Origin of the sequence: Fulvivirga ulvae, assembly GCF_021389975.1 — a bacterium.
Taxonomy (GTDB): Bacteria; Bacteroidota; Bacteroidia; order Cytophagales; family Cyclobacteriaceae; genus Fulvivirga; species Fulvivirga ulvae.
This window is the reverse complement of sequence record NZ_CP089981.1, coordinates 57672-115342: the sequence shown is the minus strand read 5'-3', so window position 1 is coordinate 115342 and position 57671 is coordinate 57672. Positions and strand designations below refer to the sequence as shown.

The window sequence follows — 57671 nt, the reverse complement described above, 5'->3', positions numbered from 1 at the left end:
TTCTGTCCGTGCCACTGATCGGTTAAGCTTTACCAAACTTTCGGAAGTTTAGTAAAGCCGCTGTTTGGCTCTTCTCTACTACACTTTCAAAATTGCACAGCAACACAACTCCATCTTTTGGGTACCGGTGCTTTAAAAAAACACAAAACAACATATCGATAATTATCGATATGTTGCTACATTAGACCTATGAATATCGTAGAGGTAAGCAAGGTGCTGTCCAATAAGGCCAGGGTTGAGATACTGGATTGGCTGAAAAGCCCGGAGGAAAATTTTCCACCACAGGTCAATGTGCCCAATTTTGATGACGGGGTATGCGTGTGCCATATTCAGGATAAGCTGGGTTTGTCGCAGTCCACTACCTCCCATTATTTAACCATGATGGAAAAGGCAGGCTTGCTAACGGGTAAAAGAATAGGAAAGTGGACTTATTATAAAAGGAACGAAGCGAAAATTGAGGAGTTTATACAATCTCTTGCTGTCAAACTTTAAACCAACATAACATGGATCAGGAGTTAATTGAATTAGGGGCAAAGGCCCTGAAAAAAGCTGCCTTAAATGAGCAGGCCAAAGAATACTTGTTAAATAATGCCACATTGTTCCATGCCCTCAAAAAGGCGGCAGACCGGTACATAGGTGGAGAAACCATGGAGGAGACGATAGCAAAAGTGGTGCTTGAAAATGAAAAGGGGTATAAGTGCTCTATGGAGTTTATGGGTGAAAATACCATCACCGAAAAGGAAGCCAATGCAGCTACGGAGGAGTTTATAGAAATGGCCCGTCAGATTGAAAGCCAAAACCTTTATTCAACCATCTCGCTGGACCTTTCACATATCGGCCTCGCCGTATCCAAGGATCTGGCTCTGGCTAATATCACGCGTATTCTGGAGGCAGCAGCGCCTAACCACACAGAAGTTATTATAAGTGCAGAGGGAGTAAATCGTACTGATGCCGTGTTGGAAACGTATATGGCGGCAGCAAAAAATTGTAAACAGGTGTCTATAACCATGCAGGCTTACCTTCATCGGTCCAAAGATGATTTTCAGGAACTTATTAAGTTGCCCAACAGGATCAGGCTGGTGAAAGGGGCTTTTGATACACCGGCTCACCTTTCCCTGTCCCGTGGCAGAGAACTCGATGAAACCTATCTGAATTACCTGGATGCGCTATTGTCTCAAGGCCACTTTTGCTCTATAGCCACGCACGATCACAACATACAGCAGGAAGCTCTCCGGCTAATAAGTAAACACCAGCCATCAAAAGACATTTATGAGTTTGAGAGTTTGTATGGCATACAAATGGAGCAACTGGCCACCATAAAGGACAAAGGCCACCCGGCTAAGGTTTACTTCGTGTATGGCAAGGAGTGGTACCTCTACTTATGCAACCGCATAGCAGAGTACCCGCTCAACATTTTCAGGGCGATCAATGATATAGTAGGTTGACGATCCGGGGATGAAAGTCAATAAAAAGCCCTGCCATGTCATTCAGGTGTTTTCATGCTCCTACGAGTATGACAAGAAGTACAGAAGCTATGACTCCCGGAAGGGCTATGTGACCTGGAAGAGGGAGGTTAGCTCCGGTACTTCAGCGGATGGCGATGAGGTGGTTATCAGTCACGATTGCTTCGAGAAAGTTGAAGGGGTATTGGGAGACCTGGTCATTTTAATTGACAATAATTTTCACACTTTCGAAGACTATTTAAACCTTTTGAAGCTAAATGCCCTAAGATGTGACGATGAAGGCCAGCTCAAACAATACTATGAGAAGTACCTGGCCCGGCAGCGAAACCTGATTTTTGGTTCGATGAAGCCGTTTGGCCAGCATATCGAAATATTTAAGATCCGTTTTGATAAGGAAATAGAGCTTTTTCTGAATTGGGACTATTGGAATGTGGGGGAGCCCCGAAGGGAGAATTTCAAAATAGCAGAATTGAAAGAAGGTGCTCCTGTCAACATTTTGATCGATGGCAAAAGGGACTTCTCACTTTCAGGAAGGAGAAAGCGGATATACCTGGAAAACAACTACATCATCGAATATAAGGGATTGTTTAATACAGTATCGGTACTGAGTGAAAATAAGGTTTTTAGTAAAAAGGTGCCCGATGACTTAAAGGAAGTGAACCTATTGAAGCATTTGAGATGAATAAGGCCTAACTTGGCTGTACGATAATTTTAAATGCCGATACCATGGATATTAAGCTTTATCACCATATCAAAAGGTTCGTTGATATCGATACAAAGGAATATGAGCAGATCACAGGTTATTTTGATCCTGTTACTTTGGCCAAAAAAGATACCCTTATTTACGGCGGAGAGAAGTGTGATAAAATTTATTTTGTATTGGATGGCTGCCTTCATGCCTATTTTATTGACAATAACGGTGCGGAGAAGACCATCCAGTTTGCTATTAAGGACTGGTGGATCACCGATTTTCTGGCATATCATCATCAAAGCAAAACAGATTTTTTTATACAGGCCGTTGAAGCCTCTGAGGTACTTTGCATCTCATATGCACAGCAACAGAAACTGCTTTCCTGTCACCCTGTAATGGACAGCTACTTCAGGCAGGTTTATGAAATAGGCTATGGAGCGGCTATTAAGCGGTTACAATATATTTTTACTTACTCCAAAGAAGAGATATTCTATAGATTTAGAGATGAATTTCCCGAGTTTGTCAACCGTATGCCCCAGTATCTGGTAGCTACCTATCTTGGCTTAACACCGGAATACCTGAGCAAATTGAGAAGTAAAAAGGTTTCTTAAACTGGTTCAAGTTTTTTCTTTGAGGTGACGAATACCTTTGCCGGCAAGTAAAAAACAAACAAATAAGGTATGAAAAACATGAAGATATTAGCCCCCGTACTCATAGTAATTTTGTCAGCCTGTAATACGCAGAAAGCACAGAATAACCAGGATCAGGTAAGTGAAAAGGTTACAACAGAAAGCACTCATTTGAAAGCCATAAAAGAAGATTTGCCCACCATTGGTTTGCTAATGTATGATGGCGTACTTACTACCGAAGTCACTGCCGCGCTGGACGTATTTGCAAAACCCTCAGAAGGTGGCGAGCAGCTCTTCAACGTGATCACCATTGCAGAGACCGATGCCCCGCTAATTTCCGAAGAGGGCTTGAAAATGATCCCCGATTATACTTTTAAGAATTGCCCCGCTTTGAATGTTCTGATAGTACCCAGCGCCTATGATATGCACGCCCAGGTGAATAACAGCAAAATTGTCAGTTTCATTAAGGAGAAAAACAACGAAACACAATATACCGTAAGCAACTGCGCCGGAGCACATTTGATAGGAGCCTCAGGCATTGCAGATGGTAAGAAAATAGTCACCTGGGTTGGTGGAGGAAAAGAGCTTCAGAAGAATTATCCAAACCTTCTTGTACAGGACGACTCGTTGATAAGCTATGTGGAAGACGGGAAATTTCTTTCTTCCAACGGCAATCTTGCCACCTACATATCATCATTGGAGCTGCTTGAAAAACTGACCAGCGAAAAACACAGGGAATTTGTAGAGTCATATTTATATATCGACAGGCTTAGGGATTGGGAGTAGTAATACTGGAGTGAGCACTAAGATATTATGTTGAAATAGAAATTGGAATTCGAGAGGGTTCCAATTTTTATTTATAAGGTTCTAATAATTCAACATTCTTTTTTTTGCTGTTATTTAATTGTTTTATAATTGTGTCATTTTCTTTGGTAATAGTTTGTTATTTCACTACTTAAGCGCAATGTTCAATTCTTACATCTTGAAACTAGTATTAATTATTATTACTTTTTGCTGCCTACAGAGTTATGGGCAAGAGGTTGGTTTTTATGATTCTGAGTATCAGGGGAAGGATTCTGATTATCATACATTTAAATTCATTAAAGATTATTATTTAGCCAAGAAAATGGGTTTTTCCAGAGTGCAAAGCTCTGCAAATGCTGACCTGTGGCAACAGGACTCAATTCTTACTGATCCCTGGAATGTTGAGGAGCAGAAGTGGAATTCGGCTAACCGAAAATACACCGTTAAAAGGGATTCCAAGGGTAGAGGTATAGAGCAAACCTATTATTCCAGAGAAGATGAAAATGGAGAGTGGCAGGCTTCATCCAGAACCCTTGTTACATTTGACGATGTAAATAAATTACAGGTCAACCTTGGTCAATTATGGGAAAACGACCTCTCAAAGTGGGTTAACATACGTAAACAAGAATATATTCTTAATGAATTAGGGGATATTATATATACCATTTATTATGAGTGGGGTAGTGAAAAAGAGGAATGGGAAGCTGTATTAAAGACAACCTATGAATATGATGGGGATGGGAATGAGATTGAGATACAGGAAGCATCCTGGATTAAGGAGATTAACGATTGGAAACCTGAAGGTAAACGATCAATAATTTATACAGAGAATACGACAGAAGAGTATTGGTATTCATGGTATACAGATGACTGGCATGAATATTTCAAAGTAATTACGCAGTTAGATTTAAATGGGAAAAAAGTATTAACTACAGATTACTATTTGTCTGGTGTTGAATGGATAAATTCTGGCCAGTCGGTCTATAGTTATACTGGAGAATTCCTTACCGCCGAAGCGTACTATACATGGAATAGTTCAAGTAATGAATGGGAGGAGGATGTAAAATATGAATATGTGCACAATGGTTATGGAAATAGAACACTAATTACAAAATATGACTTTGATAAGGGTGTAGGTAATTGGATAAATAATTGGAAGATTGATTACATCTATAATGATCTTCAACAAATACCGGAATTTTTTAAAAGTGAGTGGAGACCTTCATTAAGTGATTGGGAATATGTGACAAGGAGTAGAGTGTTTTTTAGTGAGGTTATTGAAGAAGAAAGGATTATTGAACAACAGGAGCTCAACTATGGAGAGGAGGTCTTTGTTAAATACAGCGATATCTTTTCAACAACAAAAGATGAGAGGCTGACTTATGTTATTACTACCAATTTAAACGCATCTGTAGTAGTGGAGGTTGACGCTGATGAACTAAAATTGACTGCGCTTGAAAATATTGATTCTACGGACTCAGTAACTATAACGGCTTCTGTTGGGAAGTATAGTAGAATTCAGCGCTTCCCGGTAAAAGTCAATATGATTACGGGAGTTAATGATAACAAAATACAAGAGGTTGTGGCTTATCCCAATCCGGCATCGGATATTATTACTCTTAGAACGGGTTCTTTTTCAAAGGAGGTTACCTGGGCACTGCGATCTTACACAGGAGAGGTGATTGAAAAAGGCAGGTTTGATGGCAATGTGGATGCAAAACAGATTGAAGTATCAGGCCTTAATTCCGGGATCTACCTTCTTAATATTTCTGATGGGACGCATAGTGTGGACCGTAAGTTGATTATCCGTTAATCCATAATGTTGACGCTTACCAGGTCCATAGAGTCTTTGTAAGCTTCTTTAAAGAAGCATCCATTACTGCTGGTATACATCCCTATTTGCAATGTTTAAGCTATATTTAAGCCATGAACAAAAAAGGAATTAAAGACATATTGCAATTAGGCCATCCTCTATTGTATCAAAAAAGTGAGCCTGTTTTACAATCAGAATTAAATTCAGTCAAAGGTTGGGCAGAGGATTTGGCCAGCGCTATGGCAGAAATCCGGGACAAATACAATTTTGGGCGGGGCATTGCAGCTCCTCAATTGGGCATAATGAAGCGGCTGATATACATTGATTTAGGCCAGCCTAAGGTTATTATCAATCCGGAGCTATCATATCTTAGCGAAGAGATGTTTGAGCTATGGGACGATTGCATGAGTTTTCCAAACCTTTTGGTTAAAGTAAAACGCCACAAGCACCTAACCTTAAGGTACCTCGATGAAAACTGGGACATGCAGGAGTGGAAAGCCTCAGATAATGAAGCTGAACTCATCCAACATGAGTATGACCATCTCAATGGTGTTTTATGCACAATGAGGGTTATTGATGATAAATCTTTTAAGTGGAGACCTTAAGAGTGCAGGGAAAGCTACCTCAATGATGAGGCAGCTTTTATTCCTTTAAAACGATCCTAAAGCGCCAAAAGCACCAAATACTATAGCACCGAAAATAGCCAGTACATAAATACCAATCAAAACAACCATGAGTATGCCTATAAACTGGTAGTGAGATTTAAGGTTTTTAAAAGCCACTGTGAGTTGGTGGTTATTTCCACTTCTTACGGCATTCCTGATGTTCGATGAAAAGTTGAATAAGTAATACAACGGGAAAAAGTACAGCACCGCCATAACTACATATATTAAACCGAATGCAAAGCCTGGAATAGGCATGCCGGTATCCTGCCCCATAGAAGATAGCACGGTACCTGACAGTAAACCTGCTAAGACCATAAATCCGGTACCGATGAAGCCGAGTATGGCAATAAACTTACCCCATTTACCTGCCACATCTAAATAACCAGCCATTTCTGACGATATTGCCAGATCACTTTTGCCACTACCTGCCATATGATCCAATGGGCTTGAAAGATTTTCGTTTTCCATATTTTTAAATTTTAAAAGTAAATGCGCTACAATATATTCTTATTTTTCAACTCAGTCAGGAATAAAGATGTATTTATTGAATTTTGAATGGTATCATCAGCGGTTAAATAACCAGGAGTTTATGGAAGGGGCTAGATTTACCTTATCCGTATCAGGCACTTATTGTCACCCCAAAATCCCAACCATCAAGCCGTTTTATTTGTCACTTATCATATTTTAGGAGGATATGAGGTATAATAGTGATTAATTGATTCTGTACTTAAATCAGAAACACGCCCCACAATGAAAGCAACAATAGTCACCCGGTATGGCCCTCCTGAAGTGCTGGAGGTGAGAGAGGTGGAAAAACCAATCCCCAAAGACAATGAAGTACTCATAAAAGTATACGCCTCTACCGTGATCATGGGTGATTGCGAGATCAGGGGTATGTCATTGCCGTTGTGGACACGCATCCCTTTACGCCTCTTTATGGGCATTAGCAAGCCCAGAAAACTGGTGGCAGGAGCAGAATTTTCTGGTGTGGTAGAGGCCGTGGGTAGTAAGGTGACTTCCTTTAAAGTTGGCGATGCTATTTTCGGTACGGGAGGCATGCACATGGGAGCCAATGCGGAATACATGAGCCGTGACCCTAAGAACATGGCCGTTAAACCGGTAGAAATCAGTCACGAAGATGCCGCAACATTACCCGTGGCCGGAATCAATGCCCTCCAGTTCCTGCGAAAAGCAAATATTCGTCCCGGACAAAAGGTGCTGGTAATAGGTGGGGGAGGGAGTATAGGGACATATGGGGTGCAACTTGCCAAAAACTATGGTGCGGAGGTAACGGCCGTTGATAATGGAGCAAAGCTGGATATGTTGCTGTCACTCGGCGCCGATCACGTGATTGATTACACCCGAGAGAATTATTTTGAGAGTGGTGAGCAATACGATGTGGTATTTGACCTGATCTATGGCAGTCCATATTCAAAGTGCCTTGGTCTTGTGAAAAACGATGGATGTTACTTGCTTGCCAACCCTAGCCCTGGGAAAATGATCAGGGCAAAATGGGCAAGCAAGAAAGTTATTTATGATTTTGCTGAGGAAACTCCGCAAGATTTGCTTTATCTGGCTCAGCTGGTTAAAGAAGGGAAGATAAAACCCGTGATAGACAAAAAATACCCGCTTGAGCAGGTAGTTGAAGCGCATAGATATGTGGAAAGTGGCCAAAAACAAGGAAACTTAATCATCACCATAGCTAACTGAAAATGAAAGCCATCGTCTATCATCAATATGGCTCACCTGATATACTAAGGCTTGAAGAGGTAAAGAGGCCTTCTCCAAAGGATGAAGAAGTGTTGATAAAAGTGAAAGCTACCTCCATTAATTCGTGGGACTGGGACCTTGTTTTGGGCAAACCATATGCTTACAGGCTGCTTTTTGGTCTTTTTAAGCCAAGGTACAACATCATCGGCAGCGATGTGGCAGGCATAGTCGAAGCAGTAGGAAAGAACGTGACATATTTTAAACCGGGAGATGAAGTGTTTGGTGACATTTCCGGGACAGGCTTTGGTGCTTTTGCCGAGTACGTATGTACCCATGAAAGCAAGCTGGCGTTTAAACCTGCAACATTGCCTTTTGAAGAGGCGGCAGCCATCCCCCAGGCGGGTGTACTGGCGCTTCAGGGACTCCGCAGCAATGGCGGAGTAGAAGCGGGTCAGCAGCTTTTAATTAATGGGGCAGGAGGCGGTGTGGGTACCTTTGCCATACAAATGGCCAAACTAAAAGGAGCCAAAATAACGGTAGTAGACAAGGGCGAGAAACTGGACTTTTTGCGCTCGCTTGGGGCAGATCATGTTATTGATTTCCTTAAGGAGGACTATACCAAAAACGGTAAGCAATATGATATGGTGCTGGATGTAATTGCTAAACGTTCACTTTCAGATTATAAGCGATCCCTGAAGCGGGGCGGTACATTTGTAGTTGTTGGAGGTTCGGTCTCCATGCTTTTAAAGATCGGGTTAATAGCTCCCTGGGCGGTAAAGTCGCGCAAGATGGGGCTGCTTATGCATACGCCTAACAGGTCAGATCTTGAGATTTTGGCTGAGATGTTTGAAAAAGGAGAGCTCAAGCCCATTATTGATAAGGTGTATCCCTTAGATGAAGCTTCCGAAGCCATGAAGTACTTTGGAGAGGGGAAGTTTATTGGGAAGGTAGTACTCACTGTCTGAGCACTTCAGGAGTATAATCTCATCAGGATACTTTAAAAGCAGCCCTGATGAGATTATATATAAGTTATTCTTTAAGTTGAATAGCTTTAAGTGGGCTTTCCACCAAAGGAGGATCCATTTTAAATTGTGACTGATGGCTTGGGTCAACCTCTACATCGCTTATCAAAACAGCCTTGGGTGAGATATATGTTGCGCTCCCCGGGCTTCCCATAAAATTGTGTATTTCTCCTTCACCAACGGCACCCTCTATTTTTCGAAGTGTTTTTTTGTCGATATCCCTGATAAAAGCGCCCCTGTACAACTCTTCACGTCCATCTTTGTGGATTTTATAAACTTTGAGTTGCTCATTGTTAATTTTTGAAATCATTAATCCATATTTCAGGCCCTCCTTTTCTGCAATTTTCAGCATTTTCTTCTTCAGGGATTTAAGGTTCTTCTCCTTTTGGCTGATATTGATATGTACTACGCCGGGGCCTGAACCTGTACCATTAGGGGTTAGGTCCTTCTTATAATAGTTTCGACCTACCATTAAATTATTGACAATGCCATCCTCGACCAATACTATTTTTTCATGAGGCACAACCCCTTCATCATCGATAAGGTAAGAGCCGGGTAAGGGCTGATCATTATACATGGTCATCGAAGGTGTTAACGTGATGGACAGAGACTCCGAGAATATCTTTTTATTCAGCTTCGACTCCAATGAAAATTGTGGTACAAAATTGTATCCATCATCCTCACTTCCAGGAGGTTCCGGACGAAACTGATTGATTATGTGACCAAATAAATGGGGTACGGCGTCATCAATAAAAATGACAGGCCCCTCGTAGCTATCTTCGAATTGTTTCGCTGACTTTTGTGCACTCAAGTCCTTGTAAATGTCAGCTACTTCCTTACGAAAATCAGTCTCTTTAAATATTTTTGACGCATCTTCATTAATGTACCGATACTGATCAAAAACATAGCTACCGTCTTCATTTTGAAACGCAGCGGAAATAATTAGTGATGCGATATTTGTTTCCATATAAACATCAGAGCCTTCCGTATTCATAAAATAGGTAGCCCCTTTCGCTCCGTTGAATACAACATTGGAAACGCTCATATCTGGATAATCTAAAAATAGAGATGATATCTTTCTCATTTCATTTTCCAGTAGCTCTTTATCGATAGGTTCCACAGTAGAAGTAGAATGAATACGGACAGGTTCATGCTTGTAAAACTTCAGGAGCGGAGTCTTTTCGGATTTACCCTCTTCCTTTGTCCTGTTTTTTTTATGCTCTTCAAATACTTCACCTGCAGTTTTATAGACTTTATCGGTAACAGACCAAAGAGATCTTCTAATACCGTAATAGTCATTTTCAACCGGTATGTTCATATCTGCTAAAGTATAGTAAGGCTCTACGGTTGATTGTTGCAGGCTTTCATCATTAAAATCATAATCTCCTACCAGAACACGTGTGTTGAGAGATCTGTAATGCTCTTTGTTTGAATTAAGTATTCCTCCTAAAGAGGCTTGTATGGTTATTCTTTGAGTATCTTCAATAGTATAGCCAATATAAAATGGTTTTTCATATTCTGCGTGGGATAACTCATTGATGCTTCTTGTAAGCTCATCTTTCATAGCCTGCTTAATGGTATCTATCTGCTGGGCGGAAAGGTTGCAGAAACATATAGCAGAGATCAGAAGTGACAGACAGTACTTTTTCATTTTTCGTCAGATAATTGTTGAAGTTGAGGATTTTGAAGAATGGGCTTTTCTGATTTAATATTGTTGACGGGCTTCTTTTGAGTTTCGATTCTTCTCACCAGTATGCTTGGAGCCACGGCACTTACCGGTATACTGCCCGATTCGGCACCACATATGCCATTAAAAACGCCATTGGATTTGCCCGTGGCCATTACCTCGGCAAACATAGCCAGAGGTGTACCGATCAGGTCTACACCTTTAACCAGTTCGTCCGGCCTTCCATCGGCATAAATACGATATACCAGAGTAGGCATGATATTAAAAGCATTTGGGGTATGCCTGGAAGTTTGAGTAAACCCACCCGTAACATCCTCAAAGTAATAGCCATAAGCCTTGCCTTGTGCTTTACATTCCTTGATAAGCTGAGCACGTAATTCATCGTCTGTCAGTCCCGTTTGTGTTTCTACAATCAGGTTAGATTGTCGGGCTACAGGAGATGTGCCTATTTGAGACCGTCCGTGTCCATTGGAAATGTCAAAGTTTTCAATAGGCGTTCTGGACATCAGGAAGTTTTTCAGCACCCCATTTTCTACAACAGATACTTTACGGCCTTCCAAGCCCTGGTCGTCATACTTATAAAAGCCATTCAGGTCGGTTCCTTCATAGCCGGATAGCGTAGGGTCAGCATATATGTTGATGAGCTCAGGAAGAATCCGGTCGCCAATTTTTTCTTTAAAAGTTTGTCCGTCCTCTTCATTCTTCAAACGGTGTCCTTCAATTCTATGCCCGAAAATTTCATGAAAGAATACAGCGGAAGCTCTGGGGTGTAAAATCGCCGGACCTGTATATGGTTCTGCATATGGAGCGGTTTTCAACGCTTTGAGTGTAGTTATGAGGTCTTGCGTTTCTTTGACCATTTCATCCAGGGCAGGTATTTTCTCTTCAGACATAGCTGAAAAGGACTTGTAGAGATCGACCACCTCCTGGTCGTCATTCACCATTTGAGTAACCACATGTATCTGGATCAGTTTGGAGTTCTGAACAACCGAAGTCCCCTCACTGCTGATAAAGTATTTTCTTACTTTTGAATAATCAATATATACATTACCTGAGATAATATCCGGTTCACCAATGAAAGTCGAGGAAAGCCTTTTCGCAATATGTTCCCATTTTGTTTCCTCCACTTTTTCGGTGTCCTCAGGTTCATAAAAAGTAACAGGTTGTTCTCTTGAAAAATCGTTTATACTATCTTTTCTTTCCTGGCTTTGTACATGTTTATACCGGTTTTTTGCCATGTTGTAGGCTATACCCGTGAGACGCCAAAGCACTTGTTTAATGGCATTTGGCTCGTTATTCAGAGGGATGGGTTGGGCATGTGTCCCTCCATACCCAAAATAGCTGTTCGATTCATGAGTATTGTCAAGGGTATAATCACCAACTCTTAAAGTAGGCTGGCAATTTCGCGATCGGTAGACAGTTGAGCTCATTAAGCTGCCAAAACTTGCACTTATGGAAAGTGTACTTTCATCATCAGCACGGTAATCCATGTAATAAACAGGGTATTCGGCTTTGGAGAGGACTTCAAATTCCCTTTCCAACTCCTCTGATAAGGTAGTTAAAAGAGTGTCGCTCTGCGCTTGAGCGAGATTTAGCAGCAGCACTGCCATAAGGGTTAGCAGACCTTTCAAATTTAGTTTTTGCATACAAATTTCATAATCACCAAAAATGCGAAATTAACCAATAATAATATTATAATAAAATTAATTTGTATTTAATCGATTTTTAAACGCTATAGAAAAAATCTTAGTATGTGACTTTCAGGATGCATCGGAATTATGACTTTAAATCTTAACTCTATGGTCGATATCAAGAACATCACCCTGGCATTTAACTGTCCGGAAAGCAGGGAATCCTTAAATTCATGTGGCAGAGACTATTTTTGCGAGAAATGCCGACATAAGGTACTTGACTTTACCACTTCTTCAGAAGAGGAACTGTTAAAATCCCTCAAAGCATCGAACACTCCCGTATGTGGTATATTCAGGCGCTCACAGTTAAGCAAACCGCTTCTGAAATACTTAGCGGTAAGCGTTACGGCCATAGCAGCTTCTGTTGTACAGGTTAGTGCTCAGGAAATATCAGAAATTGAAGAAATACCGGTAGAAGAAACTGGTTATGAGCCTGTGGTTTTTGGAATGGTGGTGGAAACCATGCCCCTTCCTGAGGGAGGGCATGAGAAATTTTATGAAGCAATTGCCAGCGAAATCCGTTATCCCAAGCGATTACATATGGAGGATAAAGTTTATGTTCAGTTTATGATAGATACCCTTGGTAATATGACTAATGGGGAGTTGGTTAAAGGGCTTCATGAAGTTGCAGATGCCGAGGCACTCAGAGTGTTGAAAGCCATCAATTATAAATTTATTCCTGCGACACAAAGTGGGGTTAAGGTTCAGTCAAGGATGATCGTACCGATCTCGTTTGGAAGAATAAAAGAATAAAGTATGTAATCCAAGCCAAACATCCTGTTTCTCGCTCTTGTAAATATGAAAGTAGTTTTATAATTTTACAAAACTACTTTCATAAACAGTATGGCAGACATCATTGAAAAGTTAGGGTTCCTTTCGGGAGGTTCGCGATTCAGAAGGGTTTATGAGAAGCTGCAGATTAGTGGCGATACCATTTATAAAAATTCCGACCTGGGCTTTAAATCCAGTTGGTTTCCGGTTTATTACGTGCTTTCCAGGGCTGGGGAGCCTCAAACCATTATGGAGATTACCGACCAGATTGCTTTTTCGCATATAACGGTGAAAAACATTGTGAAGGAGCTTGAAAAGGAAGGTCTGGCTCAAATAAAAACCAATCCTGACGACAAGCGCTCCAAGCTGGTTTCACTGACCAAAGCAGGCCGGAAGCTTCTTGATAAGCTTAATCCGGTTTGGGAGCAGATATCCACGGCGCTCCGGGATGTGCTTACCACAGGTCATCCGGAGATAATTGCCATTCTGGAAAGGATAGATGCAGAATTAGAGAAAAAGCCCCTTCACGAACGTGTGATCATTAAAAAACAGAGCAGATATGGAAAGTGAAATTGTAAGTGTCGGGCCTACCGTGAGAGGGGCATACCCAAATGAATATGCCGAAATTGGTCAGTTAATGGTGGAGGTTTATTCCGGCCTTGAAGGTTTCCCAAAACCCTCGGAGCGTCCACGGTATTACAACCTGCTGGCCAATGTGGGCGATCTGACAGCCAAGCCTGAGACCGAACTTATCGTGGCTGTTTCTTCAAAAGGGATTATACTAGGTGCAGTAGTTTACTTTGGAGATATGCAATATTATGGTTCCGGGGGTACAGCTACCAAAGAGAAAGATGCGGCAGGCTTTAGGTTGTTGGCCGTTAGTCCTTTAGCCAGAAGGCAGGGGATAGGCAAACTACTGGTGCAGGCATGTATTGATAAGGCCAGGGAGACAAACCGGCAACAAGTGGTTATCCATACGACAAAGGCTATGCAAACTGCCTGGCAGATGTACGAAAAATCAGGCTTCAAAAGATCTGAAGATTTGGATTTTAACCAGGAAGGCCTGGAGGTTTTTGGTTTTCGGCTGGCATTGTAGGGGAGGCTGAATATTTGGCCTGTTATTCCGGACTTTCATAGAGTAACTGAGAAAACATCTGGAGTCCCGAACTTAAGAGCACTTGCTGAACCAGACCTGTATAATGTAGTGCACGCTAAAATTGCCGAGGAGTCCTCTTCGAGAGACATCCGCCAGAAAATAATAACAGATATATACCACAAAAGCACCGCAGAGTCGTCCCTACTAGGTCATTCCAAACGCAGCGTAGCGAAGATTTGGGGTCCCCTGATTAAATGTGCTGCAAGAGGTTTAGCCACTACCCCAGGTCAAGGAGATTCCTGATATTTTCATTGCACTCCCATAAATCACACGCATATACGAAAATTCAGGAATGACGAGTTTGGGGACGGTTTGTTCTATTCGTTTTCGAGTGTCATAAATAAAGAAACTGAAGTAACAGCAAAGAAAAAACTCCACCTCGGTGTCGGCGAGGGCATTCCGGCCATTCAAATCCACTGTTCAGTGCAGGGGGAGGTCATATGCTGCGAAGTGACAATATTCTTTTGTCGCAATCAGCCTGTTAAATGTCCGCAAAGGGACTTCGTGTGGAAAAGAAAAATTGGTCTATTTTGTTTAAAAATCAAATGGTGGAAATGAACCTGACAGTACATTCTGTATTGTGGGCGCCACTAAGGCTGAAAATAGAGATTATGACTAAAATTACAATAGCACCAGATTGTGGAAATTCTCCTAAAAAAACTTTCATTCGCGATTTCAACATTGCGTTTGCCAAGGGAAATGCTGCTTTCATTCTGGATCACGTGGATGAAAATATCAAATGGTGCGTCTACGGAGACTTTGAAGTAAACGGCGAGGCAGCCTTTAAGAAAGAAATAGACAAGATGTTGGAATATCCGCGACCTGAGGAGTTGATAATTGACTCAATCGTTACTCACGGGAAAGAAGGGACCGCCAATGGTTTTATGGTAATGGAAGATGTCACATATGCATTTTGCGATATATATAAATTTCGAAGTGCAGGCTCAAGGATATTGATTGAATTGAAATCTTTCGTAGTTAAGGTGTAAGCCTGTTATAATGATCAATTATCTTACTTCTTACCGGATAATGATTTATTCGCTTTTTTAATCATTTCCAGTGTGGCAGAATCCGAAGCAAATACAGAATTTAAACCCTGAGGTTCCTGAGGCGGGTCTGCCAGGAAATCATCTCCATGCTTCCATTTTCCGTTATGGTCCTCGTGAGCTTTGCCATATCCTGCAAAACCCCAGAAGTTTAACCCGCTAAGCTCGCCCTGTTCATTTTCGCTTTCCTGCACGCGTTTTATAATGGCACTATAGAAGGTATTTCTGTTTTCTATAGAAGCTTCGGGAGAAAGGCTTTCTTTCGCTCTTGGAAACCCAAACTCTGACATTACTATGGGCTTGTTTAGCTTTTGAGCAATGGCAATATGTTCGTTCAGATAAGCATTTGCTCTATCTATTGAGATCTTTGTTGTTTCTTCTTCATTATTGATGTCGTACCAGCCCCAGTTTTTCGGCCACATATGCATGGTCAGGTAATCTATATCCGGGTTGGTGTGCAACCGCTCATACATATCGATATCATCAAGATAACTCGCCTTGCCCTCAGCACCGGTAGAGATAAGGTGTACAGAATCGTGTGACTCTATTAGCGCAACGGTGGCTTTAAGCCATTTGGCAAAGGCCTCTTCATGATCAGGGCTGAATACCCTGGGTTCATTGGCCACCTGCCATGACATAATGGTGTTGTCCTGGGTATAAGGGATGTTAGTATAGGAGTTGGTACGTCCCATGATAAAGGTTACATGCTTGTAAAAGGCCTCCATACATGGCTCACAGGTATGGAATTGTTTGGTGTAATTCATGTATTGCGGCCAGGTATACTCCTCCAGAAAAGGGTTAGGCACTTCACCATACCCATTCCATTCCAGGTATTGAGACATCCCGCCGGACCAGATCCAGTTATTATTCATATACAGGATGGCATACATATTTCGCTTGCGCATTTGCATCAGCAAAAAGTCCAGGCCATCCAGCAAATCTGCATTATATACCCCTTGTTTATATTGCAAAGCCGGATGGACCCTGGAGTCTTTTCCATCTCCTTCTGCCCCAACCAAAATACGCAGGTTGTCGATACCTGATTCCTTCATCAGGTCAAGCTCTTTAATCAGCCGGTCGCGATCACCAATATTATCGGCGGCGATCAATGGGCCGTACCAGTAATTGGCCCCTACGAAATAATAGGGAATACTTCCCTTGTAAAAAATACCGTCTTTTACAGTAATGAGATCAATTTGTGTTTTTCTGGCCACACGTGAGTCATGGGCAACTTTACAGGCAAACAGCAGTTGAGTGCCAATGAGTATGAGGATAAGCTTAAGAGTCTTCATTATACTGTAGGGTTAGGGTAAAGAATACATATCGGGTAAATCATCAGCCAGCCAGGAGGCAGGCTTGTTGGCAAAATCTATGAAATCATCTGTGCTATTGAGTCCTGGTACAGGAGTGTAATAGTAGTCCGATCCGTTGTACCAAAACATCATGAAGCCGATTTTTACATTATTTTTAGTCAGGGCATTGTATAAATAGTTTGAGTAAAATCCTGAAATATCTTCAACCTGCCCGTCCTTAACCTGATACCCGGATTCTGAAAGGGCGGCTATTTTTACGCGCTCATTGGCCAGTGCGGAAATGATCTGAAGCTTATTGTTGGCAGCCTCCATGCCCGCTTCGTTCAGGTTGAAGAAATCACTATAATTATCCATAGCCAGTATATCTACATAGTTGTCGCCGGGGTACCGGGCCAGGTAGTCACTGGCTGAGGTTATGCTGTTGTCCGGAGAGAAAGCAAAGAGCATGTTGTTAACCCCTTTTGAGTCCCGCAGATACTCAACGGTAAACCGCCACAGAGCGATAAACTCTTCAGGAGTGCAGAAAGATTGTCCCCACCAGAACCAGTCGCGGTCAAACTCATGAAAAGGCCTGAAAATAAAAGGGATCAGCTTGCCGTCATCTCCGATCAGGGAATTGGCAACATTGGCTATTTTATCCAGCTTCTGCTTGTAGTATTCATGGTTTTCACCTCCGGGTAAAATACTCTTAAAGGCATTCTCCTTCTGAAAAGTGGTCATGTCTGACGTGTAGAAAGACTTCCCTTCATAAGGCTCTCTAAAGTGCCATGAGAAGGCATTGACCATGCCTTTGTTGTAAGCTTCTTTTGCATCGGCAATGATGATTTGTTCCTGCTGATAGAACCAGTTTCCGGAAGTTTCATCATTTTGATCATCAGTAATAAACAGGAAATCAGAACCCAGCAACCCGGGATCCTGGCCGGTGGTTTTCTTGATGTCAGAATCTCCACCATTGTCATTGTAAAAGGAATTAAAGGCATCTTGCTGCCCTACAATGAAGTGCGATAAAGAGATTGTCTTCAGGTTATAAAAGAGGGCCACAGTTTCGTCTGTTGCATTGGGATTTACCATGTACGATCTTGCGTCTTCCGGTTTAAGGATAATCAATGATCCTGACGGGTCTGAAATAGTAATAGTAGCTGAGTTTTCATCACCGATTTTTATCGAGGTATTGGCTACGCTTTCAATGGTTACCACTACAGTTTCTGTGCCCTCATCCAGGTCATCAGTAAGCACTTTGATGGGAATACTTACGCTAAGCTGATTGGCAGGTATGGTAACTGTGTTCTCAATTAATTGGTAATCAGTGCCATTGGTAGCCGTGCCGCCAATGGTAAGGTTGACCTGAGTAGGTATGCCCGGGGAAGTGCTAAGCCTGACATTAATCTCTCCATCAGTACCTGTTTCGGAGGCTTCAGCTATAGTTGCTGTAATGCTAACTGTGGAGAGGGTTACAGGCTCTTCCTGGTCTTCGGTACAGCTCATGATGAACAAGGCAAGTACTATGGCAAAACCAAAACCTTTTAAGAATTTCATTTTGTCGCTGTTAAAATGATACATGCCCGGGTAGTATGGTAAGGGGCCTTCCACATACTTACTTTATGCTCTTCTGTATATGGATTTCCGTGGCGGTCAACCCTAAAGTGCCATTCCCCGTTTTGCCTGTCGATCAGGTGTTTTTTTGTGAATTCCCATATTTCGAAACACTTTTCCAGGTACTCATTATTATCTGTAAGCTTGTAGGCATATTCCAGCCCAACCATGGCCTCCACCTGTGGCCACCAATGCCGGTCATCATCCAGGGCACCGGTATCCATATTCTTCTCATTCATTACGGCGCCTTCAGCATCGATGCCCTCACTCAAAAATGTGTCTGCCACTTTTATGAGGGACGCTTCGCAGGCGCTTTGCAGGTCGTCGTCGCAAATGCACCTGGCAGCTTCCAGTACCAGCCAGGCAGATTCTATATCATGGCCGTATGACACCGTATTACTGAGCAGATTCCAGTCTTTGTCAAAGAAGAGCTCGTAATGGTTTTTCTTATTGAGAAATTTATTCTGAAAAATATCTACCAAATGGCGCAATGACTCCTTCAGCTTTTCGCTTTTATGAATTTTAAGCAGGGTGGTGTAAGCCTCCAGCACATGAAGGTGAGTGTTCATGGTTTTGTCGGCATTCATATCCTTCGGGCTTAGCCGTACATCTTCCAGTGTACTCCAGTCTTCATCAAAGGCCTCCATATAACCTCCCTTTTCTTTATCCCGAGAGTACTTTTCCAGACATTCAAAAATTTCAATGGCCAGAAGTTTAGCTTCCTCATTGCCGGAATAGATGTAATATTCTGAGAAAGCATAAATGCAGAAGGCCTGAGCATAGACCTGCTTTCGTTTATTGATAGGCTTGCCCTTGCTATCCAATTCCCAAAACACCCCTTTATGCCTGGTATCGTAGAAATGATCTTTGATATAGTCAAATGCCCTGTGACATAACGATGCATACTTCTCTGTTTTTAAATGATTGGAGGCCGCAGAGAAAGCCCATAATATCCTGCTGTTCAGAATAATGCCTTTGGAGGCTTTTAGAATGACCTTGTTATGGTGGTCGATTGCTCCGTAAAAGCCTCCATGAGCTTCATCTATGGTGTTTGATGCCCAGTAGTTTAGTATGCGGTCTAACTCATTGCTAAGCTCTGACCTTAATCGTGTGTATGATACACCCATCAATATAGACCCTGATTTTTATCTATGAGCTCCAAAATAGTTTCCACTGATTTGGCAGATGAATACCGATCCTTAGGAGTGTTCATTACATATTCAAGCAACTTGTCTACCGACGAAACAGCTACATGCATACGCGTATCGGAAGAGGCGTAGTAAATAAATACAGTACCGTCCTCATCTTCTACCCAGCCATTGCAAAACAATACGTTAGACACATCTCCAACCCTTTCTCCATTGATAGGAGCCATGAAATGTCCTCCCGGTTGATAAGTTACCTTGGATAGGTCATTTAGGTCGGTCATAAACATATACAAAGTATAGCGCAGGCCTGCCGCGGTATTTCGCACGCCGTGAGCCAGGTGCAGCCATCCTTTGCTTGTTTTTATCGGTGCAGGGCCTAATCCGTTTTTAAGCTCATATACCGTATGGTACACTTTGTTGTTGATCACCCTTTCATCTTCCAGAATAGGATTGCAGATATCGGTAATATACCCTAAGCCTATTCCTCCTCCGCTACCGACTTCTATAAATCCATCCTGAGGGCGAGTGTAGATGGCATACTTACCATTGATAAATTCAGGGTGAAGCACTACGTTGCGCTGCTGCGACGATTTTGAGATCAGGTCGGGCAATCTTTCCCAGTTGATCAGGTCTTTTGTCCTTACTATGCCTGCATTTGCAGTCGCAGAACTGGTGTCACCGGCAGGCGCATTAAGGTCTTTTCTTTCCGTGCAGAATACACCATAGATCCAACCGTCCTCATGGGCTGTAAGCCGCATATCATATACATTTGTATCAGGGTTCTCCGGTATTTCCGGTATTACGCAGGGCTTGTCCCAAAAGGTGAAATTATCAACACCGTTAGGACTTTCCGCCATGGCAAAAAATGACTTTCGGTCATTGCCCTCGACCCGAAGGCATAGCACATATTTACCCTTCCACTTAATAGCTCCGGCATTGAATGTGCCATTGATACCTATGCGCTCAAGAGCGTGAGGGTTAGTTTCAGGGTTCAAATCGTACCTCCAGTGCAGCGGCGTATGGTTTGCAGTTACTATAGGGTGCTCATACCGGCTAAAGATACCATTGGATTCTTTTACAGGCCTGTTTTCACGGGCAATTAAACAAGCATGTTGTTCTTTGATTTCCCTGAATTTATTTATCGTCTCAGTCTTTTTCATAAGTTCTTTAGTCAAGGTCATTTTTTAAATTATTCCACCAGAATTTTTTCAATAAGATTATACTGACGGCCAGTATAGCAACGAGTGTGTAGATGGGGTAAAGCTGTCTGAACACAATGTACATGGGCAGCAGCACCAGAGTGGTTTGAGCAATAATGCCTACTGCTACATTAAACATGTCCAAACCAAAGTCAGTATTGCTTTTAAAGCCTCCTTTTTCCTTCGTAAGTGTACTATAAACAGGTTTCCAGAAACCCCAGGGCCTTACGTTGGTGTAAAATGATTTTAAAACAGCTTCCTCTGTTGGTGGAGCAGTGTAAGTGCCTGCAAAACAACCAATTATAGACGTTGTCAACAGAATAGGGAAGTAGTAAAGATCGAGTGTGGCCGTGAACACCAGTGGCAAGATGAGTGCAGGAACCATACCTGCCACCATGCCCCAGAAAAAGCCTTCTCCATTAAACCTCCACCAGTGCCATTTCAATACGTTGGCCACCACGTAGCTACCAAAAAGTGCTGAGACCAGCCACTGCAGCACGGAGTTGACATCCTGTACAAAAAAGCCAAGAATAATGCTGACGCCAACTACGATGACTCCTGAGCCATAATTCATCCATTTTATCTGGCTGGGTGTGGCTTTCTCTTTGTTGTGCTTCAGATAAATATCATTAATAAGATAAGCCTGGGCAGCATTAAGTGTGCCTGCAAAAGTTGACATAAAGGCTGCTAATAGCCCGGCCAGCAAAAGGCCAAGTAAACCTACCGGCGCAAATTGTTTGATGGCGGCAGGTAAGATCAATTCGAAATCTATTGTGCCAGAGGCTGTAAGTAAGTCTAACTTGTCGTAAAATATAAGAGCAAGGGCAGCAAAGCCGGCAATCATCAGATAGCGGATCGGCATTAAAACTACCGAAACAAATCCACTCATTTTAGAAGCTTCCTGCGGTGACCGGGTGGAAAGTATTTTTTGCATGTCGTAGTTGGGAGCCGGACCCGCCAGGCTGACCAAAACACCTTTAAACACCATCATCATGAAAAAGATGGTGAATAAACCATAGCCATCGGATGCAATCTTTTCATTTACCGCCGGAATAATGGTGCTCCAGTCCAGATCAAGCTCCCACCCAAAGAATGGATTCATCCATCCGTCCGGAACATTAACGACATGAGTGCCAACAGCTACAAATCCTAAATATCCGATGACTAATGCGGCAATGGTCATGATGGAGAACTGGACCACGTCGGCCCATACAATGCCGGACATACCCCCAAGGAGCGAATAGAATACTGCAAATAGTGTAAAAACAACACCATAAAAATGAGCCACATACGCTGCCGGGACATCAAACGGCAGGTAATCAGATACTACTTCCCACGGTATGAATATTTCAACAAATTTGCCAAGACCTATAAATCCATAGGCCAAAAAGCCCAGGCAGCTCAACAGGGCAAATAGTACAATAATGGTTTGTGAGAGTTTTCCGCCTCTTCCTGTTCCGAAACGTGTATGGATCCACTCTGCCCCGGTGGTTACATTTGATCTCCTTAACCATTTGGACAGGTACACCATTAAGAATATCTGGTTAAACACGGGCCATAGCCAGGGTATCCAGGCACTTTTTATCCCATACACAAATAGTAGCGTTACCAGCCAGATGGTGCCGGAAATATCAAACATGCCGGATGCATTGGAAAGCCCCAATAGGTACCAGGGAATAGACTTGCCGCCCATTAAATAGTCGCCGGTGTTTTTTTGAGCCCGTTTTCTGGCTGCAAGACCTATTATAATCGTAATGAGCAGGTAGGCTCCTATAATACCTATATCCAACGAATGAAGCATAAATCAGTAGTTGAGGTTGGAGATGTCTTTTAAAAACAAGGTTTTGGGCATGGCTTCGAAACGCTTAAAATCCGCTTCATTTACATGTCCCTTGTAAGGCAGGTAATGGTGAGACTCTTTACTGTTCCGCCAAAACAATATCCACGCAATGCCCGAATTTTCAATTACCGGATATAGCACACTTGTAAACCAATCCGGTGTTTGTACTTTTTCCAGCCCTGTTTCTGTAAAAGCATATAGTTTGTTTTTCTCGTCGGCGATACCTTTTACCAATGCCAGGTCTTTGGCAACAGCCGTTTTATAGTCTTCCGTATTGTTGAAGTCATAAATATCCACCCCAAGGATATCCACATAGCCATCTCCTGGATAATATTTCAGATAGTCATCGCCCGGTCCAAGTTTATTGGGAGAGTATGCGTACAGGATGTTATGTAGTTTGTGTTTGTCCCTGAGCAGAACAACAGTCCTTTGCCATAACTTTATATAATCAGAAGCCGTGCAGTTGCCCTCACCCCACCAAAACCACGAGCCGTTCATTTCGTGGTATGGTCTGAATATCACCGGTACGGGCTTGCCTTTGTAGCGCAAGGTTTTCATAAATCCCGCCAAACGCTCTACCCACAGCTCAAACTTCTCAGTGGTTTTTCCTCCTTCAAGTATCTCTGCCACCGCCGGTGTTTTGTCCCACGAGTCACCTCCGGAAACCGGGTTGTCAGCATGCCAGCTTATGGTGACGATGCCTCCTTTTTTATAAGTATCAATAATCAGCTCCCGCATCACGTCAAAGGGTACACTATCCAGGTTATCTTCAGCATTATGTTCGATATCCCCCAGATCAAACCCGCTTACTGCTGTAAAATCACCTAAGATATCGTTGGCATCACTTCTTATAAGTTCAGGGTTGTCCCAGTGCTTCCATCCTATACCATAGCTGGTAGCATCTTGTTGCCCAACAGCAAACCCTTCCTTTGCTATATAAAAGAGTGCTTTGTGTAATTTTTTTACATTTCTGACAGGCTTTTTATCCACCAGGTCAGGTTTTGGGTACTGGGGTGTGTAGAGAGGTTTGCATGAACCTGATACAATCACCATTAAAAATAACCATCCGATCCATGGCTTTAAATAATAGTTATCTGACTTAAGCTTTGGCATTTGAATAGTATTTAAAAAGACGATTGTCAAAGCTAAGCATCATGGCGGCAGGTGATTAATATGATTTTGTCAAAGTGTTAACAAATAACTACAAGTTTAAAAATATGGTAACGTTTGCCGTCTTTTAAAGAGGTTAAGCCGCGCTGGTACGCACCTGATCACCCTTTTGCATAAAATATGTCCGGGCAGTCAAAATAGATTCCATAATCTCTGTTTTCTGGCTATTTAAGGGGTGTGTGTTTTTCTAAATATGCGGTGCTTTGATTAAATATATTATCGGCAATTGACAAAATAGCATTAAGTAAAGGTTAATCTTTCCACTACCTTTGATAACACCTAAATAATCATTTAGCGGGCAAATAACTAAATAACCTTACCTTATAAACCGAAGAATATGTTGAATCTTTATTTGAGAAAACTAAGCAAGGGGCGCATCATGCTGTTGGCGTTGCTTTGCTTTTATGGTCAGACAGCCCTGGCGCAAAACCAGGTCTCAGGTACCGTGCTTGACAGTAATAAGGAACCTCTCCCGGGTGTTACCATCCTTGAAAAAGGTACGACTAATGGCACTGCTTCTGATGCAAACGGCGATTTCCAATTAACCGTTTCCGACAATGCCACCTTGATTTTCAGCTTTATTGGCTTTAGCCCCAAAGAAGTGCCGGTAAATGGGCAAACAGCGATTAGTATTGAACTGGAAGAAGATATTAGCATGCTGGGTGAAGTTGTTGTGATCGGATATGGAGAAATTGATAAGTCCAGGGTGACTACATCAATAGCATCACTAGATCAGGAGAAAATACAGAACCTTCCTCTTGCAGGGGTAGACCAGGCCATTCAGGGGCGATTAGCCGGTGTATCCGTTAGCTCTAATGGGGGGCAACCAGGAGGAGGTGTATCTGTACGTATCAGAGGGTTAACTTCAGTGAATGGTAATGAACCTCTTTATGTTATTGATGGGGTCCCGGTAGCAGCCGAAAGCACTTCGCTTAATCAGAACTTTCTGGGCGGGGGTGACGGGCAAACCACCCAAAGTGTACTAGCCACACTTAATCCTTCCGACATTGAATCCATCGATGTGTTGAAAGATGCATCTGCGCAGGCCATTTATGGCTCCCGGGCAGCAAACGGTGTAGTTTTAATCACTACCAAAAAAGGAAGGATAGGAGAGGGAAAGCTTACCTTCAACACTTATTATGGTGTTCAGGCCATTCCTAAAAAACTTGATGTCCTGAATTTACAGGAATATGCAAGGTATCAAAATACAGTTACGGCCGAGATCAACGAAGTTACGGGGGGAAGCATGCCCATTAACCCTGAATTTGCAGACCCTTCAATTTTAGGGCATGGTACTGACTGGCAGGATGAAATATACCAGAGAGGTAATGTGCAGAGCAATGTGCTCGCCCTGTCCGGAGGCCAAAATAAAACCAATTACTACTTTTCATTAGGACAGTTTAACCAGACCGGAATACTGGCTGGAACTGATTTCGAAAGGTATTCTATGAGGGCAAGTGCCGATAGTGATTTAAAAGACTGGCTTACTGCTGGTTTTAGCGTAAATGCAAGCCGCAGCAATCAACGCATAGGGCTTACGGATGCGTTTGATGCCGTAACGAGTGTTGTTTTGTACAATAGCCCCGCTGCACCGGTCAGAGACGTAAACGGTGATTATGTAGGACAGATCCGGGTCGGAAATTCCCTGGTGGGGAATCAATCAAACCCGGTTGCAGTGGCTAATTTGAGGGATGTCAGGTCGATTAACACACGGATAATAGGTTCAGTCTATGGAGAGGTTAAATTTCTGGAGGGGCTTTCTTTAAGAAATGAACTGAATTATGATTATACCCTGGCAGATGGTAAGGCTTACCAGCCATTTGTAGAGAATGAAGCGCTGAACGTTAGCATAATTAGCCCGAGCAAACTTAGAGAGCAAAGAAATCAAAGCCTTTATTATGTGCTTAAAAATTATTTAACCTATGCCAGGTCTTTTGACGATGCCCACCATATATATGTAACGCTGGGGCATGAGGCTCAGCACAGCGAATTTGATTATTTACAGGCCAGCAGGGAAAACCTGACATTGAACTTACCATCGTTGGCTGCCGGAGATGGTGGCAATGACTCAGGGGAAACCATAAATGCCGGTGCCGGCGAATGGGCAATGGAATCATACTTTGGAAGGTTAAACTATTCCTACAAAGATAAATATGCTTTAAGTGCTACACTAAGAGCTGATGGTTCTTCAAGTTTTGGCTCAAATAACAGGTGGGGGTATTTCCCTGCCGTGTCTGCCGCATGGACTATCACTAATGAGCCCTTTGCCAGCGACCTGCCCTTTGTAAACAGCCTGAAACTGAGAGCGGGGTATGGAGCAGTAGGAAATCAAAATACGGCAGCTAACTTATATACGGCTAATGTTACACTTGTTAATATTTCGGCCTTTGGTAACGGAAGCGTTCCATCTAATGTACCTAATCCTGACCTGGGCTGGGAGTCGGTGGTAACGTATAATGCCGGTATTGATGCATCGCTATTGGACCGTAAGATCGACCTGACAGTAGATGTATACAGGAAAATCTCTACTGACATGCTGCTAAATACCCAATTGGGGGCTTATTCCGGGCTGGGAACCGAGTGGGACGATATAAAAACCCCTGTAACTAACGACGGTCAAATAACCAACAACGGGATAGATATCAGTGTGACCAGCAAGAATATCAGTAATCCAAATTTAACATGGTCAACTACTGCGGTATTTAGCCACTACAAAAATGAGCTGGATTTCCTAAACACTTCTGATGCTGCCATAAAAGGTGAATTTGATGAATACGGCACCAAATCACTGGTAGCTTACACTCAGGCCGGTTATCCGGTAGGGGTGTTTTATGGCTATGTAACCGATGGATTATACACTTCAGAGGAAGAGCTAAACAGCCTCGAAACCGGATTGGATGTAAAACCGGATGGTTTATGGTTTGGTGATATTAAATATAAGGACCTCAACGGAAACGGAATAATCGATGATAAGGATGTAGAAGTTATTGGTGACCCTAACCCTGATTTTACCCTTGGGTTGACCAATACTGTAAGCTATAAAGGAATTGATTTGACTGTATTCGTTTACGGAAGTTTTGGCGGCGATATATTCAATTATACCCGAAGGCAAACCGAAGCGATGAACAGCTTGTATAGCAACCAGGCGACCAGTGTTTTAGATCGGTATACGGCAGATAATACTGATACCGATATGCCACGATATAACCAATGGCATGACAATAACCGCAGGATATCAGACAGGTACATAGAAGATGGTACCTATGTGAGGCTTCAGAATGTACAATTGGGATATAATTTTCCAAAAGCACTTATAAGCAAGGCTAAAATTTCCGCTTTGAAGCTATATGTATCAGGTCAAAACCTGGTGACCTTCACCGACTATAGCGGATACGACCCTGAATTGGGTAAAATCAGCGACCAGGCAACCAGCAGCAGAGGAATACTGCTCAATGTAGATAACGGTCGATATCCTGTACCGCGCTCATATACAGTTGGTTTAAATATTGAATTTTAAAACATGAGAAAGATGAAGACTCAACTCACATTAATAATAAGCTTTATCCTTAGTTTAACGATATCATCATGCGAAAAGGAGTACCTGGATTATCCTTCCACTACCCAACCTACTGTTGATAACTACTATAACTCTTCTGAGGAGGTTTATGGTGCTACCGGGTTGCTGTATGGCCGTGTATGGAACAGGTGGTTTGACAAAGCATTCACCTCTGTAGGTGACGTGCTCGGAGGTACTGTAACTGGTGTTGCGGGAAACAGCCAGTACAATTCTTTCTACAATTTCAACATACAGAGTACCGATGGTCTGGTGGGCGATACATGGACTTCCTGCTACAAAGCTGCCGGAAATGCCTCTGTATTGATCGAAACTTTTGAACTGAAGAAAGAACAAATAGGTGAACAACCTTTTTTAACTATAGGTATAGCTGAAGCCCGGTTAATAAGAGCATTTGCCTATTTCTATATCGCGCGCACATTTGGAGATGCTCCGATCATTGCAAGCCCATTGGAATTGACCAAATCAGGCAGTAGTCTCGTGCCCAGGTATTTTCAGGCTGATGTACTTCGATTTGCTATAGAAGATCTGAAGTTTGCTGAGGAAAACCTGCCGGAAGAAGCTTATCAGCCAGGGAGAGTTACTTCATACTCTGCCAAGGGGTTGATGGCCAAGGTCTATTTGTACATGAAAGACTATGAGAAGGCGAAAGCCAAAGCGAAGGAAGTAATTGACTATGCAAATGCTACCGGACTTATCGGGCTATATCCTGATTATAATGAATTGTTTACTTCTTCGGCAGTAGGCAGAGGAAATGTCGAATCCTTGTTTGCCCTACAATGGACTGCAGATGCCAGCTGGGATGGCGCCAACCGTTTTATGACCTATGCGGCCCCTAAACCGTTAGTAGCACCAGCCCCAACCAATTCCACTGCCGGGTGGTCAGCCGTAGTGCCGTCAATTGATATGCTTGATCCCACAACAGGCTATGCTGCCGGAGATATGAGACGCCAATGGTCCGTGATGGAGCATGGGTTTCATAGAGATGACTGGGTGAATGACAGCTATCCGAATGGCTTTACCTATGATACAACCGGAATGACTACCGATAACACTTACATATTCACAGGTACAAGATCAAATATTCAAAAATACATGGTAGGTACTAACAGGACAGGAGAACCTGTAACTACAAATGCCCACAGCAGCATGCCTACCTACATTTTACGCTATGCCGATGTGCTTTTGATCTATGCCGAAGCAGTTATGGGGGGAGCGGGAGCTACAGCTGATGCACTTGCACTGGAAGCTTTTAATGCTGTTCACACCCGGGCAGGACTGGATCCTGTAACCAACCTTACCATGGATGAATTATTGCATGAGCGTAAAGTTGAATTTGCCTTTGAAGGAGACTACTGGTTTGATATTCAACGCCAGGGATTAGCCAAGGCCAGTGAAATGGTGTCTAATCAGGAAAGGGGAACATACGATGGAAACAAGGTCTTAAGTAGTTTTAAAGCTACAATACCTTCGGGTTTTGACCTTTACCTGCCCGTACCACAAAGTGAAACAGTGATTAACCCTTTGTTACTGGATGACCCTGTTTCTTATTACGAAGACTAATTATTCCGGAATAATAAAATACTGACATGAAAAAATATATAAATACATCCTTAACCGTAGTACTGCTTTTATCTGTACTGTTATACGCCTGTGATTTGGAAGAACCAGCTCCGGCCGGTGCATCGGATAACCCTCAGGTTAGTGAGATTACTCCCATTGAGGGCGTAGCTAGTGAAACCCTCACCTTAAAAGGAAGCGGACTGGGAAATATCACTTCAGTGGTGTTTTCCAGTAATAGTGCATCTGTTTATATTAATCCGACACTCAACACGGACCAGGCCTTTATTTTCAGAGTCCCGCAGGACGCATTGACCGGTGAGCAGAACATAATCTTTACCAATGGAAAAGGCGTGGAATTTTCAGTGCCCTTTAAGGTGTTGGGGTTCCCCGTAATAACTGATGTTTCTAATTACAACTTCAGTGAAGGGGAGGAGCTCACTTTGACCGGTAAAAATTTCAGTGATGTTTCGCGGGTTTTAATTGCCGGTACCTCAACAGAAATCACCATTTTATCTCAAACAGCCACTTCTTTGGTTATTCAGATGCCAGCCAGTGATTTAAATGAATTTACACTTTCTGTCGAAAATTCAACAGGAGTAACAGATACGGAGCAGGTGTTTGTAAACAGGGATAAAGCGTTCCTGATTTTTACTGATGACTATGCTACAGATTACCAGGATGCTACCTGGGGGGCGCCTGGCGTAATTAGCACGGAAGTATTTAAGTCTGGTGCGGCTTCGGTAGGCAAAAAGTATGAGACGGGTAACTGGAGTGTTTTTGGGTTTGGGTGGACCAATACAGCAAATGATAACTTCAAATACTTGTCTTTTTGGGTAAAAGGAGGATCGATTGATCTCGACCTGTATATCATTTCCCAGCAAAGTCCGGATGGATGGGATACTTTTCATGACTATAATAAGATTACCGTTCCTGCGAATGAATGGACCTATTTCAGAATCCCTGTTGATCAGTTGAAATTATGGGCCAATGGCACTGAGTGGAACCAGTTGACGTGGAGGATTCAGGGGCCTGATACCGATCAAACCATTTACCTTGACGATGTCATGTTTATTCGCTAACACCTTACAATAATAAATAGTAGTACTCTTCATAAATGTTGTGAAAAGAGTTGTGTCGAAAGCTAGGGATTCCGGAAGCCTGATCTGGTTAATCAGAATACTGAATCCCCACCTGAAGGGCAATTTTGCTGTCATTCAGGCGGATAATCAGCTGCTGATATGACTCTTTTCTTTTTGCTATTTACTTAATTAACACATAAAATGACCATTAGACTAAGCCATGCGACCAAAGATGAATATTAAGAACATTGGGTTGAAAAGCAGGTCTTAATACCGGGTTATTCCATGTTACCAAAAACAAATACACATACACATGAAACAATTAATAGTTGCCGCATTTATTCTCTTATCCCTTAACCTGCAGGCTCAAAAGTTCGAAGGGCTTGCGCCAACACCTCCCATGGGATGGAACAGTTGGAATACATTCGCCACTGATATCAACGAACAGTTGGTAAAGGACATTGCTGATAAGTTTGTAGAGCTGGGACTCAAAGATGCAGGATACGAGTACATTGTGCTGGATGACGGATGGATGGCCAAAGAACGGGATGCTAATGGTAACCTGGTTGCTGACCCTGAAAAATTTCCCGGTGGAATGAAAGCATTGGCAGCGTATGTCCACTCCAAAGGGTTGAAATTTGGCTTATATAACTGTGCAGGCTCTGAAACCTGCGCCGGTTATCCCGGTAGTCGGGGGTATGAATACCAGGATGCCCGCCTTTATGCTTCATGGGATATTGATTTCCTGAAGTATGATTGGTGCAATACTGAAAAACTAAATGGTGAAGGTGCTTACATAACTATGAGGGATGCTCTGGCCAAAGCCGGAAGACCTGTTGTGTTCAGCATTTGCGAGTGGGGTGACAACGAGCCTTGGAATTGGGCGCAGGAAGTTGGCCACATGTGGCGTATTTCGGGAGACATCTCCAATTGCTGGGACTGTGAGGACAATCACGGTACGTGGTCATCATGGGGAGTGTGGAAGATCATTAACATGCATGAAAACATCAGATCGGCTACAGGTCCCGATCACTGGAATGATTTTGATATGATGGAAGTGGGAAATGGTATGACAGCCGCCGAAGACAGGAGCCATTTTGCCATGTGGAGCCTGCTGGCATCGCCACTCATCATGGGCAATGATCTGCGCTCAGCAACTGAAGAGACTATAAAAACGCTTACGAACAAAGAAGTGATCGGGGTAAATCAGGACTCTCTCGGCATTCAGGGGTTTCGCGTTGCCAATGATGGTAATATTGAAATTTGGGCTAAACCACTGGCCAACGGCTCCTGGGCGATGACTTTTGTTAACATGAATGAAAAACCCGCCGAACTAAGCTTCGACTGGAGTGAACATACAATTACCGATGCTGAAACCGGTAAGAGGTTAAATACTAAGGAAAAAACTTATCAGGTAAAGGATTTATTCAATCACAAAAAATTGAAAAACACAAAAAACAAACTTAAAGCCACCATCGGTGTACACGATGTGTTGATGGTCAGGCTGGATTGATTTACATTTCTTTCAACCCTCCAAGGGTTCCAAAACCCTTGGAGGGTTATTTGTTAAAATTATATTTATTTATAACTATTCAACTTCTTCTTGAAGAATTTCCCGTGCCGGGAAGGAGTGTATTTGTCATCAGTGTAAAGCCTCGGTGCCCATTGCTGGTCAAATACCCAGACTACATAGGATATATCCCTTTGGTCACAATAATTGGTGATGGCCTCTCCGTAGGTTTCATCGCTTATTACCGGCCTGTGCGCGCCAGGGTCTTCAGGGCCGCAGAAGCCTATTTCCGTTAAGATCACCGGGTATTTTTCTTTTACAAATCCCCAGTCAGCCGTCCACTTATCTTCCCAGGGTGCTTCTCTTTTTTGAGGGTAGGGATGGCTTACATAAGCAACGCCTTCTGCCTCGATCGGGTTTTCCTTAACCGGAGTCAGGTCATAAGCCCAGTTGAAGCCTGCTACAAGTGGTATGCCTTCGCCTCCGTTGGCCCTTACTATAGTTATCATTTCCTCATTCAGCACCTTCCATTGCTCCCATGTGGCCGTTCCAAGGGTGTTATTATAAGTTGTAGGCTCATTATATAGCTCATAAAAGGCTACTACAGGGTTCTTGCCATATTTAGTGCCTATGGTTCGCCAAAAATCATAGGTCTGCTTGAGGTCAGTGTCGTAAATATCATCCTGGTACATCTCTGTTCTTAAGTTGCCTATACTATGCCAGTCGATAATGACGTACATACCCAGGTCTCCGGCCCACTGGATGCCCTGGTCAAGCAGCTTGAGGTAATTTTCTTTGCCGCGTTTACTCCATGCAGGGGGGTGAATAGGAAAGCGTACTATGTTGGCGCCCCATGCTTTTATTTCTTTGAAATAAGCCTTGTTCCAGTACCCCTGACTTTCCAGCTTATCGGGATCGCTTGTACTGTAACCTCTGAAAACAATGAGCTTGCCATCTGCTTTCACAAAATTGTTATTAACTACCCGTATTCTGTCCAGCTCCTGGGCAAATACGGAAGATGCACCCAAAATAAAGATGAAGGTGATTAGCACTTTAATACCTGATAACTTCATAAAAATATATTTAATGTAAACTAAAATCTGCTGAGAGTGTGGCATTTGAATCGCCCCCCACAAACACTTTAAAATCTCCCGGCTCAACCACATACCGGCCGTCGTTATTATAAAATCCGAGTGAGGAGTGATCCAGGGTAAACCGGATCGTTTTCGTTTCACCGGCTTTCAATTCTACTAATTCGAAACCCTTAAGCTCCCTGACTGGCCGGGTTACACTGCCCACGAGATCCCGAACATAAAGCTGGGCCACTTCCTTTCCATCCCTGTCACCGGTATTAGTTAATTCTACAGCAACTTCTATTTTACCGCCAATCTCCGTAGTATGTCTGTCTAACTTTAAATTGTTGTATGAAAACTGAGTATAGCTCAATCCATAGCCAAAGGGGTACAAGGGTGAATTGTCTACGTCGCTGTAATGAGTCCAAAATACGTTTTGAGGATCATCGCTATTGGGAAAAGGCCTGCCCGTATTTTTTCTGTTATAGTAAATGGGCACCTGACCGACGTTCCTGGGGAAAGTCATAGGTAGCTTTCCACTGGGGTTATAATCACCATAAAGTACCTGAGCGATGGCCCGTCCTGATTCGGTGCCCAGTTGCCAGGCTTCCACTATAGCGGGAATGTGCTCGTGTGCCCAGGTGATCGCTAACGGCCTGCCATTGTTTAATACCAAAACGATGTTGGGGTTCACTTTGTAAACTGCCTCCAGCAGCTCCTGTTGCACCCCTGGTAATTGAAGATTCGTCCTACTCCTGCCTTCACCTGTCTGAAAGCCATGCTCCCCTAAAACCATAACCACCACATCTGCCTCCCGGGCGGCTTCTATCGCTTCATCGAAGCCAGACTTGTCTGTCTCATTAATGATCGTTTCCTGGGTGAAGGCAGTTTCTCCTATGGTGAGTTCAGCCCCTTTTTTATAAACCAGGGAGTTGCCGGTATATTCCTGCATACCTTCCAGCACAGAAACTGCCGTATGGTCATCTGATGCAATTCTCCAGCTTCCTAAAGGACTGTTTTTATCTGCTACCAACGGGCCGATCAGAGCTATTTTTTGTCCCTCCTTCCTTAATGGAAGCAAATGGTTTTCATTCTTCAGAAGTACAATGGACTTTTTGGCTATATCCAGAACGGCCTCCCTGTTTGCTTTGCTTCCTATAACCTCTTTTTCGCGGACTTCATCACAATATTTGTAAGGGTCATCAAAAAGACCTAATTCAAATTTTAAACGAAGGATCCTTCTGATCACATCGTCAATTAATGCTTCTTCTATAATCCCGTCTCTAACCAGGCCTGCAAGTTCTTCCACATATACAAAGCCCTCCATATCCATGTCGGAGCCGGCGGTAACCGCTATTTTTGCGGCTTCCCGTTTGTCTTTGGCGTGGCCCCAGGGGATCATTTCGGCGATAGATGCCCAATCGGATACCACGAAACCGTTGAAGCCCCATTCGCCCTTCAGGATATCCCGTTGCAGGTAGGTGTGGCCGGTAAGGGGGATGCCATTAAGTTCATTAAAAGAATTCATCAAAGTCCGTACTCCGGCTTCTACAGCGGCCTTAAAGGGAGGTAAGGCCATGTTGTGTAAAGTGGAAGTGCCTATGTCTGCCGTGTTATATTCTTTTCCGGCTTCTACAAAACCATAAGCTGCAAAATGCTTGGCGCAAGCCGCAATGGTGTTTACGGCTGACAGGTCTTCTCCCTGAAAACCTTTTACACGGGCTACAGCCACTTTGCTGCCCAGAAAAGGGTCTTCCCCAGCACCTTCCATCACCCGTCCCCATCGCGCATCCCTGGAGATATCTACCATGGGCCCGAATGTCCAGTTGATACCTGAGGCAGCAGCCTCTGCGGCAGCCACCGAAGCGGATTTCTGAATAGCTTCCATGTCCCAGCTTGCTGCTTCTGCGAGTGGTATGGGGCTTAAGGTTTTGTAGCCATGGATAACATCAAAGCCTATAATAAGCGGAATACCTAACCGTGTTTCCTCAACGGCAATTTTCTGAACAGCACGAACTTCTTTTGCGCCCCGTACCGATAACATGGAGCCTACCCAGCTTTTCCGTAGGTGCTCATATTTTCTGGCCTTATCCTCCTTTTGGGATGGGCCTGTTACTTCCCAAAAACCATTATATTGGTTCATTTGCCCCACTTTTTCTTCAATGGTCATGATGGCCAGGAGCGATTCTACTTTCTGGTCTGTGGAGGTGTTTTGCTGTAGTTCCATTTTGCGGTTGAATTTTTTCAGTTCACCATTCGAAAGCTCTAATTTTCACCCGGTAAATGTCCTTCAAATTGCATTAGGCACATTTACTCAGGCTTTTCTGTCGTAAAACTTGAAGCAGGCAGGTGGGCCTGGTTGAAAATGTTGGATATACTCGTGTTGCCCCAAGCATACCGTACATATTTAGGATTACTTACTTTATCAGAAGAGACGATAAACATATTTTTCTTTAAAGCTCCTTTAGCTTTGTGAAACACCTTATCAGCGCCTGCAACTTCAAAAAGAGTGTCTTTTGTTTTGAGATAAAGGCCTTCGGAATTTTTAAAATACACATAAGCCTTTTTGCCTTTAAAGGATACAGAATCCAGTAAAGGGCCTTCTACTATGCCTTGCATGGTCTGATAGTGATTTTTGAGAGCGATATTGGCAAACCTTAGCCCAACATCCAGCTTATTTCTGGGGTGGATGTCATCCGTAGTACAAATGTCGCTGGTCATCACCATGCCGGTATGGGGCACTGCTAATGTGCGTCTCTGAGCATCCCGCACCTTTACCCCAATCTCGGGCGCACCATATTCAAAAGGTGCTATTTGGGCATAATAAAACGGAAACTCCTGACCCCAGTTATTTCTCCATGACTGGATCAATGCAGAAAAGGTGTGCTGATAAGTATCCGCATTGCCTGTATTGGTTTCTCCCTGGTACCAGATAACGCCTGCTACTTTAAAGCCGATTAAAGGAGCGATCATGGCATTATACGTTCTGCCCGGCTCACTGGGGCACCATACGTCGGCGCCTAATTTTTTGGAGGCTTCGTCAAGTGTTTTATCCGCATGGATCACTTCCTGCGGCATCCATGTTTCGGCCGGGGTTCCGCCCCAACTGGAGTTGACCAGGCCGATAGGTACATTCAGGTTTTCGTGAAGTTTTTTGCCAAAGAAATATGCTACAGCACTGGAATACTGCATGGTGTTTGGTGTGCAGACCTGCCATTCACCCTTAAGATCAAGTTGCGGATTTTCTGCACTGTTTTTAACCACATTAAAAAAGCGTATCTCGGGCTGGTCAGCGTTTTTGATGGCTTCTTCACCATTGGTTATTCCCGACGAGGGGGTCCATTCCATATTAGACTGCCCGGAGCAGAGCCAAACTTCTCCGATTAAAATGTCGGTAAGGATCACCTGGTTATAGCCCTTAATAGTGATCGTATAAGGGCCTCCTGCTTTGGGTGTTTTGAGCAGTACTTGCCAGTTGGCATGCCTGTCTGCTTTTGTTTTGACTTCTGCAGTGTCCCAGCTTGTAGTGACCGTAATTTCTTCCATAGGGTTGCCCCACCCCCAAAGCTTTACTTCAGCGTTTTGTTGTAGCACCATGTGGTCTGAAAAAAACGCGGGTAAGGTTACATTAGAAAAAGAAGTGTTAGCTGCCAATAACAGAATAATTAAAGTGCAATATTTAATCTTGTTCATATCTCAATATTTCAATTTACTTTAAAAGAGGCTGCTTACCAGTTGTTGGATGCCGGTATCTGGCACTCTCCTTTTTAACTAACCTATCATGGCCTGGCATAGGGGAGAGGTGAGCCAAAAAACAGTCCTGTTTAAATAAACCCATGCCTGTATCCAAATATAGCATCACTCTTGATCATTGAGCAGGTCTTTGAAAAAAGGCTCAAGCTGCTCTGCCATTTGCTTATGCTCTGCTATAATAGGGTGCCAGGTACATCCTGTAGGGGAAACCGCAGCAAATTCGAAAATTGATACAGCATCTGTACCTAAGTTTTCCTTGACTTTCTTCAGGCACGCCATCAAGGTATCACCTTTTGCACCGGAAACCATCGGGCTGGTTAATAAAGCCACTTTGGTATCCGGATAATGGCTGAAGATGGTTTTTACGAATTTCGTGTAGTTACCAATAAACTTTTCTTTATCAAAAGGCAATCTCGGTTTTACGCCATCACCGTCCGACAGGTCATTGGTACCCAGGCATATGCTTACCACATCAGGGTGCACAGTGAAATCGGCTTTTTTGGAGCTGTCGGTGTTCAGGTACAGGTTTTCATAAACCTGCGGCATGATGGGTTCGTCAATATTTTCATCATTCCAGTTTCTGTACATACCGATACCGGAAAAAGAACTTAATTTAAACGAGGCATTCAGCGCCCTGGCTACCCGCGGCCCATACGCCAGATAGGCATTGTGCTGATCAAACCATTCCCCCGATCCGCAGGGTAAATCTGTGGTGTCGGCACCCATGCCACATGTGATCGAATTGCCAATAAACTCAATGAATCCATTGCTGCTTTTTTCAATGGGTGATATTTTTTGAGCTTCAGCCCCAAGAAATATAACAGTACCATTAGCTGCCTCTGTTGCCTTATAAACCCCAATTGCGGATTGCTTTTTGTCTAACTTCAGCGGAATAATTTCATCATCCTGCCCAACTCTGAAACGCCCCATGTACTTGCCATCAACTTCCAGCACGATATAACTATGGGATGCTTCCCTCGACCTTGCATGAATACTTACCGAGTCACCCTCAGCCATAAATTCCACAGAAGAGCCGGAACCAATTAAGGCAATTGTACTATCGGCAAGCAATTCGACCCGACCGTTAGACAAATAAGGGGAGACCTCGTTATTTTTGAGAGAATTCGATTCTTCCTGTTCTTTTTCGTTACAAGCAAGCAGGGATACCATTAAAAACAATAGAATACAATAGCGCATATCATCACATTTTTAAGCGAATAAAGTTACTTTATGGCGGGCTATTCTATTTGACCTAATTCATCAAATATTGATACGATTTAATGGCCTTCCCGGCGTTAACAATTATCAGCCTCTGCACCCTCATTCTCCGGTTTTTCTCATTCCCCGGTTTGTCCCCAGACAAACCGAATCTCCCCTCGTTCTGTCCCCTGACAGAACGAGGGCGACTAATCGGGAACGAACCTTACCCCAGTCTCGGTTCTGTCCCCCGACAGAACCCTACTCTGGTTTGTCCATCGAAAAATGAAATAACCACTTGAGGTCAGATGTGCACTCAGTGTGTTAAGTGTTAAAAATGAAGGTGAAATAGGCCAACAGAAACCACGCCCTTGCATACAAGCACACATTGGGAGAATAAAACCTTAATACAGAAGTGAAAAACTACAGAACCCTTCTTATTCCCTGGAATTCCGCCCTAAACTCACTTGGGGTGCAATTTTTAGCTTTTTTAAATACGCGGTTAAAGTTGGCAATGTTATTAAACCCACATTTAAAACCAATCTCACCGATACTCAGGTCAGTTTCAATCAGCCAACGGGTGGCATAGCTTATCCGCGTGTCGTTGGTGTACTCAATAAAAGTCTTTCCCGTACGCTTTTTTATAAAACGATTAAACGAAACCGGACTCATATTTACCAGGTCAGAAATTTCCGTCAAGGTTATTTTCCGGTCAAAATTCTCCTGAATATACGTGTAAACCTTTTCGATCAGCTTGCTATTTTCAAACTGAGAATTCCGCGAACTATAGGTGGAGAGCAACCTTTGATTTCTGGAATTGGCCAGATCCTGAAGGATGGAAATAAGCTCCAGAAAGTAATCTATGCTATCAATTTTGGATAGGGAGACTATCCTCGGCATAAGCTCTTTTGCTATTTTATTAGAAAATAATATGCCGTGGTTCGACCTGTTAAATAAATCCCTGATCGGTTTGAAGATCTGCCTGGAGAGCATTTTTTCATCAAAAAGGTCATTATGAAACTGAATGGTGATTTCATGTATGCTCGGACTCTGGCATTTATAAGTCTCCCAGCCGTGCTCTAAATTGGGCCCGACCATGACCAGCTCAATATCATCGATCTCCTCCATGCTGTCCCCAACTACCCTGCGGCAACCCTTACCATTATGAATGAAGTTTAGCTCATACTCAGGGTGAAAATGAATGGGAAAATCAAAATGCTGCTTAACCCGCTCAAATACAAGAAAACTATCCTGAGGCGCCAGTGGAGTTATTTCGCGATGTACATTTTTCCTGATCGTCGACATATACTTAAATTATGTTATTAAACAAGCTATTAGAGCAGCAGTAGTGGTCTGATGTGTAGTTTTGAAAACGATATAAGAAACTGATATTCAGTTATTTGAAATAAAAAGCCCTGTCCAAATAAAAGTAAATATTCAGATATATACACATTTTTGACAATTTTTGCATCTTTTTTGATAAAAAAATACAGGTGGCAGGTGGGGCATTTTGTGAAATTTGGAGGTTTATGGTTGGGAAGGTGTTGAATTAGCGTATCCTTATAAAGGAAGACCAACCCAAAAACAACAAATGAATTTCTGTAAATTACTTACATTCGGGGTTTGTCAATAATAGTTAGTTGTTATTCCACATTAATGAAGGATAATATAAAAATTAAGCCAGTAATAGAACTTTGTCCCTCAGAATACGCAAAGAAAGAATATGACTATCCCAATGGGACTGCTAAGGAGTTTGCAGACGGATGGAATAAGTATTGGCTAAAAAGTCTTTCTGATTCTGGAATTGATGCTGTAATGCCTTGCATTTTGGGTTATTTCTTTATTGAAGTTTCTAAAATATCTGATAGGAACCTCGAAATAATATTAAAAGGACAGCTTGAAAATGAAAAAGTTGAAGGTATATGTCCTTTAGACGGAGGACTTGTAATTTTTGTTGACGATGTTCCCGTTGTACAACCTCAATGTTGCTCTTCTTTAAGTGATTATCAAAACTGGATTGATGTGATAAATGAAACGTCCTCTGAATGGAAAGAGGTTTGGATTGGCCATCCTATGATCTATTTAAGAATTTTAAACAATAAACTCCAATTTTCTGAATTAACAGAAGATAGCGTTCCTAAAGAAAGGGTAGTAAATGAGTTTGATTTTTCACTATTTCAAAGAGAGCTTAAACGGGCTATTGAAGAGATTGAAGATTTTAAAAAACGAGTGGAGAGAACATTAGAAAGACTTGAATATAGTCAAATTAAGAGGATTTCTTATACACTGATAAATAACATGCACTAAACCCTCACCTGGTAGTTAAGTAACCGATATAAAAGAGGATTTTTGGTAGGGAGTGTATGAATACTAGCCTAATACTCTTCAAGAAGTTGCTTTCCGCAGGGAATAAAAGAATGTGATCAGGGCTAAATATTATATGAAAAGACTTGTTATATTAATGATCCTAACTATGTCTGGACAAGTAGCTCATTGCCAAAAAAGCAATATATTAATTTCCCATAATCAATTTTTTGAGATAAAACTGGGTGAAACAAGCTTTACAGATGCTGAAAAAAAATTGAGATTGCATTCATATAAAGAACCTAAACTTAACTTCAGAAGCATTAGGTGGAGGAGTGGGGGGTGCTCAACTTTGTTTACACATCAGTACTTCATAAAGTTGAAGGGTTCGAAGCTTCATGTGGTACTATTTGGTTACAAAACCGTTGATAGAATTCGGATCAGGTGTGATGGGCCTACTAAGTTATCATTTAATAGCATTACTCTTGGAAAGTCAAGGGTTGAAGATGTTAAATTGTCCAGAGATAAATGGGAAGAAGTTACTGACTTAAATGGTGAGTGGTACCTAACAAATGAATTTAATGGAATTTGGATTGATATACCTGGTGATGCCTCAGAGCTTCTAAAGAAAAATTGGATAAAGAAAAGAATTAACCAGATAACCTTGAGGAAGATGGATGGGTGAGTATTTCCTTTGAGCGTTGTTATCTTTTTGATGATAAGATGAACTCACATTAAAAGAAACCGAAGTAATAGTAAGGTCAAAACTCCATCTCCGTGTCGGAGAGGGTATTCTGGCCAAAGTTAACCTACATCCCATTGCCGGGTGAGGTCATACACCTGCAAGAAAATCCATCCCTAACCTATACCACGTCATTCCTATGTTTGAAGGAGAAAATATCCGGAATCCCGAATTTAAGAGGACCTGCTGAACCTGACCGGTGTAATATCTAACACGTGTCACGATTGATGCTGGGCGGTGTTAGGCACCAATTTCACTTGCTCCAAATTATTGATCAATCTGATTCTTGAATACTACTCATCTCAAGGAGGAGGAATTTTTCGCTAAAATCATTCGGCCGGATGTTTGGGTTATTACCTATTGCGAACTTCATTTTGTTGATATTAATGAATTCGATTATACCTAACATTCGAGCCTGTTCATTGCCTGTTGATTTCTCAGTAATAATCAAATCAATAAAATGTGGAGTTTGCGAACTGTCAATCTCATAAGTCATTTGGACTTGAGTTCCTTTCCTTTCCGATGATTTACCACCTAAGATTTGACCTTCAACTTCGAAAGTAGCAAAACCCTCTTTGTCTAGTGTTAGGCTTATGATTTTTCCGCTTTCTTCTCCGGTCCACTTACCAACATGTTTGTCGGAATTTGTGACAGTCTGAAAAGTCAGTAAGAATATCAAGAAGCCAATTATAGTTTTCATACCAATTTATTAATGATGTTCAGATATTTAGTCATTCAGTTTTTCTGCTGTTCGATGACGACATTAAAATGGATTTAGTAAAGTTAGATCAAAAATAGCACCGTCATTCCGGAATTTTCGCAGAGCAACGGAGAAAATATCCGGAATCCCGAACTAAAAAGCACTAACCAAACCTGACCCACCACCTGACTAATACCTACACACTAACTTCCCCCTTGAGGAAGATGTCCCGATTTTTTCTATCGGGACAGAAGGTGTTTAGCCTCAAAGGCAAGATTTCTCATGCCTAAGATTATTTTCTGTCTTTTATCGTACCCTATTCTTATTCAAGATAGATTTTATGAAAAATAGATTTGGTATGTATTTGTGCTATTGGGAAAGTTTTGGGTAGGTGTGTTGGCAAATTGAGTATATTCAAGTGTTTGATATATCCGGTTGTAGTCGCTTGTAAGCATTTTTAAATGGGTATATTGTTATATATCAGGTAATTGATAATGAACGACTATATAGGAAATAAATGTAATAACTTTATAACCATGTTAGGAACAATAGATGCTCAAAATGAAAATAGACATTTATACTCATGCAAAAAAGTAAAATAGGACGACCCGGAAAATCTCACTGTTGGCGTATTTAAATTTACGGACGTGACCTATCTTTACTTACTTAAAGAATGGCGAGGTAGATTATAATTTGACAGACACTACTATTAAACAAAGTAGAATGAATACCGTGCCTAACAACACCTATATACAATACCCTGAGGGATACTGCGTATAGCCAAACCGTTAGGCGGAATTTTGCACAGATGAAACTACAATTCAAAATACTAGGACAGACGTTTTTTTTGCTGCTAATTGGAACATTCTCTCTAGCACTGCCTTACCTATTTGTAAAGGGGGTCAACCCTAACTTTTGGAGCCATTGGGTTTGGGTGGCGTATTTCGTGATTATATTACTCTTTACCATTGTTTGGCTATGGTCACGAATTCTAACACAGTTAATTTCGGTTGAATTGACAAGCAACGAACTCAGATGCAAGAACATCATAACGAGAAATGAACGGACTCTAGAACTTTCTGAAATTGTCGGATTCAAAGATAGGTTTTTTAACGGCTACACTGTCTCATTTATCGGACGAACTGGAGAAACCCTACTAACTCTCCACGCACACTACTATTCGAATTTCGATAATTTCATGCAACTCCTGAACCTTGAACATCTAGGTAGACGACCGAACTACTTGAAACGGGGACAAACGGAAAATATGCTATGAATGGGGAGTATTGAAGGTTAGGATATTTTCGTGGGATTGGAAAGTCTGCCACAAATTTTAAAATTGAAATCATAGCTAAGCGTTAGTGGTCACTCCACTGACGCAAGCGTCCGCTTCTGTCTATTATTTGATAAGCCTAAAGATTAAACAAAGGGCCATTCCAAAGAACAGCCCCCAAAACCTAAAGCTTCTCCAATTCCTCCCAAAGAACCTTCAAATTAAAAAGAGCATTCTTTTCCTCCTGGTCAATACTTAGATCGGTGTGATACAGAGCCAAATTGTGGGTCATTTTTAGGGAAAAGATTAATTCATCAATACCCAGAAATTTAATACAACTAATAAATTCTTGTTCAGCAGGGGTTAGTGGGTTAAGAATTTTAGGGCCATCAACAGGCTCTAAGTGAGAGCCTTTGATGCAGGCTGTCGGACCATTCGAGTTTCGCATAATAAAATGGATTAGTAAGTGAATAAAAATAGGATAGGTCACTGCGAAACTCGTCAAAGCGGTGCTTTGATTGGTCTGCGGGACTTTCACCCGTATGCCTATCCAAGATTTTTAGTTTTAGCCAAGTGGTTACAAATAGCACCATTAAGTTTAATTATTATGACAAGTTTCGCACTTCAAATATAGGGATTTAACTAAAACTAGTGTTATGCAGGGGAGTAGTTTTTGTGGAGATGCCTGCCTCGATCGTCGCGGAGTCCTCTTCGAGAGACATCCGCTGGGAAGGAGAAGGGTATGGTGAGTAAGAGACATCGGTAGGGAAGAGGGACGAAGGGGAAGTATATGGTCTTTCTAAATACTACAGCGGTGAAGTACAGCAAGGTGCCCCGGATCGAGGGGATTCCAGATATTTTCATCACTTTCCTGCATAAAACACAACTCATGCACGAAAATTCTGGAATGACGAGCTTATAGCAGTTTGCTCCATTCGTCTTGGAGTGTGATAAAGTAAACCGAAGCAATCGCAACAAAGTCAAAACTCCCTCTCCGCGTCGGCCGCGTCGGAGAGGGCATGCCGGCTAAAGCTAACCCACAGCCCGCCCGCCGGGTGAGGTCATACACCAGCAAGAAAATCCACCCCTAACCCATACCACGTCATTCCAAACGCAGCGAAGCGGAGCTTTGGAATCTAATTACTATGCTGAAATATCAAAAATAAAAAATGAATATAAATAATTGTAAATCAGTGTTTTAATGGCGTTTTATTTCATAGTAAAGTCTACCATGATTTTCAGTAAATCAGAAATTTGCTCGGTTTTTGCCATGTTTTAAAATTTTCTCTTGATATATAATTTTTTCCTGCCGGACGCATTCAACGCTGGCCTTTTCCCTCATCCAAAGAAAAATCTTACCCAAGCAATCAGCGTTGTTCGCCAAATCCAAAGCCTGTAATCCGTGATGTTTCTTAGTGGGTGCTTAATATTTCCATTGCTCCATGTTTACTTCCTCGACTAGTTTGACACTATAATAGTTTGCTCATCCTGATTTGTAAATTTTTTGTTATTTATTTCAATATTTTGAGTAGTATTTTATATAAGTTTATTGCTCAAAACGTTATGCCCCAGATCATTAACCGTTATTAACAACCCAGAGAGCTTGGAAACATTACTTCTTGAAACTTTTCACCAAATGATAGAGGGTGACCTGAACCCTTTTATGACCGAAGTCAGGAATTTTAAAGAACTACTTAACGAAGAGGTTGAAAATGGGGCAAAGCTCTTGTCCTATAACCACACTTATTTTACAAAAGAGCATATAGAATACGTTGAAGCAAACAGCTATTACTTTAAAGGGCTTCACGATATCTACCCTATGCATTCAAAGCACCAGATCAGAAATGATAAATATCCGCATCTGCTGACCAGGGCGAGCGGCTTACCTGCCAATAGAAAAGTTATCAATACTTTCCAATATTATCCCAGCCAGTTCGAGTTGGTGATGGAAACCGACCACACCTCAATGGACAACCTGGAAAGCCGGTTTTATTATTACAACCTCTTGCTTGATCGGGAGTACCGCAGTGTCATAGATACATTGTATCGAAAATTATTTATCCTGTCAGATAAAGAGGATGTTAAAAAGTATGTGTCAAACATACAGTCTTTTCTGGAGCGGTATATAAACCTGATTGATACAAACTTCAACCCGACAGGATCCTCCGAATGGCATTTGATCATAGACACTGTCCTGGCCGAACGTGACCTGTTCAAATTAATGAAGCAATATCTGGAAGGCATGGTCTTTCACCTCTATACGAATTATAGGGAATACCTGGATTTGGAGCGCAGGTCATATTATTTCCTACAGCGTATTGCAATCAAAAATAAGTATAAGAAGATCGACTACATATATGAAGCGGCAGGCAGCGATTTGATTGACAATTCCCTAAAGGATGTGGTGCATGAGTTCATCACCAGCTTTGGGGATAATAAGAGCCAGATGCCCATGTCCAGCATTTGCCTGTTTGAAATCTTGATAGACCAGCTACACGTTATTTTAAGGGAAAATCGAGACCGCTCAAGCACCTATGTTTCCGGCCTGGTGTCCGATGCCTTTTTCAGGGAAGGATATAACGCCTACCCATTTGTATATTATCTTGTTGAACAACACGAGTCGGTGATGCATTACCTACGCGATCCCCACCGTATCGAATATCTAAAAGAAAGTATTGAGAAGTACAAGTCATTGTCTTCTACAAGCCAGTTCGTTTTCAACCCGCATTATGCACCTGTCCGGGAAGTGTTGATTTCATGGTGTCGAAATCAGATCAGTAATATTCAGGATGCCAGTGTACCACGGGAGACGTTTAAGATAACTTTTCCCGGCACGGTGTCAGAATTAGCAACACTATTCAGGGCATTGAAAGAAGTGGGGCTGTTTGGAAATATAAATGATATGGAATTTGCCCGAATATTGAGCAGTTTGTTTTGCACCGAACGTGTTGCCACCATTTCTGTAAGTAGCATTTACAATAAAAGCAGGGTTATTGACCAGAAAGCCATCTGTAATGTTCAGGCACACTTTAAGACGGCTATTGACAGTCTGGAACGACTAAAGTAGTTTCATCTCTTAGGCCATTGGTTCAGCCGGTGTACAGCGCCGGCTGAACGTAGTATATTCATCAGGCCCCGTAAAACTGAGTCATCAAACCCCTCCATCTCCCGGAGGTCAGGAACCCCATAGCTAATTACCTCTTCAAGGTTATGAAGTTGGTGCCGCTTCATAAAGCTCACCAGGCGGTCATCGTCCAGCTCATCAGCGGGCTGAGTTAAAATGTTTCTTTCCATGTTTTGCCAACTATTCTTCTATTTCCATTTGCCTAATATAGAAAGTTGAAGGTGTGATATGCAAAAAATCTTGTTTTGCATGCCTGACTACCTGTAGCTTGAAAAAAAATCCAAGAATTTATCCACAATTCAACATACTGTCAATCAGAGTTTTATATCAAAGGTTAACGAAAAACACGAAAGGTGTACAACCCAAAATTGTAAAAAAAATTATTTCTCTTTACAGCCATCAACAAAGCATTTATCAAAATGGAAGTAATCGTAATCGAGAAAGAAAGTTATAAGGAGCTGCTTGTACAGCTCCACCAGATGGTGATGAAAGGAACACGGGATGCCATCCGCGAGGCGCTTTCGGCGACGGATCCTACGCAGGATTGGGTATCTGCCCAGGAGGCAATGAAAATCCTAAACGTCAAGAAAAACAAGCTCATCGAGTTACGCGACCTGAGGGAAATCACATCGAGCTTGCACGGCAGGAAATACATGTACTCCAAGCGTAGTATGAATGCCTTTTTACAAAGAAATATAATCTGACCTTGTATGAAGAAGAGAAAGGAAGATCAGGACAGGCCAGCTACCAGACGTGACATTATGGAGCTACAGTCCAAGATGGAAAGGTGGTTTAAAAATTTGAATAGCCGACCAAATACCCCGAAGGCTTACACTGCAGCAAAATTCTCGGAGATAACCGGTGTAAAATACATCAATGTCATTGAGCAGTGTGTAAGAGGCCAGCTACGTGCCTATTACAACGGTTCCACCTGGATGGTTTACGAGAGTGAAGTAGAGAAAGGCAAACTGATCAACATACCATGCAGAAGACCTATCTAAGCCTTGAGGAACTAAAGGATAAATATAAGAACCTCCCCGAGCATAGGTGCTGGACTGCCGACGATATCCGAGCATGGTACGAAGCCTTTCGGATTAATGGCATCATCGTCAACGGGAAAATCCTCATAGAGGAAGGAAGTTACAACCAGCTCATAAAAAAATCACTGGAGGGCAGCTAACAGCTACACCGAAACAATAATCAAAAGCTATGCAAGTAATCAACTATTCAGGCTCGTTCCGGGCACTGGACAGGCACATTTATGCCTATAATTTACAGCAGGAAAGCCTTTCGGAGAAGTTGCGAGGGGGAGTAATCCTGACGGCCAAAGAGCTTATCCGCGTTTATGCGGCCTCCCTGTTCCACCTGAAAGTGAAGTCCGGACAGGAGCGGCTTCCGGCGCTGAGGACAAACAGCCCACAACTGGCCACGCTGGCACAGGTATCTGCCCGAACGATCAGGCGGCATATCGGAAAGCTGGAAAGTGCCGGGGTTATAGTCCGTAGGGTTTTCCATGGCACGCAGTCAGATTATGAGCTGGAGATCAATCCCGACCTGCTCTCGATAGCCCACCAGGCAGGTAAAGAAAGCGCACTGAAAAAAGTGGATAACCCCACCAAATTTCAAAGTCCCAAAAACCCTAAGTGGACAAAATGTCCGCTTACTGATACTGGTAACATTGAAAATAATATAGTAAAAGCTGTTGACAACTGTCTCTTAGAACAGCCTGATAGTGCTGAAAATGTACCTGGCAACGTTTTAAAGCGGCGTGAGCCTACGCTCACAGGTGTTGATAACCCTGTTAAGAAGCACATTGAACAGCTAGTTCCACTTGAAATTCAGTTAAAAGTAACTGAACAGGAAGTTTTATCAGGATACACCAGAGAAAAAGTTACAGGCCAAAATCAGTCCCAGCTCAGTAAAACAAAAAAACCTTGTGCTGAACAGAAAAAAAATATCAGCGCTGAAGAAATAATAACTGGCAACGACACGGCTGGAGTCCAGGAAACGGGAGCCATGCCGGGCGGTGCCCGTGAAACCAGAGAAAAAGTGCAGGAAATGCGGGAGACCAGAGACGGCAAAGAACACGACGACCATGGCGCCCGCAGCACTTTTCTCAAAAAGTATTGTGGCCAGCTCTGGAGCCTGGCTTTAGAAGTATTGTACAAAGACCGGTTCCTGACCGATAGCCAACTTGAAGCCGGTGAACGTGAGATCATGAAATTCTATGAGCCGGTAAGCACCGACAGATTGCCAAAGATTCACCAAATGTACGTTGAACGTGTCCAAATGGCAGCCAGGTTTATTGCCAAAGACCCGGAGAAACGGTATGTGCAACTTCCTGACCGATACTTTTCTGTCAACAATCCTACCGGCTTCAGAGGCACTAAAGCATGGTATGACAAGCAGAAAAAGCGTAAACAGGAGGTTCAGGCTAAATCAGTGTTACGTGCCCAGCTCCGCAGGCTCTCAAAAGCCAAAAAGAAAGGTTCACAAAAGGAGGCCCTGAGCCTGAGGCTTTTCAGGGACTGTGAAAGACAGATTGCCAAACTCAACCACCCCGGGCTTTTGGAGGAGTTTTACGCCGCCGTGATCAAGCCCGAGCTACTTAAAAAATAAATAATCACTTACATAAATCATAAAACTATGAAAACAGAGAAACCCTCAATCCGGAAGAAGCTGCAGGGCTACATGGAGAAAATAACAGTTGACCCGTTTGGCATTGAAGCGCAGGTAAACGAGAACATAACGAGCTTCTTTGAGGATCAAGCTGCCAGGACAAGCACTACCCGCGATGACCATTTTTTGGTGATCAAAAAACAGGAACAGCTAAAATCGTGGATAGTCGAAAAACGGAAGATTTTTCCTCTCTCAGTTAACGTACTGGTGAAATGCTTTGCCGGAAACTTTTATACCCCCAGCCTTGATGCAAAGATGATTACAGGTATTGCAGGTTACATCGAGTCATTTGCAGTTCAGAACGATATGCCGGAAGACCAGCTAAAGTTTGTCATCAGCATGGGAAGGACAACCCCTCTACTTCATGCCTTCCAGGGAAACATTCTTATCAGACGTGTTGCCCTTCAGGAACTCATAAAATATCTGAAATGAGCAAGAAGATAGAAAAAGTGCCGCCCGGTGGTTGGAAGCTCATCAAACACTCCCTAAGCAAGATGATCGTCTGGTTCGCAGACTCAAACATCCGGACAATGTACTCTATTGACTGGCGCAGCCGCTATTCAAAGTTCAGAAACAGGGAAACGGGGCTCAAACGGCTTCGAAAGAAGGTGGAAATCTACGGAGAGCAGGCAACGTCAGTGGAAATATATGACCTGGAGACAGGCCAATTAATTGAAAAATATATCAGGGGCAAAAAATCAGAAATTTAAATCCAAATCAAATGAGAGAAGTAAAAGCACTATACAGAAAATTAACGGCACCGAGTTCCTTTTTAGATAAATATCCCGAGTGCAGGCGCGACAATAAAATCCATGTTTTGTTTGTAGGCCCGTGCCTGTCTGGATCCGGATACTACAGGATGATCCTGCCAGCCCTGGAGCTGAACCGGACACGTACCCATTCAGCTATTGTTACGGAAATCCTAAAATGGAATTACAACAAATCATTTGATGACTACAACCATATCATTGATGCCAGGCTTATTCAATGGGCAGACTATATAGTATTGCCAGCGATCCTGACCAATGCAGCTTATTTTATCGATGGTATGAAGCGGGTGAAAAGTAGCATTAAGTTTATCATGGATATGGATATGAACTATCACGAAATACCAAGAGGCAGTACAGCATTCAAAAAGGTCACCGAGGTACATAAGCAATCACTGATAATCAACCTGCTAAAAGTAGAATTGATCACGTCCCCAAACAAATGCCTCTTAGCGTACTACAAGAAAAAACTACAGGAAACCGGGAGGGAAAACCTGCCCTATTTCCTCCATCTACCCAACGTACTTTCCCCTTATACCTTTCAGGAGGTGCCTTTGGAGCGCGAGCATGAAAACGAATCAACCCATATACTTTTGACGGGCAGCGGCAACCATTATGCGGATTTTAACAGTATTGTGGATGTGCTGAGAAGTGTCCTAAATGACTTTGGGAATAAAGTCAGGATTACATTTTTCGGGTGGAATGGCAAAAGCCCATCCGGGGACAACCTTTTAGAAGGAATAATATGCAGATTTGAGCGTTCAGTGAGCTTTATAGACTACTTTACCAAACTTCACTACCTCGATCCCGATATTCTGCTCCTGCCGTCCCTGGATATAGATTTTAATGTTTGCGGCAAGTCGGAGATCAAATACCTTGAAGCCGCCGCCCTGGGTGTCCCGGTAGTGGCCAGCAACAACGGCCAGTACAATGATGTTATTGTCGATGGTCATACCGGATTTTTGGCAGCGACATCGCAAGAGTGGCAGGAAAAAATTATTGCTTTGGTTATGGACAGGCACTTGAGAAAAAAGATTGGTTCAGCAGCGCAGGAATCCGCCTGGAAGAACCACTGTTTTACGAAAGTTTTTTCAAAGACCTTCGAAAGGGTATTTATTTAATCAAGAACTATGACTGTAGATGAAATTTTAGGGACACCAAAACTAAAGGCTGCTTATATATGGTTTCTTCAAAATTCCATACGTATGGAACGGGCAATATCGGTTAATGTCCCTATAGTACCTTCGGATATCAATCTGGTAAGCAATTATGACCGATCACTGGCTTACCTGTTAAAGGTAATGAGGCCGTTGATGAATGATGAATTGATCATTGTACGGATTGATGAGGTTTACGAAAGGCTAAAATCAACAATAGGTAAGGAAGGTATTCTGAAAGAAAGCACCGAACTGCTTATAATTGAGGAAGTCCTGAGTAACTAATAACGAATACAACAGTTACAATGTACCTGTCCTATGGCGCAGGTACATTCTTCCTCTGGCAAGAATGCCATGACCACTGCCTCCAACCGATTATAAGGTGTCAAGGAGAAACTATTTTTCAGACAATTAAACCTTTTTTATTTGACCTCATTAGTCTGTCTGGCTTTCCAGTTGATTTGGCAATCATGGGAGGAGAACATTGAGGAGTTGAGACAAATGGTTTTTCGACATCTTAAGGCAGCTTTAAAAGAAGCAGGGTTCAGCCTGTTCTGCAAGGGAATGATATAAAATTCATTTCCGTTGAGACAGATGATATAGATCGGTAAGTGAAAAACGGGTTCAAGCAAATTCCGAATTACTGGTTGCTTTCACATAAAAATGCCCAACCTTAGGTATTGCCCGGGCTTATTGGTCTTTGTATCTTGTTGACTTGGTATTACAACAAATTAATCCATTTTGGAATATGACGTTTACTCAAATTATACAAGATGAACTAACCAATTTGCCTTTAGTTAGACAAAAAGGGCATGATTTTCGTGAATTCTTATTTAAAAAACTCGAAGCTTTCAATACGCTTGTTCAGGAATCAAATAATCTTAGCGGTACTATTGACGGGATTCCTTTTAAGGAGCAGCTTTTCAAAAGAAGAAGTAATATATTGGTCAACGGGATAAAAGAAACGGTTAACAAATACTATGAAGGTGCTCCTCATAAAGCTTACGAAATCCTCTCGAAGACATTAAAATTGAGTGCAGTGATGTCTTATTTAGATAAGGAATTTAACATACCGCGTCTTTCCAGTTTCTTCCGTATAAGAGAGGTTGATAATAATTATCCTTTAAGTTCCAAGGAGATATTTCATATACCATTTCATATGCGAGAAAGAGTGGCTACGCAACGATTCAGTATACCAGGTTTGCCAACGCTCTATCTTTCGAATTCACTTTTTGTAGCATGGGAAGAGCTTGGGAGACCACCTGCTCACTTTATTCAAACTGCAAGATTTGTAAATGGTAGACAATTAAGATTGCTTGATTTAACCAATGATATTTATCAAAATGGACATTTAATTAAGGGAAATGAAGCACATGGATTTCAACTGCTTTATTTTGTTATGGTATGGCCACTTGTTGCAGCGTGTTCTATTAAATCCCCTGATAGGCACGTCCCTTTCAAGGCTGAATATATAATACCCCAATTGTTGCTCCAATGGATAAATAAAAATACATTGGATGGCGTCAAATATTCGTCAACTCACATTAATCCTCTCGTTCATAGACATCGAGGACATTTATACAATATAGCGATACCTGTAAAGACACATGATCAGTCAGTAGGCTATTGTGAGGAGTTGCTGACCCTGTTTAAAGTTACAAGTGTACTACCCATGCATCTAACACAATTTGCCGCGCCATATGGGCGGTTTTCAGAACAAGCTAGTGCTTCTGTTGAAGTTAATCCAGATGTTTATGAGCTTGAACTTATTTCGGACAAGAAACAAAATTACTCCGAAACAGCATTCGGTCAGATGGAACATTTGTTGAGAGATATGAAGCCGTATAAGTTAAGTGGGTCTTAGAAAAAGAAATAGATGCCGGAGGAAGTTCGATTTTTCTTATTTGTAGTTGGGAGGAGAGTGTTTCGGTTTTTTACTTAGTATCCAGTACTATTACTGAATGAAATTCATAAATGCAAAACTTTAAAATATGGCAACTCCAAGAGCAAAAACGCTACAACAAAAGTTGGGCTTTCTTGATGATGATCTGCGCAAACCTTTGCACGATGATCTGATGTTATGGCTTGACAACAATATAGAAACTGTTGTTAATCACTATTTTAGACCCACTAAAAATGAGATTGAAATTCAAAAAGAGGATCAATTTAAGAGACTTGACGAGGTGATTACTTATCAGAATAATCTTATTGAAAGGGAAGGAAGAGTGGATACATCATTGAATGCGCTTTCACTTCGTGAATCACTCAAGTCATCCTCTGAGGATCATGTTGGCAATAGTAACAATGAGAGTTCTTATAGTACGGTGTTGGCGAAAAAAAAGCTTGCCTTTATTGATGACTTCAAACGAAATCATTCTATTCCAGAGTGCCCATTTATAAGAAAAATCGAAAAAAAATGGGAATTACCTATTACTACAAATAATGTTGCAAAGTATGGAATCGGATTTATAGATTACGCCGCATCTTTTAATATACCCAAACTTTACCTCTATGGCCTGCAAAGGAATGAACGTATAAATAGCAGGGACTACGTAGGTATTGAAGAAGATAGATTGAAGTTTGGATTTGAAGCTCACAAGCACACTATTTACATTGAGGTGAAGACCGAGATCAAATCTTTGGGGGAGCTAATAAGACAGATCAATTTATACAAAGTATATCAGCCTGGCGAATACTATGTGTTATGCCCTAACAATGAATTTAAAGAAACTTTAGCCCAGCAAAATATTGGCTTTATAGAATGCCCATATCCAGGAAAATACGATTCCCAAACCTAACAGGTTGAGAGGCGTGCACACAAAATTATAAAATCATCCCTTTAGTTCAGAAGAGCTGTTGTCTCTGTCCTGGAGATCAGAATTTGTTCTTATGGAGTTTAGTCTTATTTTAAATCCAAAATGATTCAGAAATAGCATGATTTTAGACTGGAATTGGTTCTTTGCAGCTTTTGCCCAATGTGCTGCAGCGCTTATTGCCATACTTGGAGCATTCATAATCTCAAAATTGATTGGGGAGGGTGAAAAGGAAGAAAAATATGCCAAGATCATTAATGATTTGATTATTAAATATAATGATCTAACAAAACGGATTTCAGCCAGACATTTTGAGTGGTATGATCGTTCAACAATTCTGTATAGCCGTAGTATAAAAGATGCAATAACAAAAGGAGATTTTGACGAGTTATCCGATGATGAAATGATACCGAAAATGCGTGAGACAAAGCCAGAATTATTTGGAACAGAATCTGGTCTGGAATTGCTCAAAGAAAGAATTGAACAGTATAAACCCAGAAAAATAGATTATGAGGGCGTGTCTGTCACATTGCCTCCTATGCCTTTTTCAGATATTCCACCAAATGGTATCTGGGATAATCTTAATGAAGAAAAAGAAGTGATTAATCATTTAGAAATAGAGAGTAACACATTAATAGAAAAATTTAATGAGGTAAAACTTGATTTAACTGCATCAAAGGGCAATCTTGCCCCAATTAAGGTTACCATTTATATTCTTGCCATTGGTTTACTGTTTACAGTAATTTATCCTCTTCATTTTATGCCAATGAGAGCGAATGAAGTGCCTCAAATCGGATTTTCGGTAGCACTAGTTATAAGCAATCTCACATCTCTCAAAGGCATCCTATTAATTTTATTGACTTTAGTTATAGAAGGGATATTTGGTTACTTTTTATGGATTGTCAGTAGAATTGAAAAAAAGTATTTGAATACCTTCAATAAATTGGATGGCAAATATTTTGATATTTCAACCTATTCCCAATATTTCCGGGTTTAGGGTCCTTAAGTCACACATCAATGAATTGCATCTATTTTCACTTCTAGTTAAAAACATCGGACACTGTAATGGAAATAGGAAGCCTAATGTCTAACAATTTGTGAATCAACAAGCTAGTTAAAGGTGGATATTTTGAGTAAACAAAGTGTTTGCGAATAAGTTTCTTTATTTATACTTTAAGTTGCGAAAGCCTTTTTTATGGCTCTGGAAGATGCGGGTTAGCCAAAATGTTAAAGCTTGTCTTATAAAGAATAAAAAGAATTATGAGGGTACTGGTACATTGCTGCGATACCCGGCATTATACCCCCTAAAAATGATGTAAAAGTTGTAGTATGCTACAGGTGATCATTTTTAGCCTGGTCACCTTTCGGTCGGTTACAACGGGTTCTATCGCCTTGCAACGGTTATATGCGTCTATTTATCAGATATTTACAGTTTTACTGGTAGTCAAGTGTGTTCTGTAAGTATCTCTTTTTGAGATATTTAGTGTTCGACCAGCGTTACAGCTTACAATAGTCGTCTTATCCGGTAACCCCAAAGAGGCCATGCACCAGATAAACGGCTCAATTTATATGCCGTGCATACTATTACCTTACATTTAGAGGTCTAAAAGTCATGCTGCAAGCCTGTTTTTGGTCTCCCTAAAGGCAGTGCATCAATTTTTTTTCAACAAAAGTTACACCGCCTGCTACGTAAACTTTAAACTTGTAATTATCTGATATATAGATATTTATAAAATAAATAATTCCAAACGGATAAAATTTTTGTACCGGTCGCCCAATTTGGTGTTATTGAATTTTACTTACCGAATTCTATATTTACAACAGACAATTCAACGGGACTTTCAAACCGGCCATTCCTTAAAAGTCGAATGCCAGCCCTGCTTTCAAAATCTCATGGTAAAAGAAAGTAACCGTTACAAAAGCCTGCACAAATAAGACAGGCCCATCCGCCTTTTAAAAGGCGTTGAGATACCCTTAAGACTAAACAAGTATGATGAAAGGAGATGCTTCCTTTAAGCTTCGCTATGAAGCTTCGGAGGAGAACATTGACCACAAGCAGTTCAGCTACGTGACCTTTATTTTCAGAAATGAAAAAGGAGGTAAAGGCCGTGAGAATTTTGTAGTGTTTGAGCCATCAACGCCTAAAGCCAGGACAATAGCCAATTCTTTTGGCAAGAAGCGTTATGGTGATGCTTTCATCGAGAGCCTGGTAACTCCGAAGAATTACCAGAAAAAGGCAAGGGTATTGCTGGAAGAAGGCAAAGTGATCACGGCAGCCGACCTGACGAGCGAGGATGCCGGGAAAGCCGAAGCCATCAAAAAGACACTCCATAATGAACATGGAGTTTATACGCGTGAAAGTGCCGGGGACAATTATGAGGAACTGATCATTCCCATACCGGCAAAAGCAAAATATGAAGCTTCGATTGAACTGGTCAAACGGGAAGACGGGACGTACAGCTACGGGCTAACCCACGCCAAGGCTTTTGGCAGTTATACAGGAGAATCTTACGCCCCCAGCACAAACAGTCCCGTGTACCCAGACCGGAAATCAGCCCTAGAGTCTGCGTTAGGGAACCTGAAAAGGTTACTTGACATAGAACGAACTGCCAACGATGCCAGCCCTACAAAGGACAAAATGACGGGCATGGCATTGACGGCTATTGTTGAATTTGCCAGCGGTGAAGGCATAGAACTGACCGATGGCAATGTAGAACCAAAAGGAACAGAGAACAATGAGACAGAGATCCCCACCGCTGAAAAGTTAAAAAACACTTACGTGGCAGAAGATTTTGCAAGCAATGTTAGAATGCAATTGCTGGAAGGACAGCAGTATGATTTGCTGCCGCTTGCCCTTCTTACCATGGGCAGGAAAGATGTCAGGAAGAGGTCACTTAAGGAGGGTTGGACCGATTGGAGCTATGTGATCCGATCTGATGGTTTTAGGAAAAACCTTCCCAAAAACTTATGGGACTTCGTACCTGATAAACTGAAACATACTGCCAAAGAGGAAACTGTCACCTGGAAGCCCGACCCATTGGACAAAGGGCTTGCCAGGATAATGACACCTTTTACCAGCACCAAATCAGATTTGTGGTTGCTGATGGCAGTATTTTTTAAAGATCAGGGCATTCTTGCCACCGATCTTTATAAGCAGTTTTTTGTCTACTCCCCCAATCCACCTTATCGGGGTGCGTATTGTATGACCTATAGGTGCAACCTGCATTCATTGCAGTTGGATGATACAACAGAGAAAGTGGAAAATGTCGAAGCCCTAAAAGTCCACCTAACGGGGCCGGAGTTTAAAGGGATGTCCGTTCCGGCCGAGTTTCTGGCTACCTACAGGGTGGATGGCCAATCATTGCAGGCTTTTCTTAAAACACTCAGAAAAACCCGGCTATGGTACGAAGAGCGGTTTATTTTAATTAAAGCCGATACCATTTTCCGGGTTGACGTTAACCATATGCTTGCGTGCCTGACCGGAATGGTTAGGCTTGGCCACAACTCCCTGGAGATCGGCATTAGCCGCGATACGAATTCGATGTTGCTTGCCCCGGAGGGAATGCTTGCCCCGGCCATAAAACATGAGAGTAGCTATGCACTTGTGGAATGTCATAGCAATCAAAAGCTAGGCCACCCCAGCGGGAGGGGTTATCTATACTATAACCTCGAAACAGGCCAGCCAGAAACTACAGGTATTGCCGGCTCCCCGGAGGGTAACAATGATCAAGGTGGTGGACAGGAAGATCAGGAAACGCCTGAACCCCTCTCCAATAGTGAAGAGACGGTTCCGGAAACAACCGAAACTACCCCAGAGGAAACTGCTCCTTCAGAAATTATTGTAACTCCAGAGGAAACTACTTCTCCTGAACCCAAGGAATCTGACGATGACCCGGAGGTCGTCGCAGACTTTCTTGAAGAGTTGTTCAACCAGTTGCAGGAAGGCCAGCAATACCATTTGTTGCCCTTTGCCTTAACAACTATGGGCAAGCCGGAGGTACGTAAAGTTTTAGCTGCCCGGAATATTAACGACCTCGGTGTTTTGATAGCCTCAAAGGATTTCAGGGAAAACCTGTCGAACAACCTTTGGCAACTTATTCCTGACAAGTTCAAAAGTGCCGGAAAAGTAAAACCTGTAGACTGGAAGCCAGATCCAAGGGACAAAGATTTTGTGAAACTATTGGCAAAATTTACCAGTAGACAGACAAACCACCCTCAACTCATGGGTGTGTTTTTTGACGATGAAGGTATAGTGGCCAGTGATGGGCACAAAATGATTTTCATCAGCCAGCAGGAGACAGATTATCGGGGCATATACTGCATCACGCCAAGTTGTCGCAAAGGCATATTGAAAATGGCCGGTGAATTGAAAGAAGCCAGCCGGCAGGAAGTAGAGATCTTAAGAGTCAACCGGCCATACGTCACATACAAGAAGGGAATCATACCCGAAAGTTATGATTTCAGAGCAAAGCTAAATGTACCCTCACTGCGATCGTTCCTTAGAGCCCTTAAAAAGACTAAGCTCTGGTATATTGACCGTGTTGCAATATTTAAAGCCGGTGACCTCGTCGTAGGATTTGACCTTGATCTTTTATTAGACACGGTTGATGCCCTGCTTAAACTAGGTCATGAAGCATTGGATATAGGCATTAATGGCGGACAGAAGCCGAACATCATTGCCCCGGAAGGTAAGCTGGACCAGGCAGCGAAGCTGGAAACAGATTTCGGGCTGGTGATGCCTCACACACTAGGTGATCTGTTTGAAGGCAAACCAATGGGCAAGGGCTTTTTGTACTACAATTTCGAAACTGGTGAAGCGGAGACCTCCGGTGTAGCCGGTGTCCCTTGCGCCTGTGAAAAAACTGAAAAGTCCCAGGAGCAGGAAAACGTCCCCGCCCCGAATGAAGCACCCGAACTTGATGTAGTTGAAGATTTCAAGCCACTTCCAGGAG

The 57671-nt window shown here is 42.3% G+C and carries 49 protein-coding genes (1 of these 49 only partly in view); 32 read left to right on the top strand and 17 right to left on the bottom strand.

All coding sequences use genetic code 11. From position 1 onward, the window contains the following. Window positions 1–189 precede the first annotated feature (189 nt). The 7 genes from LVD17_RS00495 to LVD17_RS00465 all read left to right on the top strand — a co-directional run bounded on the left by LVD17_RS00495 (window position 190) and on the right by LVD17_RS00465 (window position 6005). Window positions 190–492, top strand: coding sequence for an ArsR/SmtB family transcription factor (locus LVD17_RS00495; RefSeq protein WP_233763929.1), 303 nt, complete (start codon window positions 190–192; stop codon window positions 490–492). Window positions 493–503: 11 nt separating this feature from the next. Then, window positions 504–1445: a proline dehydrogenase family protein gene (locus LVD17_RS00490; RefSeq protein WP_233763927.1), complete on the top strand. Its 942-nt coding sequence runs from the start codon at window positions 504–506 to the stop codon at window positions 1443–1445. 10 nt (window positions 1446–1455) lie between these two features. Continuing rightward, window positions 1456–2145: a hypothetical protein gene (locus tag LVD17_RS00485; protein ID WP_233763925.1), complete on the top strand. Its 690-nt coding sequence runs from the start codon at window positions 1456–1458 to the stop codon at window positions 2143–2145. A gap of 44 nt (window positions 2146–2189) precedes the next feature. After that, the gene (locus LVD17_RS00480) at window positions 2190–2765 is read left to right on the top strand and encodes a Crp/Fnr family transcriptional regulator (RefSeq protein WP_233763923.1); all 576 of its coding nucleotides are present in this window, start codon (window positions 2190–2192) and stop codon (window positions 2763–2765) included. A 69-nt stretch (window positions 2766–2834) separates the two neighbouring features. Continuing rightward, window positions 2835–3569, top strand: coding sequence for a DJ-1/PfpI family protein (locus LVD17_RS00475; RefSeq protein ID WP_233763922.1), 735 nt, complete (start codon window positions 2835–2837; stop codon window positions 3567–3569). A gap of 196 nt (window positions 3570–3765) precedes the next feature. Continuing rightward, complete coding sequence (locus tag LVD17_RS00470; RefSeq protein ID WP_233763921.1) at window positions 3766–5400, top strand: T9SS type A sorting domain-containing protein; 1635 nt, start codon at window positions 3766–3768, stop codon at window positions 5398–5400. A gap of 113 nt (window positions 5401–5513) precedes the next feature. Beyond that, a complete protein-coding gene (locus LVD17_RS00465) occupies window positions 5514–6005 on the top strand; it encodes a peptide deformylase (protein ID WP_233763920.1) in 492 nt (163 codons plus the stop codon). A gap of 45 nt (window positions 6006–6050) precedes the next feature. Here LVD17_RS00465 and LVD17_RS00460 read toward each other — a convergent pair whose 3' ends face one another. Beyond that, window positions 6051–6533: a DUF5362 family protein gene (locus tag LVD17_RS00460; protein WP_233763919.1), complete on the bottom strand. Its 483-nt coding sequence runs from the start codon at window positions 6531–6533 to the stop codon at window positions 6051–6053. A 282-nt stretch (window positions 6534–6815) separates the two neighbouring features. Between LVD17_RS00460 and LVD17_RS00455 the strand changes: the two genes are divergently transcribed. Together LVD17_RS00455 and LVD17_RS00450 are read left to right on the top strand one after the other, a co-directional pair. After that, entirely contained in the window at window positions 6816–7775 is a 960-nt protein-coding gene (locus LVD17_RS00455; protein WP_233763917.1) for an NAD(P)-dependent alcohol dehydrogenase, read from the top strand. Between the two features lie 2 nt (window positions 7776–7777). Continuing rightward, window positions 7778–8740: an NAD(P)-dependent alcohol dehydrogenase gene (locus LVD17_RS00450; protein ID WP_233763915.1), complete on the top strand. Its 963-nt coding sequence runs from the start codon at window positions 7778–7780 to the stop codon at window positions 8738–8740. A gap of 64 nt (window positions 8741–8804) precedes the next feature. Here the strand turns inward: LVD17_RS00450 and LVD17_RS00445 are convergent, their stop codons facing one another. Both LVD17_RS00445 and LVD17_RS00440 read right to left on the bottom strand, forming a co-directional pair. Beyond that, a complete protein-coding gene (locus LVD17_RS00445; protein ID WP_233763914.1) occupies window positions 8805–10448 on the bottom strand; it encodes a metallopeptidase TldD-related protein in 1644 nt (547 codons plus the stop codon). Next, complete coding sequence (locus tag LVD17_RS00440) at window positions 10445–12130, bottom strand: TldD/PmbA family protein (RefSeq protein ID WP_233763913.1); 1686 nt, start codon at window positions 12128–12130, stop codon at window positions 10445–10447. Before LVD17_RS00440 ends, LVD17_RS00445 begins: the two co-directional genes overlap by 4 nt. A 153-nt stretch (window positions 12131–12283) precedes the next feature. On the opposite strand from LVD17_RS00440, the gene LVD17_RS00435 reads away from it, so the two are divergent. The 4 genes from LVD17_RS00435 (at window position 12284) to LVD17_RS00420 (ending at window position 15091) form a co-directional block, all read left to right on the top strand. After that, window positions 12284–12928 carry an energy transducer TonB gene (locus tag LVD17_RS00435; RefSeq protein ID WP_233763911.1) on the top strand — a complete coding sequence of 215 codons (645 nt, stop codon included), beginning with the start codon at window positions 12284–12286 and terminating at the stop codon, window positions 12926–12928. A gap of 90 nt (window positions 12929–13018) precedes the next feature. Continuing rightward, window positions 13019–13516, top strand: a complete 498-nt coding sequence (locus tag LVD17_RS00430) for a MarR family winged helix-turn-helix transcriptional regulator (protein WP_233763909.1) — start codon at window positions 13019–13021, stop codon at window positions 13514–13516. Then, window positions 13506–14042, top strand: a complete 537-nt coding sequence (locus LVD17_RS00425) for a GNAT family N-acetyltransferase (protein ID WP_233763907.1) — start codon at window positions 13506–13508, stop codon at window positions 14040–14042. The genes LVD17_RS00430 and LVD17_RS00425 overlap by 11 nt, the downstream gene beginning before the upstream one ends. 545 nt (window positions 14043–14587) lie before the next feature. After that, complete coding sequence (locus LVD17_RS00420) at window positions 14588–15091, top strand: nuclear transport factor 2 family protein (protein ID WP_233763905.1); 504 nt, start codon at window positions 14588–14590, stop codon at window positions 15089–15091. A gap of 23 nt (window positions 15092–15114) precedes the next feature. Here the strand turns inward: LVD17_RS00420 and LVD17_RS00415 are convergent, their stop codons facing one another. Genes LVD17_RS00415 through LVD17_RS00390 form a run of 6 tightly spaced genes read right to left on the bottom strand, consistent with a single transcriptional unit; the run spans window position 15115 to window position 23354 of the window. Continuing rightward, window positions 15115–16440 carry a glycoside hydrolase 5 family protein gene (locus tag LVD17_RS00415; protein WP_233763903.1) on the bottom strand — a complete coding sequence of 442 codons (1326 nt, stop codon included), beginning with the start codon at window positions 16438–16440 and terminating at the stop codon, window positions 15115–15117. Window positions 16441–16452: 12 nt separating this feature from the next. Beyond that, a complete protein-coding gene (locus tag LVD17_RS00410; protein WP_233763900.1) occupies window positions 16453–17997 on the bottom strand; it encodes a glycosyl hydrolase in 1545 nt (514 codons plus the stop codon). Further along, window positions 17994–19181: an AGE family epimerase/isomerase gene (locus LVD17_RS00405; RefSeq protein WP_233763898.1), complete on the bottom strand. Its 1188-nt coding sequence runs from the start codon at window positions 19179–19181 to the stop codon at window positions 17994–17996. The genes LVD17_RS00410 and LVD17_RS00405 overlap by 4 nt, the downstream gene beginning before the upstream one ends. Beyond that, window positions 19181–20362, bottom strand: coding sequence for a glycoside hydrolase family 130 protein (locus LVD17_RS00400; protein WP_233763897.1), 1182 nt, complete (start codon window positions 20360–20362; stop codon window positions 19181–19183). Before LVD17_RS00400 ends, LVD17_RS00405 begins: the two co-directional genes overlap by 1 nt. A 7-nt stretch (window positions 20363–20369) precedes the next feature. Then, window positions 20370–22202, bottom strand: coding sequence for a sodium:solute symporter family protein (locus tag LVD17_RS00395; protein WP_233763896.1), 1833 nt, complete (start codon window positions 22200–22202; stop codon window positions 20370–20372). A gap of 3 nt (window positions 22203–22205) precedes the next feature. After that, entirely contained in the window at window positions 22206–23354 is a 1149-nt protein-coding gene (locus LVD17_RS00390) for a glycoside hydrolase family 26 protein (RefSeq protein ID WP_233763895.1), read from the bottom strand. 394 nt (window positions 23355–23748) lie between these two features. On the opposite strand from LVD17_RS00390, the gene LVD17_RS00385 reads away from it, so the two are divergent. The 4 genes from LVD17_RS00385 to LVD17_RS00370 all read left to right on the top strand — a co-directional run bounded on the left by LVD17_RS00385 (window position 23749) and on the right by LVD17_RS00370 (window position 31140). Then, window positions 23749–26928 carry a SusC/RagA family TonB-linked outer membrane protein gene (locus LVD17_RS00385; protein WP_233763894.1) on the top strand — a complete coding sequence of 1060 codons (3180 nt, stop codon included), beginning with the start codon at window positions 23749–23751 and terminating at the stop codon, window positions 26926–26928. A gap of 12 nt (window positions 26929–26940) precedes the next feature. After that, entirely contained in the window at window positions 26941–28548 is a 1608-nt protein-coding gene (locus LVD17_RS00380) for a RagB/SusD family nutrient uptake outer membrane protein (RefSeq protein ID WP_233763893.1), read from the top strand. A gap of 26 nt (window positions 28549–28574) precedes the next feature. Beyond that, window positions 28575–29627: an IPT/TIG domain-containing protein gene (locus LVD17_RS00375; RefSeq protein WP_233763892.1), complete on the top strand. Its 1053-nt coding sequence runs from the start codon at window positions 28575–28577 to the stop codon at window positions 29625–29627. A 313-nt stretch (window positions 29628–29940) separates the two neighbouring features. Then, window positions 29941–31140: a glycoside hydrolase family 27 protein gene (locus LVD17_RS00370; RefSeq protein ID WP_233763891.1), complete on the top strand. Its 1200-nt coding sequence runs from the start codon at window positions 29941–29943 to the stop codon at window positions 31138–31140. A 65-nt stretch (window positions 31141–31205) separates the two neighbouring features. On the opposite strand, the gene LVD17_RS00365 is transcribed toward LVD17_RS00370, so the two are convergent. The 5 genes from LVD17_RS00365 to LVD17_RS00345 form a co-directional block, all read right to left on the bottom strand. Further along, window positions 31206–32210: a glycoside hydrolase family 5 protein gene (locus tag LVD17_RS00365; RefSeq protein ID WP_233763890.1), complete on the bottom strand. Its 1005-nt coding sequence runs from the start codon at window positions 32208–32210 to the stop codon at window positions 31206–31208. 10 nt (window positions 32211–32220) lie between these two features. Further along, on the bottom strand, window positions 32221–34437 hold the full coding sequence (gene bglX / locus LVD17_RS00360) for a beta-glucosidase BglX (protein WP_233763887.1): 2217 nt from the start codon (window positions 34435–34437) through the stop codon (window positions 32221–32223). Between the two features lie 83 nt (window positions 34438–34520). Next, entirely contained in the window at window positions 34521–35903 is a 1383-nt protein-coding gene (locus tag LVD17_RS00355; RefSeq protein ID WP_233763886.1) for a sialate O-acetylesterase, read from the bottom strand. Window positions 35904–36068: 165 nt separating this feature from the next. Further along, entirely contained in the window at window positions 36069–37160 is a 1092-nt protein-coding gene (locus tag LVD17_RS00350; RefSeq protein ID WP_233763885.1) for an SGNH/GDSL hydrolase family protein, read from the bottom strand. A gap of 423 nt (window positions 37161–37583) precedes the next feature. Beyond that, window positions 37584–38465: an AraC family transcriptional regulator gene (locus tag LVD17_RS00345; protein WP_155172093.1), complete on the bottom strand. Its 882-nt coding sequence runs from the start codon at window positions 38463–38465 to the stop codon at window positions 37584–37586. A 351-nt stretch (window positions 38466–38816) separates the two neighbouring features. Between LVD17_RS00345 and LVD17_RS00340 the strand changes: the two genes are divergently transcribed. Both LVD17_RS00340 and LVD17_RS00335 read left to right on the top strand, forming a co-directional pair. Beyond that, entirely contained in the window at window positions 38817–39467 is a 651-nt protein-coding gene (locus LVD17_RS00340; RefSeq protein ID WP_233763884.1) for a hypothetical protein, read from the top strand. 133 nt (window positions 39468–39600) lie between these two features. Next, the gene (locus LVD17_RS00335; protein WP_233763883.1) at window positions 39601–40149 is read left to right on the top strand and encodes a hypothetical protein; all 549 of its coding nucleotides are present in this window, start codon (window positions 39601–39603) and stop codon (window positions 40147–40149) included. 331 nt (window positions 40150–40480) lie between these two features. Here the strand turns inward: LVD17_RS00335 and LVD17_RS00330 are convergent, their stop codons facing one another. Continuing rightward, window positions 40481–40906, bottom strand: coding sequence for a hypothetical protein (locus LVD17_RS00330; RefSeq protein WP_233763882.1), 426 nt, complete (start codon window positions 40904–40906; stop codon window positions 40481–40483). Window positions 40907–42363: 1457 nt separating this feature from the next. Beyond that, a complete protein-coding gene (locus LVD17_RS00325) occupies window positions 42364–42627 on the bottom strand; it encodes a hypothetical protein (RefSeq protein ID WP_233763880.1) in 264 nt (87 codons plus the stop codon). Between the two features lie 1155 nt (window positions 42628–43782). Between LVD17_RS00325 and LVD17_RS00320 the strand changes: the two genes are divergently transcribed. After that, window positions 43783–45246 (top strand): hypothetical protein, encoded by a 1464-nt coding sequence (locus LVD17_RS00320; RefSeq protein ID WP_233763878.1) that lies wholly within the window; start codon window positions 43783–43785, stop codon window positions 45244–45246. 2 nt (window positions 45247–45248) lie between these two features. Here the strand turns inward: LVD17_RS00320 and LVD17_RS00315 are convergent, their stop codons facing one another. Beyond that, window positions 45249–45473 carry a hypothetical protein gene (locus LVD17_RS00315; protein WP_233763876.1) on the bottom strand — a complete coding sequence of 75 codons (225 nt, stop codon included), beginning with the start codon at window positions 45471–45473 and terminating at the stop codon, window positions 45249–45251. Window positions 45474–45722: 249 nt separating this feature from the next. On the opposite strand from LVD17_RS00315, the gene LVD17_RS00310 reads away from it, so the two are divergent. The 12 genes from LVD17_RS00310 to LVD17_RS00255 form a co-directional block, all read left to right on the top strand. Next, on the top strand, window positions 45723–46007 hold the full coding sequence (locus LVD17_RS00310; protein WP_233763875.1) for a helix-turn-helix domain-containing protein: 285 nt from the start codon (window positions 45723–45725) through the stop codon (window positions 46005–46007). 6 nt (window positions 46008–46013) lie between these two features. Beyond that, the gene (locus tag LVD17_RS00305; RefSeq protein WP_233763873.1) at window positions 46014–46304 is read left to right on the top strand and encodes a hypothetical protein; all 291 of its coding nucleotides are present in this window, start codon (window positions 46014–46016) and stop codon (window positions 46302–46304) included. Further along, window positions 46286–46483, top strand: coding sequence for a hypothetical protein (locus tag LVD17_RS00300; RefSeq protein WP_233763871.1), 198 nt, complete (start codon window positions 46286–46288; stop codon window positions 46481–46483). The genes LVD17_RS00305 and LVD17_RS00300 overlap by 19 nt, the downstream gene beginning before the upstream one ends. A gap of 29 nt (window positions 46484–46512) precedes the next feature. Continuing rightward, on the top strand, window positions 46513–47922 hold the full coding sequence (locus LVD17_RS00295; RefSeq protein WP_233763870.1) for a helix-turn-helix domain-containing protein: 1410 nt from the start codon (window positions 46513–46515) through the stop codon (window positions 47920–47922). 27 nt (window positions 47923–47949) lie between these two features. Then, window positions 47950–48414 (top strand): hypothetical protein, encoded by a 465-nt coding sequence (locus tag LVD17_RS00290; protein ID WP_233763869.1) that lies wholly within the window; start codon window positions 47950–47952, stop codon window positions 48412–48414. After that, window positions 48411–48692, top strand: coding sequence for a hypothetical protein (locus LVD17_RS00285; protein WP_233763868.1), 282 nt, complete (start codon window positions 48411–48413; stop codon window positions 48690–48692). The genes LVD17_RS00290 and LVD17_RS00285 overlap by 4 nt, the downstream gene beginning before the upstream one ends. Window positions 48693–48703: 11 nt before the next feature. After that, window positions 48704–49870 carry a glycosyltransferase gene (locus LVD17_RS00280; protein WP_233763867.1) on the top strand — a complete coding sequence of 389 codons (1167 nt, stop codon included), beginning with the start codon at window positions 48704–48706 and terminating at the stop codon, window positions 49868–49870. 9 nt (window positions 49871–49879) lie between these two features. Next, the gene (locus LVD17_RS00275; RefSeq protein WP_233763866.1) at window positions 49880–50191 is read left to right on the top strand and encodes a hypothetical protein; all 312 of its coding nucleotides are present in this window, start codon (window positions 49880–49882) and stop codon (window positions 50189–50191) included. Window positions 50192–50654: 463 nt separating this feature from the next. Next, entirely contained in the window at window positions 50655–51770 is a 1116-nt protein-coding gene (locus LVD17_RS00270; protein ID WP_233763865.1) for an RES domain-containing protein, read from the top strand. 127 nt (window positions 51771–51897) lie between these two features. Then, window positions 51898–52704, top strand: a complete 807-nt coding sequence (locus LVD17_RS00265; RefSeq protein ID WP_233763864.1) for a hypothetical protein — start codon at window positions 51898–51900, stop codon at window positions 52702–52704. 136 nt (window positions 52705–52840) lie between these two features. Further along, window positions 52841–53716 carry a hypothetical protein gene (locus LVD17_RS00260; RefSeq protein ID WP_233763863.1) on the top strand — a complete coding sequence of 292 codons (876 nt, stop codon included), beginning with the start codon at window positions 52841–52843 and terminating at the stop codon, window positions 53714–53716. Between the two features lie 993 nt (window positions 53717–54709). Then, a protein-coding gene (locus LVD17_RS00255) for an N-6 DNA methylase (RefSeq protein WP_233763862.1) crosses the window boundary here: on the top strand, window positions 54710–57671 show its 5' portion. It continues 1706 nt past the right edge of the window; only the first 2962 of its 4668 coding nucleotides appear in the window; it begins with the start codon at window positions 54710–54712; the stop codon falls past the right edge of the window.

What these genes read in the sequence shown, in the direction of transcription:
- LVD17_RS00495 (WP_233763929.1), top strand. Translation starts at nt 190, where the DNA reads ATGAATATCGTAGAGGTAAGCAAGGTGCTGTCCAATAAGGCCAGGGTT.
- LVD17_RS00490 (WP_233763927.1), top strand. Translation starts at nt 504, where the DNA reads ATGGATCAGGAGTTAATTGAATTAGGGGCAAAGGCCCTGAAAAAAGCT.
- LVD17_RS00485 (WP_233763925.1), top strand. Translation starts at nt 1,456, where the DNA reads ATGAAAGTCAATAAAAAGCCCTGCCATGTCATTCAGGTGTTTTCATGC.
- LVD17_RS00480 (WP_233763923.1), top strand. Translation starts at nt 2,190, where the DNA reads ATGGATATTAAGCTTTATCACCATATCAAAAGGTTCGTTGATATCGAT.
- LVD17_RS00475 (WP_233763922.1), top strand. Translation starts at nt 2,835, where the DNA reads ATGAAAAACATGAAGATATTAGCCCCCGTACTCATAGTAATTTTGTCA.
- LVD17_RS00465 (WP_233763920.1), top strand. Translation starts at nt 5,514, where the DNA reads ATGAACAAAAAAGGAATTAAAGACATATTGCAATTAGGCCATCCTCTA.
- LVD17_RS00460 (WP_233763919.1), bottom strand. Translation starts at nt 6,533, where the DNA reads ATGGAAAACGAAAATCTTTCAAGCCCATTGGATCATATGGCAGGTAGT.
- LVD17_RS00455 (WP_233763917.1), top strand. Translation starts at nt 6,816, where the DNA reads ATGAAAGCAACAATAGTCACCCGGTATGGCCCTCCTGAAGTGCTGGAG.
- LVD17_RS00450 (WP_233763915.1), top strand. Translation starts at nt 7,778, where the DNA reads ATGAAAGCCATCGTCTATCATCAATATGGCTCACCTGATATACTAAGG.
- LVD17_RS00445 (WP_233763914.1), bottom strand. Translation starts at nt 10,448, where the DNA reads ATGAAAAAGTACTGTCTGTCACTTCTGATCTCTGCTATATGTTTCTGC.
- LVD17_RS00440 (WP_233763913.1), bottom strand. Translation starts at nt 12,130, where the DNA reads ATGCAAAAACTAAATTTGAAAGGTCTGCTAACCCTTATGGCAGTGCTG.
- LVD17_RS00435 (WP_233763911.1), top strand. Translation starts at nt 12,284, where the DNA reads ATGGTCGATATCAAGAACATCACCCTGGCATTTAACTGTCCGGAAAGC.
- LVD17_RS00430 (WP_233763909.1), top strand. Translation starts at nt 13,019, where the DNA reads ATGGCAGACATCATTGAAAAGTTAGGGTTCCTTTCGGGAGGTTCGCGA.
- LVD17_RS00425 (WP_233763907.1), top strand. Translation starts at nt 13,506, where the DNA reads ATGGAAAGTGAAATTGTAAGTGTCGGGCCTACCGTGAGAGGGGCATAC.
- LVD17_RS00420 (WP_233763905.1), top strand. Translation starts at nt 14,588, where the DNA reads ATGTCCGCAAAGGGACTTCGTGTGGAAAAGAAAAATTGGTCTATTTTG.
- LVD17_RS00415 (WP_233763903.1), bottom strand. Translation starts at nt 16,440, where the DNA reads ATGAAGACTCTTAAGCTTATCCTCATACTCATTGGCACTCAACTGCTG.
- LVD17_RS00410 (WP_233763900.1), bottom strand. Translation starts at nt 17,997, where the DNA reads ATGAAATTCTTAAAAGGTTTTGGTTTTGCCATAGTACTTGCCTTGTTC.
- LVD17_RS00405 (WP_233763898.1), bottom strand. Translation starts at nt 19,181, where the DNA reads ATGGGTGTATCATACACACGATTAAGGTCAGAGCTTAGCAATGAGTTA.
- LVD17_RS00400 (WP_233763897.1), bottom strand. Translation starts at nt 20,362, where the DNA reads ATGAAAAAGACTGAGACGATAAATAAATTCAGGGAAATCAAAGAACAA.
- LVD17_RS00395 (WP_233763896.1), bottom strand. Translation starts at nt 22,202, where the DNA reads ATGCTTCATTCGTTGGATATAGGTATTATAGGAGCCTACCTGCTCATT.
- LVD17_RS00390 (WP_233763895.1), bottom strand. Translation starts at nt 23,354, where the DNA reads ATGCCAAAGCTTAAGTCAGATAACTATTATTTAAAGCCATGGATCGGA.
- LVD17_RS00385 (WP_233763894.1), top strand. Translation starts at nt 23,749, where the DNA reads ATGTTGAATCTTTATTTGAGAAAACTAAGCAAGGGGCGCATCATGCTG.
- LVD17_RS00380 (WP_233763893.1), top strand. Translation starts at nt 26,941, where the DNA reads ATGAAGACTCAACTCACATTAATAATAAGCTTTATCCTTAGTTTAACG.
- LVD17_RS00375 (WP_233763892.1), top strand. Translation starts at nt 28,575, where the DNA reads ATGAAAAAATATATAAATACATCCTTAACCGTAGTACTGCTTTTATCT.
- LVD17_RS00370 (WP_233763891.1), top strand. Translation starts at nt 29,941, where the DNA reads ATGAAACAATTAATAGTTGCCGCATTTATTCTCTTATCCCTTAACCTG.
- LVD17_RS00365 (WP_233763890.1), bottom strand. Translation starts at nt 32,210, where the DNA reads ATGAAGTTATCAGGTATTAAAGTGCTAATCACCTTCATCTTTATTTTG.
- bglX (WP_233763887.1), bottom strand. Translation starts at nt 34,437, where the DNA reads ATGGAACTACAGCAAAACACCTCCACAGACCAGAAAGTAGAATCGCTC.
- LVD17_RS00355 (WP_233763886.1), bottom strand. Translation starts at nt 35,903, where the DNA reads ATGAACAAGATTAAATATTGCACTTTAATTATTCTGTTATTGGCAGCT.
- LVD17_RS00350 (WP_233763885.1), bottom strand. Translation starts at nt 37,160, where the DNA reads ATGCGCTATTGTATTCTATTGTTTTTAATGGTATCCCTGCTTGCTTGT.
- LVD17_RS00345 (WP_155172093.1), bottom strand. Translation starts at nt 38,465, where the DNA reads ATGTCGACGATCAGGAAAAATGTACATCGCGAAATAACTCCACTGGCG.
- LVD17_RS00340 (WP_233763884.1), top strand. Translation starts at nt 38,817, where the DNA reads ATGAAGGATAATATAAAAATTAAGCCAGTAATAGAACTTTGTCCCTCA.
- LVD17_RS00335 (WP_233763883.1), top strand. Translation starts at nt 39,601, where the DNA reads ATGAAAAGACTTGTTATATTAATGATCCTAACTATGTCTGGACAAGTA.
- LVD17_RS00330 (WP_233763882.1), bottom strand. Translation starts at nt 40,906, where the DNA reads ATGAAAACTATAATTGGCTTCTTGATATTCTTACTGACTTTTCAGACT.
- LVD17_RS00325 (WP_233763880.1), bottom strand. Translation starts at nt 42,627, where the DNA reads ATGCGAAACTCGAATGGTCCGACAGCCTGCATCAAAGGCTCTCACTTA.
- LVD17_RS00315 (WP_233763876.1), bottom strand. Translation starts at nt 45,473, where the DNA reads ATGGAAAGAAACATTTTAACTCAGCCCGCTGATGAGCTGGACGATGAC.
- LVD17_RS00310 (WP_233763875.1), top strand. Translation starts at nt 45,723, where the DNA reads ATGGAAGTAATCGTAATCGAGAAAGAAAGTTATAAGGAGCTGCTTGTA.
- LVD17_RS00305 (WP_233763873.1), top strand. Translation starts at nt 46,014, where the DNA reads ATGAAGAAGAGAAAGGAAGATCAGGACAGGCCAGCTACCAGACGTGAC.
- LVD17_RS00300 (WP_233763871.1), top strand. Translation starts at nt 46,286, where the DNA reads ATGCAGAAGACCTATCTAAGCCTTGAGGAACTAAAGGATAAATATAAG.
- LVD17_RS00295 (WP_233763870.1), top strand. Translation starts at nt 46,513, where the DNA reads ATGCAAGTAATCAACTATTCAGGCTCGTTCCGGGCACTGGACAGGCAC.
- LVD17_RS00290 (WP_233763869.1), top strand. Translation starts at nt 47,950, where the DNA reads ATGAAAACAGAGAAACCCTCAATCCGGAAGAAGCTGCAGGGCTACATG.
- LVD17_RS00285 (WP_233763868.1), top strand. Translation starts at nt 48,411, where the DNA reads ATGAGCAAGAAGATAGAAAAAGTGCCGCCCGGTGGTTGGAAGCTCATC.
- LVD17_RS00280 (WP_233763867.1), top strand. Translation starts at nt 48,704, where the DNA reads ATGAGAGAAGTAAAAGCACTATACAGAAAATTAACGGCACCGAGTTCC.
- LVD17_RS00275 (WP_233763866.1), top strand. Translation starts at nt 49,880, where the DNA reads ATGACTGTAGATGAAATTTTAGGGACACCAAAACTAAAGGCTGCTTAT.
- LVD17_RS00270 (WP_233763865.1), top strand. Translation starts at nt 50,655, where the DNA reads ATGACGTTTACTCAAATTATACAAGATGAACTAACCAATTTGCCTTTA.
- LVD17_RS00265 (WP_233763864.1), top strand. Translation starts at nt 51,898, where the DNA reads ATGGCAACTCCAAGAGCAAAAACGCTACAACAAAAGTTGGGCTTTCTT.
- LVD17_RS00260 (WP_233763863.1), top strand. Translation starts at nt 52,841, where the DNA reads ATGATTTTAGACTGGAATTGGTTCTTTGCAGCTTTTGCCCAATGTGCT.